General features: G+C 67.7%; 56 protein-coding genes and 2 pseudogenes (2 of these 58 only partly in view). 30 read left to right on the forward strand and 28 right to left on the reverse strand.

What is annotated here, in order from left to right:
- Positions 1–158, reverse strand: partial view of a DUF427 domain-containing protein gene (locus G6N58_RS22680; protein ID WP_115277205.1) — the 5' portion only. Its footprint begins 337 nt before the window's first position; only the first 158 of its 495 coding nucleotides appear in the window; its start codon is at positions 156–158; its stop codon lies off the left edge, out of view.
- 98 nt (positions 159–256) lie between these two features.
- On the opposite strand from G6N58_RS22680, the gene G6N58_RS22685 reads away from it, so the two are divergent.
- The 6 genes from G6N58_RS22685 (at position 257) to G6N58_RS22710 (ending at position 9678) form a co-directional block, all read left to right on the forward strand.
- A complete protein-coding gene (locus tag G6N58_RS22685; RefSeq protein WP_068916797.1) occupies positions 257–685 on the forward strand; it encodes an NINE protein in 429 nt (142 codons plus the stop codon).
- Complete coding sequence (locus G6N58_RS22690) at positions 675–1094, forward strand: DUF2752 domain-containing protein (RefSeq protein ID WP_115277204.1); 420 nt, start codon at positions 675–677, stop codon at positions 1092–1094. Before G6N58_RS22685 ends, G6N58_RS22690 begins: the two co-directional genes overlap by 11 nt.
- Before the next feature lie 147 nt (positions 1095–1241).
- Positions 1242–5816, forward strand: coding sequence for a glutamate synthase large subunit (gene gltB / locus G6N58_RS22695; protein WP_115277203.1), 4575 nt, complete (start codon positions 1242–1244; stop codon positions 5814–5816).
- On the forward strand, positions 5809–7311 hold the full coding sequence (locus G6N58_RS22700; protein ID WP_115277202.1) for a glutamate synthase subunit beta: 1503 nt from the start codon (positions 5809–5811) through the stop codon (positions 7309–7311). Before gltB ends, G6N58_RS22700 begins: the two co-directional genes overlap by 8 nt.
- An 88-nt stretch (positions 7312–7399) precedes the next feature.
- Entirely contained in the window at positions 7400–8818 is a 1419-nt protein-coding gene (pyk, locus tag G6N58_RS22705; RefSeq protein WP_115277201.1) for a pyruvate kinase, read from the forward strand.
- A complete protein-coding gene (locus G6N58_RS22710) occupies positions 8815–9678 on the forward strand; it encodes an acyl-CoA thioesterase II (protein ID WP_115277200.1) in 864 nt (287 codons plus the stop codon). Before pyk ends, G6N58_RS22710 begins: the two co-directional genes overlap by 4 nt.
- 435 nt (positions 9679–10113) lie before the next feature.
- On the opposite strand, the gene G6N58_RS22715 is transcribed toward G6N58_RS22710, so the two are convergent.
- Both G6N58_RS22715 and G6N58_RS22720 read right to left on the reverse strand, forming a co-directional pair.
- A complete protein-coding gene (locus tag G6N58_RS22715; RefSeq protein WP_068916804.1) occupies positions 10114–11172 on the reverse strand; it encodes a cupin domain-containing protein in 1059 nt (352 codons plus the stop codon).
- A gap of 108 nt (positions 11173–11280) precedes the next feature.
- Positions 11281–12198 (reverse strand): LysR family transcriptional regulator, encoded by a 918-nt coding sequence (locus G6N58_RS22720; protein ID WP_115277199.1) that lies wholly within the window; start codon positions 12196–12198, stop codon positions 11281–11283.
- A 117-nt stretch (positions 12199–12315) separates the two neighbouring features.
- Here G6N58_RS22720 and G6N58_RS22725 point away from each other — a divergent pair, with 117 nt between their 5' ends.
- The gene (locus G6N58_RS22725; protein WP_115281333.1) at positions 12316–13155 is read left to right on the forward strand and encodes an EamA family transporter; all 840 of its coding nucleotides are present in this window, start codon (positions 12316–12318) and stop codon (positions 13153–13155) included.
- 4 nt (positions 13156–13159) lie between these two features.
- Here G6N58_RS22725 and G6N58_RS22730 read toward each other — a convergent pair whose 3' ends face one another.
- The 3 genes from G6N58_RS22730 to G6N58_RS22740 are packed head-to-tail and all read right to left on the reverse strand — an operon-like array spanning position 13160 to position 16809.
- Positions 13160–14119, reverse strand: a complete 960-nt coding sequence (locus G6N58_RS22730; RefSeq protein ID WP_115277198.1) for a YihY/virulence factor BrkB family protein — start codon at positions 14117–14119, stop codon at positions 13160–13162.
- A gap of 46 nt (positions 14120–14165) precedes the next feature.
- On the reverse strand, positions 14166–15635 hold the full coding sequence (locus G6N58_RS22735) for an MFS transporter (RefSeq protein WP_115281332.1): 1470 nt from the start codon (positions 15633–15635) through the stop codon (positions 14166–14168).
- 37 nt (positions 15636–15672) lie between these two features.
- Positions 15673–16809: a DmpA family aminopeptidase gene (locus G6N58_RS22740; RefSeq protein WP_115277197.1), complete on the reverse strand. Its 1137-nt coding sequence runs from the start codon at positions 16807–16809 to the stop codon at positions 15673–15675.
- 53 nt (positions 16810–16862) lie between these two features.
- Here G6N58_RS22740 and G6N58_RS22745 point away from each other — a divergent pair, with 53 nt between their 5' ends.
- On the forward strand, positions 16863–18359 hold the full coding sequence (locus tag G6N58_RS22745) for an FGGY-family carbohydrate kinase (RefSeq protein ID WP_163908659.1): 1497 nt from the start codon (positions 16863–16865) through the stop codon (positions 18357–18359).
- 63 nt (positions 18360–18422) lie between these two features.
- On the opposite strand, the gene G6N58_RS22750 is transcribed toward G6N58_RS22745, so the two are convergent.
- Positions 18423–20027, reverse strand: a complete 1605-nt coding sequence (locus G6N58_RS22750) for a sulfatase family protein (RefSeq protein ID WP_264037997.1) — start codon at positions 20025–20027, stop codon at positions 18423–18425.
- 239 nt (positions 20028–20266) lie between these two features.
- On the opposite strand from G6N58_RS22750, the gene G6N58_RS22755 reads away from it, so the two are divergent.
- Together G6N58_RS22755 and G6N58_RS22760 are read left to right on the forward strand one after the other, a co-directional pair.
- The gene (locus tag G6N58_RS22755) at positions 20267–20893 is read left to right on the forward strand and encodes a TetR/AcrR family transcriptional regulator (protein WP_068916806.1); all 627 of its coding nucleotides are present in this window, start codon (positions 20267–20269) and stop codon (positions 20891–20893) included.
- A gap of 354 nt (positions 20894–21247) precedes the next feature.
- Positions 21248–22651 (forward strand): HNH endonuclease signature motif containing protein, encoded by a 1404-nt coding sequence (locus G6N58_RS22760; protein ID WP_115277196.1) that lies wholly within the window; start codon positions 21248–21250, stop codon positions 22649–22651.
- Positions 22652–22732: 81 nt separating this feature from the next.
- Here G6N58_RS22760 and G6N58_RS22765 read toward each other — a convergent pair.
- Both G6N58_RS22765 and G6N58_RS22770 read right to left on the reverse strand, forming a co-directional pair.
- Positions 22733–23691 (reverse strand): annotated as a pseudogene (locus tag G6N58_RS22765) (IS481 family transposase).
- A gap of 106 nt (positions 23692–23797) precedes the next feature.
- Complete coding sequence (locus G6N58_RS22770) at positions 23798–24832, reverse strand: sugar-binding transcriptional regulator (protein WP_435406121.1); 1035 nt, start codon at positions 24830–24832, stop codon at positions 23798–23800.
- 142 nt (positions 24833–24974) lie between these two features.
- On the opposite strand from G6N58_RS22770, the gene eltD reads away from it, so the two are divergent.
- From eltD to G6N58_RS22810, 8 genes and pseudogenes are all read left to right on the forward strand, one after another.
- Positions 24975–26063 (forward strand): erythritol/L-threitol dehyrogenase, encoded by a 1089-nt coding sequence (gene eltD / locus G6N58_RS22775; protein WP_068916810.1) that lies wholly within the window; start codon positions 24975–24977, stop codon positions 26061–26063.
- Positions 26064–26073: 10 nt separating this feature from the next.
- Positions 26074–27483 carry an ABC transporter substrate-binding protein gene (locus G6N58_RS22780; RefSeq protein ID WP_115277194.1) on the forward strand — a complete coding sequence of 470 codons (1410 nt, stop codon included), beginning with the start codon at positions 26074–26076 and terminating at the stop codon, positions 27481–27483.
- Positions 27484–27491: 8 nt separating this feature from the next.
- The gene (locus tag G6N58_RS22785) at positions 27492–28445 is read left to right on the forward strand and encodes a carbohydrate ABC transporter permease (protein WP_115277193.1); all 954 of its coding nucleotides are present in this window, start codon (positions 27492–27494) and stop codon (positions 28443–28445) included.
- A gap of 3 nt (positions 28446–28448) precedes the next feature.
- On the forward strand, positions 28449–29315 hold the full coding sequence (locus tag G6N58_RS22790; protein ID WP_068916812.1) for a carbohydrate ABC transporter permease: 867 nt from the start codon (positions 28449–28451) through the stop codon (positions 29313–29315).
- Positions 29315–30417 (forward strand): annotated as a pseudogene (locus tag G6N58_RS22795) (ABC transporter ATP-binding protein). The gene G6N58_RS22790 and the pseudogene G6N58_RS22795 overlap by 1 nt, the downstream one beginning before the upstream one ends.
- Entirely contained in the window at positions 30414–31547 is a 1134-nt protein-coding gene (locus G6N58_RS22800) for an ABC transporter ATP-binding protein (RefSeq protein ID WP_115277191.1), read from the forward strand. The pseudogene G6N58_RS22795 and the gene G6N58_RS22800 overlap by 4 nt, the downstream one beginning before the upstream one ends.
- Positions 31544–33280, forward strand: coding sequence for a dihydroxyacetone kinase family protein (locus G6N58_RS22805; protein ID WP_115277190.1), 1737 nt, complete (start codon positions 31544–31546; stop codon positions 33278–33280). The genes G6N58_RS22800 and G6N58_RS22805 overlap by 4 nt, the downstream gene beginning before the upstream one ends.
- Positions 33280–33738 (forward strand): ribose-5-phosphate isomerase, encoded by a 459-nt coding sequence (locus G6N58_RS22810; protein WP_115277189.1) that lies wholly within the window; start codon positions 33280–33282, stop codon positions 33736–33738. The genes G6N58_RS22805 and G6N58_RS22810 overlap by 1 nt, the downstream gene beginning before the upstream one ends.
- A gap of 16 nt (positions 33739–33754) precedes the next feature.
- Here G6N58_RS22810 and speB read toward each other — a convergent pair whose 3' ends face one another.
- Positions 33755–34753 (reverse strand): agmatinase, encoded by a 999-nt coding sequence (gene speB / locus G6N58_RS22815; RefSeq protein ID WP_163908661.1) that lies wholly within the window; start codon positions 34751–34753, stop codon positions 33755–33757.
- A 137-nt stretch (positions 34754–34890) separates the two neighbouring features.
- On the opposite strand from speB, the gene G6N58_RS22820 reads away from it, so the two are divergent.
- Positions 34891–35169, forward strand: a complete 279-nt coding sequence (locus tag G6N58_RS22820; protein WP_115277187.1) for a hypothetical protein — start codon at positions 34891–34893, stop codon at positions 35167–35169.
- A 51-nt stretch (positions 35170–35220) separates the two neighbouring features.
- Positions 35221–35508 (forward strand): putative quinol monooxygenase, encoded by a 288-nt coding sequence (locus G6N58_RS22825; RefSeq protein WP_115277186.1) that lies wholly within the window; start codon positions 35221–35223, stop codon positions 35506–35508.
- Here the strand turns inward: G6N58_RS22825 and G6N58_RS22830 are convergent.
- Positions 35483–35896, reverse strand: a complete 414-nt coding sequence (locus tag G6N58_RS22830) for an acyl-CoA thioesterase (protein WP_115277185.1) — start codon at positions 35894–35896, stop codon at positions 35483–35485. The two genes, G6N58_RS22825 and G6N58_RS22830, sit on opposite strands and share 26 nt — an antisense overlap.
- A complete protein-coding gene (locus G6N58_RS22835) occupies positions 35893–36627 on the reverse strand; it encodes a helix-turn-helix domain-containing protein (protein ID WP_232068139.1) in 735 nt (244 codons plus the stop codon). The genes G6N58_RS22830 and G6N58_RS22835 overlap by 4 nt, the downstream gene beginning before the upstream one ends.
- Before the next feature lie 84 nt (positions 36628–36711).
- On the opposite strand from G6N58_RS22835, the gene G6N58_RS22840 reads away from it, so the two are divergent.
- The 3 genes from G6N58_RS22840 to G6N58_RS22850 are packed head-to-tail and all read left to right on the forward strand — an operon-like array spanning position 36712 to position 38604.
- Positions 36712–37290, forward strand: a complete 579-nt coding sequence (locus tag G6N58_RS22840) for a hypothetical protein (RefSeq protein ID WP_115277183.1) — start codon at positions 36712–36714, stop codon at positions 37288–37290.
- A 19-nt stretch (positions 37291–37309) separates the two neighbouring features.
- Positions 37310–37723 (forward strand): VOC family protein, encoded by a 414-nt coding sequence (locus tag G6N58_RS22845; protein WP_115277182.1) that lies wholly within the window; start codon positions 37310–37312, stop codon positions 37721–37723.
- Positions 37720–38604 (forward strand): LLM class flavin-dependent oxidoreductase, encoded by an 885-nt coding sequence (locus G6N58_RS22850; protein ID WP_170314360.1) that lies wholly within the window; start codon positions 37720–37722, stop codon positions 38602–38604. The genes G6N58_RS22845 and G6N58_RS22850 overlap by 4 nt, the downstream gene beginning before the upstream one ends.
- 2 nt (positions 38605–38606) lie before the next feature.
- On the opposite strand, the gene G6N58_RS22855 is transcribed toward G6N58_RS22850, so the two are convergent.
- From G6N58_RS22855 to G6N58_RS22875, 5 genes are all read right to left on the reverse strand, one after another.
- Positions 38607–38792 (reverse strand): hypothetical protein, encoded by a 186-nt coding sequence (locus G6N58_RS22855; protein WP_115277180.1) that lies wholly within the window; start codon positions 38790–38792, stop codon positions 38607–38609.
- A gap of 13 nt (positions 38793–38805) precedes the next feature.
- Entirely contained in the window at positions 38806–39435 is a 630-nt protein-coding gene (gene upp, locus G6N58_RS22860; protein ID WP_068916824.1) for a uracil phosphoribosyltransferase, read from the reverse strand.
- A 1-nt stretch (position 39436) separates the two neighbouring features.
- Positions 39437–40606 carry a URC4/urg3 family protein gene (locus tag G6N58_RS22865; RefSeq protein ID WP_115277179.1) on the reverse strand — a complete coding sequence of 390 codons (1170 nt, stop codon included), beginning with the start codon at positions 40604–40606 and terminating at the stop codon, positions 39437–39439.
- Positions 40603–41859, reverse strand: a complete 1257-nt coding sequence (locus tag G6N58_RS22870; RefSeq protein WP_115281329.1) for a GTP cyclohydrolase II — start codon at positions 41857–41859, stop codon at positions 40603–40605. The genes G6N58_RS22865 and G6N58_RS22870 overlap by 4 nt, the downstream gene beginning before the upstream one ends.
- Before the next feature lie 75 nt (positions 41860–41934).
- Positions 41935–42192: a hypothetical protein gene (locus tag G6N58_RS22875; RefSeq protein ID WP_115277178.1), complete on the reverse strand. Its 258-nt coding sequence runs from the start codon at positions 42190–42192 to the stop codon at positions 41935–41937.
- 174 nt (positions 42193–42366) lie between these two features.
- On the opposite strand from G6N58_RS22875, the gene G6N58_RS22880 reads away from it, so the two are divergent.
- Positions 42367–42846, forward strand: a complete 480-nt coding sequence (locus G6N58_RS22880) for a hypothetical protein (RefSeq protein ID WP_147289282.1) — start codon at positions 42367–42369, stop codon at positions 42844–42846.
- Here G6N58_RS22880 and G6N58_RS22885 read toward each other — a convergent pair.
- Complete coding sequence (locus G6N58_RS22885; protein ID WP_115277176.1) at positions 42843–43742, reverse strand: AraC family transcriptional regulator; 900 nt, start codon at positions 43740–43742, stop codon at positions 42843–42845. The two genes, G6N58_RS22880 and G6N58_RS22885, sit on opposite strands and share 4 nt — an antisense overlap.
- 152 nt (positions 43743–43894) lie before the next feature.
- Here G6N58_RS22885 and G6N58_RS22890 point away from each other — a divergent pair, with 152 nt between their 5' ends.
- Entirely contained in the window at positions 43895–44977 is a 1083-nt protein-coding gene (locus tag G6N58_RS22890) for an aldo/keto reductase (RefSeq protein WP_115277175.1), read from the forward strand.
- Between the two features lie 6 nt (positions 44978–44983).
- Here the strand turns inward: G6N58_RS22890 and G6N58_RS22895 are convergent, their stop codons facing one another.
- Together G6N58_RS22895 and G6N58_RS22900 are read right to left on the reverse strand one after the other, a co-directional pair.
- The gene (locus G6N58_RS22895; protein ID WP_115277174.1) at positions 44984–45499 is read right to left on the reverse strand and encodes a hypothetical protein; all 516 of its coding nucleotides are present in this window, start codon (positions 45497–45499) and stop codon (positions 44984–44986) included.
- 8 nt (positions 45500–45507) lie between these two features.
- A complete protein-coding gene (locus G6N58_RS22900) occupies positions 45508–46146 on the reverse strand; it encodes an MspA family porin (RefSeq protein WP_115277173.1) in 639 nt (212 codons plus the stop codon).
- A gap of 210 nt (positions 46147–46356) precedes the next feature.
- Between G6N58_RS22900 and G6N58_RS22905 the strand changes: the two genes are divergently transcribed.
- On the forward strand, positions 46357–46848 hold the full coding sequence (locus G6N58_RS22905; protein ID WP_163908339.1) for a hypothetical protein: 492 nt from the start codon (positions 46357–46359) through the stop codon (positions 46846–46848).
- 3 nt (positions 46849–46851) lie between these two features.
- On the opposite strand, the gene G6N58_RS22910 is transcribed toward G6N58_RS22905, so the two are convergent.
- The gene (locus G6N58_RS22910) at positions 46852–48483 is read right to left on the reverse strand and encodes an alkaline phosphatase D family protein (protein WP_435406375.1); all 1632 of its coding nucleotides are present in this window, start codon (positions 48481–48483) and stop codon (positions 46852–46854) included.
- 37 nt (positions 48484–48520) lie between these two features.
- Positions 48521–48949 carry a hypothetical protein gene (locus tag G6N58_RS22915; RefSeq protein WP_115277172.1) on the reverse strand — a complete coding sequence of 143 codons (429 nt, stop codon included), beginning with the start codon at positions 48947–48949 and terminating at the stop codon, positions 48521–48523.
- 172 nt (positions 48950–49121) lie between these two features.
- Between G6N58_RS22915 and G6N58_RS22920 the strand changes: the two genes are divergently transcribed.
- Positions 49122–49796 (forward strand): SDR family oxidoreductase, encoded by a 675-nt coding sequence (locus tag G6N58_RS22920; protein ID WP_115277171.1) that lies wholly within the window; start codon positions 49122–49124, stop codon positions 49794–49796.
- 78 nt (positions 49797–49874) lie between these two features.
- On the opposite strand, the gene G6N58_RS22925 is transcribed toward G6N58_RS22920, so the two are convergent.
- On the reverse strand, positions 49875–50045 hold the full coding sequence (locus G6N58_RS22925) for a CsbD family protein (RefSeq protein WP_115277170.1): 171 nt from the start codon (positions 50043–50045) through the stop codon (positions 49875–49877).
- Between the two features lie 123 nt (positions 50046–50168).
- Entirely contained in the window at positions 50169–50918 is a 750-nt protein-coding gene (locus tag G6N58_RS22930; RefSeq protein WP_115277169.1) for an SDR family NAD(P)-dependent oxidoreductase, read from the reverse strand.
- A gap of 122 nt (positions 50919–51040) precedes the next feature.
- On the opposite strand from G6N58_RS22930, the gene G6N58_RS22935 reads away from it, so the two are divergent.
- Positions 51041–51928: a LysR family transcriptional regulator gene (locus G6N58_RS22935; protein WP_115277168.1), complete on the forward strand. Its 888-nt coding sequence runs from the start codon at positions 51041–51043 to the stop codon at positions 51926–51928.
- Positions 51929–51948: 20 nt separating this feature from the next.
- Here G6N58_RS22935 and G6N58_RS22940 read toward each other — a convergent pair whose 3' ends face one another.
- The gene (locus G6N58_RS22940; RefSeq protein WP_115277167.1) at positions 51949–52503 is read right to left on the reverse strand and encodes a hypothetical protein; all 555 of its coding nucleotides are present in this window, start codon (positions 52501–52503) and stop codon (positions 51949–51951) included.
- 111 nt (positions 52504–52614) lie between these two features.
- Entirely contained in the window at positions 52615–53142 is a 528-nt protein-coding gene (locus G6N58_RS22945; RefSeq protein WP_115277166.1) for a TetR/AcrR family transcriptional regulator, read from the reverse strand.
- A 77-nt stretch (positions 53143–53219) separates the two neighbouring features.
- On the opposite strand from G6N58_RS22945, the gene G6N58_RS22950 reads away from it, so the two are divergent.
- Together G6N58_RS22950 and G6N58_RS22955 are read left to right on the forward strand one after the other, a co-directional pair.
- Positions 53220–53939 carry an SDR family NAD(P)-dependent oxidoreductase gene (locus G6N58_RS22950; protein WP_115277165.1) on the forward strand — a complete coding sequence of 240 codons (720 nt, stop codon included), beginning with the start codon at positions 53220–53222 and terminating at the stop codon, positions 53937–53939.
- A 53-nt stretch (positions 53940–53992) separates the two neighbouring features.
- On the forward strand, positions 53993–54907 hold the full coding sequence (locus tag G6N58_RS22955) for an alpha/beta fold hydrolase (protein ID WP_115277164.1): 915 nt from the start codon (positions 53993–53995) through the stop codon (positions 54905–54907).
- 35 nt (positions 54908–54942) lie between these two features.
- Here G6N58_RS22955 and G6N58_RS22960 read toward each other — a convergent pair whose 3' ends face one another.
- A complete protein-coding gene (locus G6N58_RS22960) occupies positions 54943–55656 on the reverse strand; it encodes an SDR family oxidoreductase (protein WP_115277163.1) in 714 nt (237 codons plus the stop codon).
- A gap of 79 nt (positions 55657–55735) precedes the next feature.
- Positions 55736–56101, reverse strand: the 3' portion of a protein-coding gene (locus tag G6N58_RS22965; RefSeq protein WP_115277162.1) for a TetR/AcrR family transcriptional regulator. The gene runs 228 nt beyond the window's last position; only the last 366 of its 594 coding nucleotides appear in the window; its start codon lies off the right edge, out of view — the gene reads right to left on this strand; the stop codon is at positions 55736–55738.

Below are 56101 nucleotides of genomic sequence, written 5' to 3' on the forward strand. Positions count from 1 at the left end.
CTGGTCTCGAGAACCCGCCACGCCCGCTGGGTGGAGGCGATCACCTGACCACCCAGTTCGACGGTGATGGTCACCGCCACTTCTTCGACCCGGGGTGGTCGGGGATAGTCCCAGACCGACTCCTGACCAGGACCGGGCACATCGGGGACGGGGCGCATGGGTCCAGCGTAGGGAAAACCGGAAACCTCGCTGTGGAAAGCCGGAAACCTCCGGCGGATCCTGATTCGGGATCCGCTGATCTGGCATCCTTGGCGGTATGACGGACCCTCAGTTCGGAGCGAACCCCAGCGACAGCCCCACGCCGCCGCAGGGCAGCTACCCGCCGCCGCCAGGAGCCGCCTATCCGCCGCCGCCCCAGTACGGGCAGTACGGCGGGCAGTACCCACCACCCCCGGGGATGTACTACGACCCCTCCGCGCCCTACGGCCGGCACGCGGTCACCGGTGAGCCCTTCTCGGAGAAGTCGAAACTGGTGGGCGGTCTGCTGCAGCTGCTGGGGCTCTTCGGTCTCGTCGGCATCGGACGCATGTACCTCGGCTACGTCACCCTGGGCGTCGTCCAGCTCATCGTCGGCCTGCTGACCTGCGGTATCGGCGCCGTCATCTGGGGCATCATCGATGCCGTCCTGATCCTCACCGACAGGGTGCGCGACCCGCAGGGCCGTCCGCTACGTGATGGAACCTGATCGGGCGTCGACGTCGCTTCACCGGGCCGGCCGGTACGCCGCCGTCGGCACCGGTCTCCTGCTGGCCGGCGGGCTCGCCTACGTCGCACTGGTGGATCCGCACCGGCCGGGATCACTGTTCCCGCCGTGCCCGTTCCATGCCCTGACGGGCTGGTACTGCCCCGGCTGCGGCGGCCTGCGGATGACCCACGACCTGCTGCACGGTGACCTCGCCGCCGCCGTCGTCGACAATGCCTTCGCTCTGGTCGTGATCCCGGCGCTGCTGGCCTGGGTGCTGCTGCGCCGCCACCGAGGCCGGCCCGTCTGGCCGCCGGCGGCCGTGATCACGGTCGTGGTGGCCACCGCTGCCTGGACGGTGGTGCGCAACCTCCCGGGCTTTCCGCTGGTCCCAACACTTCTCAGCGGGTAGGTCGGCAACAGCGCTGTTACACTCGGCAGACTTGTCGGGCCGGTGCAGTCCCGGGTGTCACACGTCAGACTGCGGCCCAGCCTGAGATCCCGATGCCGTTGGCGCGCATGATCTCTCACCCCGCGGTTCCGACTGCGGAGGTATTGCATGCTGTTCTCGGCCACCCCGCCCGCGCAGGGACTCTATGACCCCGAGCAGGAGCGGGATTCCTGCGGTGTCGCCATGATCGCCGACATCCTCGGCCGCCGGTCGCACTCCATCGTCGCCGACGGGCTGATCGCGCTGGAACATCTCGAACACCGGGGTGCTGCCGGCGCGGAACCCAACAGCGGTGACGGGGCCGGCATCCTGGTGCAGCTGCCGGTGGACCTGCTGCGCGCGGTGGTCGACTTCGAATTGCCGCCGGCCGCGGCCGACGGCGCCAACACCTTCGCCGCCGGAATCTGTTTTCTGCCCCAGGAACTCGACGCGCGCGCGGCGGCCCGGGCGCGGATCGAGCAGATCGCCGTCGACGAGGGCATCGAGGTCCTGGGCTGGCGCACCGTGCCCGTTGACCCCGAGGGCGCCGAGGTCGGCAGGACCGCGCTGGGGTGCATGCCACACATGGCGCAACTGTTCGTCGCGGCGCCGCCCGCCGCCGACGGCACCCGGCTGTCCGGTCTGGACCTCGACCGCCGGGTCTATCCACTGCGCAAACGCGCCGGTCACATGACCTCGGAGATCAAGTCCACCGGCAGCGGCGTGTACATCGTCTCGCTGTCCAGCCGCACCATCACCTACAAGGGCATGCTCACCACGATGCAGCTGCCCCGGTACTTCGAGGACCTGCGTGATCCGCGCTGCACCAGCGCCATCGCCATCGTGCACAGCCGGTTCTCCACCAACACCTTCCCGTCCTGGCCGCTGGCGCACCCGTTCCGGTTCGTCGCCCACAACGGGGAGATCAACACCGTGCGCGGCAACCGCAACCGCATGCACGCGCGCGAGGCCATGCTGGCCAGCGAGCTCATCGGCGGCGACCTGTCCCGGTTGTCCCCGATCTGCACCCCGGAATCGTCGGACTCGGCGTCGTTCGACCAGACGCTGGAGTTGCTGCATCTGGGCGGGCGCAGCCTGCCGCACGCGGTGATGATGATGATTCCGGAAGCCTGGGAGAACAACGCCGACCTGAGCCCGCAGCGCCGCGCCTTCTGCCAGTTCCACGCCTCGATCATGGAGCCGTGGGACGGCCCGGCGTGCGTCACGTTCACCGACGGCACCGTCGTGGGCGCGGTGTTGGACCGCAACGGCCTGCGCCCCGGCCGCTGGTGGCGCACCCGGGATGACCGGATCATCCTGGCCAGCGAGAGCGGTGTGCTGGATGTGCCGTCGTCGGACGTGGTGGCCAAGGGGCGGCTGGAGCCGGGCAAGATGTTCCTGGTCGACACGGCGGCGGGTCGCATCGTCTCCGACGAAGAGATCAAGGACGAGCTGGCCGCCGCACACCCGTACGGCGAGTGGCTGCACGCCGGACTGCTGGATCTCAAGACGCTGCCCGAGCGCACGCGGGTGCAACCCAACCACGAGTCGGTGGTCCGCCGCCAGATCTCGTTCGGCTACACCGAAGAGGATCTGCGCCTGCTCCTGACGCCCATGGCAGCGTCCGGCGCAGAACCGTTGGGCTCCATGGGGACCGACACCCCCGCGGCGGTGTTGTCCCAGCGCTCCAGACTCTTCTACGACTATTTTGTCGAACTCTTCGCCCAGGTCACCAACCCGCCGCTGGACGCCATCCGCGAGGAGATCGTCACCTCGATGGCGCGGGTGATGGGACCGGAGCAGAACTTGCTGGAACCGTCGGCGGCGTCCTGCCGGCAGATCCTGCTGCCGTGGCCGGTGCTCGACAACGACGAGCTGAACAAAATCGTCCACATCAACGACGACCACGAGCATCCCGGTTTGCAGACCCGGGTGCTGCGGGGACTCTACGACGTCGAACGTGGCGGCACCGGCCTGGCCGAGGCCATCGAGGACCTGCGGTCGCGGGCCTGCGATGCCATCGCCACCGGTGCCCGCATCCTGGTGATCTCCGACCGCGACTCCGATCACACCCGCGCGCCCATTCCGTCGCTGTTGGCGGTTTCGGCCGTGCACCACCACCTGGTGCGGACCAAGGAACGCACCACGGTGGCGCTGGTGGTCGAGACCGGCGATGCCCGCGAGGTGCACCACATCGCCCTGCTGATCGGATTCGGCGCCGCCGCGGTCAACCCGTACCTGGCGTTCGAGTCGATCGAGGACCTGATCCGTGAGGGTGAACTCACCGGCATCGAGACCGCCACGGCAGTCCGGAACTATCTCAAGGCGCTCACCAAGGGCGTGATGAAGGTGATGAGCAAGATGGGCATCTCCACGGTCGGGTCCTACACCGGCGCACAGGCCTTCGAGGCCCTCGGGCTGGATCGCGACGTGGTGGCGGAGTACCTCAGCGGGACGGTCAGCCAGCTCGGCGGCGTCGGCCTCGACGTGCTGGCCGAGGAGGTCAAACAGCGGCACCGCCGCGCATACCCGGAGAACCCGACCGAGCGGGTGCACCGCCGCCTCGAGGTGGGCGGGGAATACCAGTTCCGCCGCGAGGGCGAGCTGCACCTGTTCACCCCGGAAACGGTGTTCCTGCTGCAGCATTCGACCCGCACCGGGCGCTATGACGTCTTCGCCAAGTACTCCGAAGAAGTGGACCGGCTGGCCCGCGAAGGCGGTGCGCTGCGCGGGTTGTTCACCTTCAAGGAGGGGCTGCGCCCGCCGGTCCCGCTGGAGGAGGTGGAGTCGGTGGACGCCATCTGCACCCGGTTCAACACCGGCGCCATGAGCTACGGGTCCATCTCGGCCGAGGCCCACGAGACCATGGCCATCGCGATGAACAACCTGGGTGGACGCTCCAACAGCGGCGAGGGCGGTGAGGACACCGAGCGGCTGTACGACCCGAGGCGCCGCAGCGCTGTCAAACAGGTGGCGTCCGGGCGCTTCGGCGTCACCAGCGACTACCTGGTGAACGCCAGCGACATCCAGATCAAGATGGCCCAGGGCGCCAAACCCGGTGAGGGCGGCCAGCTCCCGGGCTACAAGGTGTACCCCGCCATCGCCAAGACCCGGCATTCCACGCCGGGCGTCGGCCTGATCTCACCGCCGCCGCACCACGACATCTACTCCATCGAGGATCTGGCGCAGCTGATCCACGACCTGAAGAACGCCAACTCCCACGCCCGCATCCACGTCAAGCTGGTCAGTTCCGTCGGCGTGGGCACCGTCGCCACCGGGGTGTCGAAGGCGCACGCCGACGTGGTGCTGATCTCCGGGTATGACGGCGGCACCGGGGCGGCGCCGTTGACCAGCCTCAAACACGCCGGTACCCCATGGGAGATCGGGTTGGCCGACACCCAGCAGACGCTCGTGCTCAACGGATTGCGTGACCGCATCACCGTGCAGTGCGACGGGGGGATGCGCACCGCGCGAGACGTGATGGTGGCGATGCTGTTGGGTGCCGAGGAGTTCGGCTTCGCCACCGCCCCGCTGATCGTGTCCGGGTGCATCATGATGCGGGTGTGCCATCTGGACACCTGCCCGGTGGGGGTGGCGACGCAGAATCCCGAGCTGCGCTCCCGTTTCAACGGCAAGCCGGAGTTCGTGGAGAACTACTTCCGCTTCGTCGCCGAGGACATCCGGAAGTATCTCGCGCAATTGGGTTTCCGCAGTATCGACGAGGCGGTGGGGCACGCCGAGGTGCTCGACACCGATGCCGGGGTGGCGCACTGGAAGAGCAGGGGGCTGGATCTGAGCCCCATCTTCACGGTGCCCGCCGACGGGTCGGGCCAGCGTCACCGGACCCGCCACCAGGAGCACGGTCTCGAGTACGCCCTGGATCAGACCCTGGTCGCCCTGGCCGAAGGAGCGCTCGAGGACGCCCATCCGGTGGTGCTGGAACTACCGGTGCGCAACGTCAACCGGACGGTGGGCACCCTGTTGGGCTCGGAGGTCACCCGGCGCTACGGCGCCACCGGTCTGCCCGACGACACCATCACCGTGAAGCTGACCGGTTCGGCCGGCCAGTCGCTGGGTGCGTTCCTGCCGCCCGGCATCACCATCGACCTGGTGGGTGACGCCAACGACTATGTGGGCAAGGGCCTCTCGGGTGGACGGATCGTCGTCCGGCCACCCGATGACGTGCTGTTCCTGCCGGAGGACAACGTGATCGCCGGCAACACGCTGCTGTACGGGGCCACGTCCGGGCAGGTGTATCTGCGGGGCCGGGTGGGGGAGCGGTTCGCTGCCAGGAACTCCGGTGCGCTGGCCGTCACCGAGGGGGTCGGTGATCATGCGTGCGAGTACATGACCGGCGGGCGGGTGGTGGTGCTCGGGCCCACCGGTCGCAACCTGGCGGCCGGCATGTCGGGCGGCATCGCCTATGTACTGGGCTGCATCGCGGGCAAGGTCAACACCGCCATGGTGGAGTTGCAGCGGCCCGACTCCGAGGACCTGGTGTGGCTGCGTGAGGTCATCGCCTGCCACGCCACCTACACCGGCAGCACCGTGGCCACCTCGATACTGGCCGACTGGCCCAGGCGCAGTGCGCAGTTCACCAAGATCATGCCCACCGACTACCAGCGGGTGCGCAACGCCACCCGAATGGCCAAGGCGGAAGGGCGTGACGTCGACACCGCGATCATGGAGGCGACACGTGGCTGATCCACAGGGATTCCTGCAGGTTCCGAAAATCGAGGCGGCCAAGCGGCCGGTTGATGAGCGGGTCGGTGACTGGCGTGAGGTCTACGAGTCCCAGGATCCGCACGAACGCGCGGCGGAGGTCAGCCAGCAGGCCCGCCGCTGCATGGACTGTGGGATCCCGTTCTGCCACTCCGGAACTGCGGGCTGCCCACTGGGCAACCTGATCCCGGAATGGAATGACCTGGTTCGCCGCGGGCGCTGGGATGCGGCATCGGACCGGTTGCATGCCACCAACAACTTCCCCGAATTCACCGGCCGGCTGTGTCCCGCGCCGTGTGAGGCCGCCTGCGTGCTCTCGATCAGCGAGCCGCAGACCGGGGGCAGCGTCACCATCAAGCGTATCGAGCAGTCCATCGCCGACCAGGCCTGGATGGACGGCACCGTCGAACCCCAGCCTCCCGCCATCACCACCGGCAAGAACGTCGCGGTGGTGGGCAGTGGACCCGCGGGACTGGCTGCGGCCCAACAGCTCACGCGGGCCGGGCACCACGTCACCGTGTACGAGCGCGACGACCGCCTCGGTGGTCTGCTGCGCTACGGCATCCCGGAGTACAAGCTGGAGAAGGCCACGCTCAATCAGCGGCTGGCGCAGATGCGGGCCGAGGGCACCCGCTTCGTCACCGACTGTGAGGTGGGGGTGGATCTGTCGGTGGAGGAACTGCGCGACCGGTTCGACGCGGTGGTCCTGGCCGTCGGCGCGTTGCGCGGCCGCGACACCGACGTCGAGGGACGCCACCTCGGCGGGGTGCACCTGGCCATGGAACACCTGGTGCCCGCCAACCGGGAGTGTGAAGGCGACGGGCCCTCACCCATCTCGGCGGCGGGTAGGCACGTGGTCATCATCGGCGGCGGCGACACCGGGGCGGACTGCCTCGGCACCGCGCACCGGCAGGGCGCGGCCTCGGTGACCCAACTCGACTACAACCCCGAGCCGCCCGAGGCACGCGACGACAGCCGGTCCCCGTGGCCCACCTGGCCGATGGTGCTGCGCACCTCGCCGGCCCACGCCGAAGGCGGGTCGCGGCGCTACGAGGTGGCCGTGCAGCGCTTCGTCGGTGACGACAACGGCAACCTGCGGGCCATCGAGATCGCCGAGGTGAAGGTGACCCGGGACGCCGACGGCCGCCGCGAGATCACCCCGGTCGGTGAGGTCCTGTCGCTGCCGTGCGACCTGGCGCTGTTGGCCATCGGCTTCGAGGGCGTCGAGGAGATGGCCCTGGTGGACGGTCTGGGTCTACAGCGCAACCGTCGTGGCGCGCTGCCGTGCGGCTCGGATTGGCAGACCACTGCGCCGGGGGTCTTCGTCTGTGGTGACGCTCACCGCGGGGCGTCTCTGGTGGTGTGGGCCATCGCCGAGGGGCGCGCCGCCGCGCACGCGGTTGATGTCTTTTTGATGGGCGAGTCCGACCTGCCGGAACCGGTGCGTCCGTCAGCGTTGCCGCTGGCAGTCGTCTGATGGCCGGAAGGTGTGCATGAGGTGACGGCTACGTCAACACATCTGTATCGGTCGAGATGCCTCCGGACTGCGACTATGCTGACTCGTCGTGACTAGACGCGGCAAAATCGTATGTACTCTCGGACCGGCTGTTGGCAGTGATGAACAGGTCAAGGCTCTCGTCGAAGCGGGCATGGATGTCGCGCGGCTGAACTTCAGCCATGGTGAGCACAGCGACCACGAAGCCAACTACAAGCGCGTGCGGTCGGCCTCGGACGCCACCGGTCGCGCCGTCGGCATCCTCGCCGATCTGCAGGGCCCCAAGATCCGCCTCGGTCGCTTCAACACCGGCGCGACGCTGTGGGCCACCGGTGAGACCGTCCGCATCACCGTCGAGGACGTCCTGGGTGTGCACGACCGGGTGTCCACCACCTACAAGCAACTCGCCCACGACGCGACCCCCGGTGACCGCCTGCTCGTCGACGACGGCAACGTCGGCCTGGTGGTCGAGGCCGTCGAGGGCGACGACGTGGTCTGCAGGGTCACCGAGGGTGGCCGGGTCAGCAACAACAAGGGCCTGTCGCTGCCGGGCATGAACGTCTCGGTGCCCGCGATGTCGGAGAAGGACATCGCCGACCTGGAGTTCGCGCTGCAACTGGGCGTCGACTTCATCGCCCTGTCGTTCGTGCGGTCCCCGGCCGACATCGAACTGGTGCACGAGGTCATGGACCGGGTGGGCCGCCGGGTCCCCGTCATCGCCAAGCTCGAGAAGCCCGAGGCCATCGACAACCTCGAGGCCATCGTGCTGGCGTTCGACGCCATCATGGTCGCCCGTGGCGACCTGGGCGTGGAGCTGCCGCTGGAAGAGGTGCCGCTGGTCCAGAAACGCGCCATCCAGATCGCCCGCGAGAACGCCAAGCCGGTCATCGTCGCCACCCAGATGCTGGAGTCGATGATCGAACACTCCCGCCCCACCCGCGCCGAGGCCTCCGACGTGGCCAACGCGGTGCTCGACGGCGCCGACGCGGTGATGCTCTCGGGGGAGACCTCGGTGGGCAAGTACCCGCTGGAAGCGGTGCGCACCATGGCCCGGATCGTCTCGGCGGTCGAGGACAACTCCACTGCCGCCCCGCCCCTGGCCCACGTCCCGCGCACCAAGCGCGGCGTGATCTCCTACGCGGCCCGCGACATCGGCGAACGCCTCGACGCCAAGGCGCTGGTGGCGTTCACGCAGTCCGGTGACACGGTGCGCCGGCTTGCGCGGTTGCACACCCCGCTGCCGCTGCTGGCGTTCACCGCGCTGCCAGAGATCCGCAGCCAGCTCGCACTGACCTGGGGCACCGAGACGTTCATCGTGCCGAACATGGACACCACCGACACCATGATCCGTCAGGTCGACAAGTCGCTGCTCGAGTTGGGCCGCTACAAGCGCGGTGATCTGGTGGTCATCGTGGCGGGTGCGCCTCCCGGCACCGTGGGCTCGACCAACCTGATCCACGTGCACCGGATCGGCGAGGACGACCACTGAGGTCCGACTTCGAGGAGTTGCTGGCGGTCCTCGATCTGCGGGCCGCCGGCGAGGACGCGTTCCTCGGTACCCACCCCAGCAAGAACCCCGTCCGCACGTTCGGCGGGCAGATGATGGCGCAGGCCTTCGTGGCGGCCAGTCGCACGGTCTCGCCCACCCTCCCGCCGAACGCACTGTCGGTGCACTTCATCGCCGGCGGTGACCCTGCGAAAGATCTCGAGTTCACCGTCGTGCGGTTGCGCGACGAGCGCCGCTTCGCCAACCGCCGGGTGGACGTCACCCAGGACGGCACACTGCTGACCACCGCGTTCGTGTCGTTCCTGGCTGGGGGCAGCAGCCTGGAGCACAGCATCGCCATGCCGGATGTGGCTGCGCCACACGGTCTTCCGAAGATCAGCGAACTGCTGGTGGGGTTCGAGGAAACAGTGCCCCTGTTCGTCGAGGCGCTCAAGCCCATCGAGTGGCGCTACACCAACGACCCGGCGTGGGTGATGCGCACCAAAGGGGAGCGGCTGCCGCACAACCGCGTGTGGATGAAGACCGAGGAACCGATGCCCGATGACCCGGTGCTGCACCGTGCGGCGCTGGTCTACTCCTCGGACACCACCGTGCTGGATTCGATCATCACCACCCACGGACTGTCGTGGGGCTTCGACCGGATCTTCGCGGTCACCATCAACCACTCGGTGTGGTTCCACCGCCCGGTGGTGTTCGACGACTGGGTGCTGTACTCCACGTCCTCTCCGGTGGCGGCCGATTCGCGCGGTCTGGGCACCGGCCACTTCTTCGACCCGGTGGGCAACGTCGTGGCCACCGTGGTCCAGGAAGGAATCGTCAAGCACTTTCCCGCGAAGGACTGAACCGCGGCCCCGCGGTGCCGAGCGACGTGACCGTCACCGAAAGTGGCTGCCACCGAGGCGGTCTGAACGTCGAGGTGATCGAGCTGGCTGTTCAGCCGGAGCCGGGCCGGTCCGAGGGGGCCACGCAGTGCGTCATACAGCGTGTCCCAGGCCGTCATCCACTGCGGCGCCGCGTACCGGGTGGGCGCGCCGCCGCGGTGCAGTTGTTGCCGCTCGGTCAGCTTCACGCAGATAGAGGGCACGGATCTGCCGAGTCTGGCCAGCAGGGATTCGACCTCCGGCTGCATGACGATGCCGGCGCCACGAGGCTGGGTGCGGTCCACCGATCGCTCGTAGACGGTGACGTCGGCACCGATCGCCGTGAGTTCGTGCGCGGCGGCCAGCCCGCCCAGCGAGCCGCCGATGATCAGAGCGCGCATGTCAGCGGACCTCGAATCAGTGTTCGCCCATACCGTGGGCGTCGACGGGGTTGGTGCGCCCGACGATCAGCGGGTCGGCGGGGGTGAACGGGAAGTTCGGCAGATCGTCGATGTGGGTGTCGAACGCGGCGGCCAGCACCTCGCGGGAGTAGGCGCTCGCCGACGCCCGGTAGCCGATGTCGGCGGGGAACGGCTGGTCGAAGAAGATCAGGAAGTGCCAGTCGGGGCTGTCGACGACCTCGATGTGGTGGGGATACGCGCGGGGGATGAAGTACACGTCGCCGGCGTGCAGGTGCCAGGTGTTGATGCTGCCGTCCGGGTCCATCACCGTCATCCGCGCCGAACCGTGTTGCACGTAGCCCATTTCGGCGGTGACCGGATGCCAGTGCGGCTCGCGCATGCCGTCTTCGCGGATCCGCAGTGAGTACATCGAAAGATCCTTGAGTGCCGGCCAGAACTGGTCGCGGGCGAAGCGGGCGTTACCCATCGCATAGGTCAGACCCGGCGACTGGGCCTCGACGTCGAACTTGTGCGGATCGTTGAAGCGCGCTTGCGCGGGGATGACGGGATCGCCGATCCGGCGGGCCAGTTTGTGGTCGACGGTGCTGCGCCGGATTGCGGAGAAGTCTGCGGCCGGCAGGTCATAGGTGTTGCCGAGCACGGCGTCGGTGAACGCGCCGAAGGTGGCGCCCAGCCCGAAGTCCTCCGGGCGTTCGCTGCGGAAGCAGATGATGAACTCGGCCACGTCGTCGCCGATGTTCTCGATGTGGTGCAGCGACCCTGAGTCGGCGTGGAACATCTGGCCGGCGGTGACGGTGAAGGTGGAGAATCTGCTGCCGTTGTCGAGGATGGAGACCAGGGCGGTGCCGGAGACGCAGTAGGTCAGTTCGTTGGCGTTGGCATGCCAGTGCGGGGTGCGCATCGCGCCGGGATTGAGCAGCACCCGCTTGATGGACAGGCCCTTGAGGATGGGGAAGTTGTCGGCGGTCACGCGCCGCATCGATCCCAGGTCGGATTCTTCGACGATCTCCCCGTCCCACAGGGAGATCGAATGGCTGGTGGTGGAGGTGCTCATACCGGGCTCCTGTCGTCGAGTTCCGTTCGTATGGAACTCTGCCCGTTGGTGCGGGGTTGCGTCATCACCGTTGCTACCCACCCGCGGGTTCCGGTTAGCCGGTAGGCGTCAGGTCGGCGGTGTCGACCGCGGCCAGCCCGGCAGTGGCGGCGCCGGCGAGTTGCGGGCCAGCTGGGTGAGGATCAGCCGGAGCGGTGCCCACACCGCCCGCCCGCGCCGCGTCACGGCGTAAGCGGTCATCATCAGCTGCGGCTCGGGCAGCGGCAGCACCCGGATCCCGTGTTGCGGCGCGCGGCCCAGCGGCAGCAGCGCGATGCCGTAGCCGGCGGCGATGAGGTCCTCCACCAGATCGAGGGTGTCGATCTGATGGCCGATGCGCGGGGTGAAGCCGGCCAGCGCCGCCAGTGTGCGGATCGCGATCTCGTCGGCGGTGTTGCGGGAGTTCACGATCCAGGGCCGCTCGGCATACGCCCTGAGGTCGCCGGAGTGGTCCGGCTCGCCGGCCGGGATCGCCAGACCCCAGGGCGTGGTCCACAGCGGTTGGGTCTCGAGTACCGGGTTCGGGTTGGCCGGCGCCAGGTTGTAGTCGTAGGTGATGGCCAGGTCCAGCTCGTCGTCGATCAGCAGGCGGAAGGCCTCGCCGGGCTCGAACTCGTTGATCACCGCGTGTACGTCGGGATGGCCGGTTCTCAGCGCTGCCAGCACCGGCATCAGGGAGACCCGGATCCCGGTGGCGAATCCGCCCACGCGCACCGTGCCCGCGGGTTCGGCGTCGGGATCGAGATCCAGGCGTGCCGATTCCAGGGCAGCGAGAATGCCGACGGCGTGATCGGCCAGGCGGGCCCCGGCCGGGGTCAGCCGGACCCGCCGGCCCTCCGGTTCCACGAGCGCCGTGCCCACCTCCCTGGCCAGCGCCGCGATCTGCTGGGAAACCGTGGACGTCGTCAGTTGGTGGGTGTCGGCGACGGCGCGCATCGAGCCCAACTGGGCCAGTGCCACCAGCAGTTCCAGGCGGCGAGGTTCCATCCGCGCGATTGTTCATCAATCGCGAACAGTATGTCCAGAAATATCGCGTGGACATGAACGTTGTCGATCTCGTTCAATGACCCGGTGACCATCAACCAGGCCCGCAGCGGCACCTTCATGGCGCTGGGCTCGATGGCCTTCGTGCAGCTCGGCCTCGCTGTTTCGGTGCTGCTGATCGATCGGGTGGGCACCGAGGGCGCCGCCTGGCTTCGGCTGGCCTGGGCGGGCATCCTGATGGTGGCGATCGTGCGGCCCCGGCGCAGTGCGTTCACTCGCCGATCCTTCGGCTACTGCGTGCTGCTGGGCATCGTCACCGCCCTGATCACGATGCTCTTCATGGCCGCTGTGGCGCGGATCCCGCTGGGCACGGCCAGCGCGCTGGAGTTCCTCGGCCCGCTCGGGGTGGCGGTGGCCACCGCCGGACGCGGCCGCCGGCTGCTGTGGCCGGCCCTGGCCGCCGTCGGCGTGCTGTTGCTCACGCAGCCGTGGACCGGCCTGGTGGATCCGGTCGGCGTGCTGTTCGCGCTGGGCTCCGCGGTCTGCTGGGGCTGTTACATCCTGCTCACCCAGCGCGTCGGCGATGACGTGGCCGGCATCAACGGGCTGGCGGTGTCGATGCCGACCGCAGGCATTGTCGCGACCCTCATCGCAGGCCCGGTGGCCTACGACCGGATCACCCCCGACCTGGTGCTGATCGGGCTGGGCCTGGCGGTGCTGCTGCCCGTCATCCCGTTCACCCTCGAGTTCTTCGCGCTGCGCCGGCTCACCACCTCCGCGTTCGGCACCCTGATGAGCCTCGAGCCGGCTTGTGCCATGCTCATCGGGTTCGTGATCCTGGATCAGGTACCCGGCCCGGCCGCGCTGGTGGGCATCGCGTTTGTGGTGATCGCCGGGATCGGAGCAGCGCGTGCGGGAGCCCGGCTCACGGTGGCCGCGGAACCGCTGCACACTCCCTGAACCGTCAGTCCCGGCCTGCGGGGTGGTCTTCGAACGTCACCTCGACCCGCTGGAAACCCTTGGCCTGCTGCGCTTTTGCCTGACCCTCGTACATCTTGCGGTCGGCTTCGGTGAGCTCGACGTCATCGGTGAACGGGGTCAGCAGGGCCCGGGGATGCAGGCGGTCGACCCGCACCACGTTCACCTCGGCGCAGATCAGCAACACCGTGGAGATCAGATACAGGAACGCGATGAGCCCCAGCACCACGGCGAACACGCTGTTGGTCACACTGGCCGACGCCACGACATGCTGGACGTAGCTGGCGCCGAACCACTGCAGCAGCTGCCAGACCACGGCGGCGGCCAGGGCGCCGGGCAGCACGTCCCGCACGCTCAGCGTGCGGGTGGTGGTCACCCGGAATGCCACCACGAGCACGCCGGTGTTCAGCGCCAGCGCAGCCACCACGACGCCGACCGCGCCCACCGGGCCGAGGAACCGGCCGAATGCGACCAGCGCGGTAGTGGCCACCAGCGCGGTGCCGAGCACCAACAGCAGCACCAGGCTGCGCAGCCGTGACCGGATCGGATCCGGGCGCAGGTTCTTCGGGACCGCCCAGATGTTCTCCATCGCGTTCTGCAGCGCCTGGCCCACGTTGAGACCGCCGTAGAGCGCCACGACGATGCCGATGACCACGCCGGCGGTGCCGCCGCTGAGCCGACTCGGTTCAGTGAGCTGGTCGCCGATCAGCGGGAACTGTGCCAACGCCGAGTCGTAGATGTCCTCGCGCCATTCGGGCCGGCCCGCCAGCACCACGCCCAGCACCGTGGTCAGCAGCAACAGCAACGGAAACAGCGAGATGAAGGCGTAGTAGGTCAGCAGCGCGGCCAGGTATCCGGCCTGGTCATCGACGTACTTGTAGATCACGGCGATCACGAACCCGGCCGTCGGGCTACGCTGCTGCAGCCTGTCCAGCCAGTGCACCATGCGGGCTACTTACCCGTAACGCCACAACCGCAACCGTCGGCGCTGCTCAGCCCCACTCGTGATTCATCGCGCGCGAATCCACCGTGCCGTAGCCGGATCGGCGGCTGGCCCGCGTGCTGCGGGACAGGGCAATCAGGACGGTGGTCAGCGCCGCCGTCACCGCGCCGGCGGCGAAGATGATGATGTAGGCGCTCTCCGGCGGTTCACCGGTGCGCGCGGAGACGTGGCCCAACAGCACCGCGACCACCGCGGCCGCCACGGCACTGCCCACGGTGCGGGCGATGGCGTTGAGCCCGGTGGCGATGCCGGTCTCGCCGCGGTCGGCCTCGCTGACCACCAGTGCCGGCAGCGCCCCGTACGCCAGGCTGACGTAGGCGTTGGCGAAGATGCCCGCCACGATGACCTGCCACGGCTGGTCGTGCGCGACCGCCAGGGCCACAAAGCCCACCACACCGATCAGGGCGCCGACCATCAGCACCGGGCGGGCGCCGAAACGGTCGATGAAGCGCCCGCTCAGCACGGCGATCACCAGGCCGGCGACCGCACCGGGCAGCAGGTAGACGATGCTGGCGTACAGCACGCTCGCCGAGAACCCGTAGCCGGTGACGTCTCGCGGCGCCTGCACGAAGGCGGTCAGGCCCAGGAAACTGAAGTACAGCCCCATCCCGACGAACACGGTGGCGAGGTTGGTCAGCAGCATCGCCCGCCGGGTCAGCAGGGCGATCGACACCAGCGGGTAGCGCCGCCCGCGTTCCCACCAGCACCACAGCGCCAGCACGGCCAGCCCGCCGCCCGCCGTTCCGAGGGTCCGCAGGGACGCCCAGCCCCAGGCGTTGCCTTGGGTGATGGCGAGCAGGACCGCGCTCAGTCCGGCGGCCAGGCCGAGCGCACCCAGCCAGTCGATGGACCCCTCGCCGCGTTGGCGCCGCGAGGGCACCACCAGCACCACCACCAGGATCACCAGCAGGGTGAAGCCGGTGGTCAACCAGAACACGCGGTGGTAGTCGGCGTCTCCGGTCACGAGTAGGCCGGTGGTCACCAGACCCATTCCGCCGCCGAACCCGAGGATGGCCGACAGCACGGCCAGCGCCCGGACCACCTGAGCTTCGGCCAGTTCTTCCCGGAGCACGGCCACACAGATCGGATACAGCGAGTAGGACACCCCCTGCAGGGCACGGGCGGCGATCAGGACAGGCAGCGAGGTGGTGGTCGCGGCCAGCACCGACCCGATGAGCACCACGGCCAGCACACCCAGCAGCACGTACTTCTTGTTGAACAGGTCGGCAAGCCGGCTCAGCAGCGGGGTGGCGGCCGCCGCTGCCAGCAGGTTGGCCGTCACCGTCCAGCTGACGGCCACTGTCGAGGCGTTCAGCTGTTCGGAGATCAGGCCCAGGACGGGCACCACCGCGGTCTGCAGCACGGCCACGGTCAGCGCCACGATGCTCAGCGCGGCGATCAGGAGCCGGGGCGACGGGGCCAGCGAAGCGACGGGAGATTCTTCTCCGGCCTTGAGCACCACGCCTCCTTGCCGACGAAATAGATTGACTACCAAACTATCGCAGCAGGGCCTGTAGCCGATCGTGGGGTAACGCCGGCGTGCGGTGCCCGTCGCGGCCGGTCATCTCGGCGTTGACCACCATGGCGTTGAGCACTGCTTCCTCCACCGCGTGCACGGTCGCGGTGTACAGGTCGTCCATCCGGCCCCACGGCAGAAAGCGCATGCTGCCGAATTCGTCCTCGCGTGGCGGGCCCACCGGGAAGGCGCTGCCCAGCCCGGGCGCCTCCGCGGTGGACAACGCCAGGAAGATGTCGCCCGAGAAGTGCGACCCGGTGGTGCCGGTGCGGGCCAGTCCGAGCGGGACCCGGCGCGCCAGGGCTTTGCACTGCCCGGGCAGCAGCGGGGCATCGGTGGCGATCACCACGATCACCGACCCCGCACCCGGTGGCGGCGGCGCCTGCCCCATTTCGGTGACGAACCAGTCGCCGCCCAGCGGGTTGTCGTCGGCCAGCGCACCACCGACGGGGCGGCCGGCGACCGTCAGCTCGGTGCGCGACCCGAAGTTGGCCTGCACGAATGCGGCGACGGTGAAGGTGTGCGCGCCGTAGCCCACCAGGCGGGAGGAGGTGCCGTTGCCGCCCTTGAACTCGTAGCAGTTCATGCCGGTGCCGCCGCCCACCGATCCCTCGGTCACGGGACCGCCGGTGGCCGAGTCCAGCGCGGCCTCGACGTGCTCAGGCCGGACGTACCCGCCGTTGATGTCGTTGAGGTAGCCGTCCCAGGTCTCGGCGCACACCGGCAGTAACCACTGCCGGGCCAACCCTGGGTGCACCCGGTTCACCCACGCGACCACGCCGGTGTGGCAGGCCCCGACGGCGTGGGTGTTGGACAGCACGATCGGCAGATTCAGGGCGCCCACCTCCTCGATCCAGGTGGTGCCGGTCATCTCCCCGTTGCCGTTCAGCGAGTACCACCCGGCCGCGCACGGGTCGCCGACGCCGGCCCGGCCGCGGGGCAGCAGGGCGGTGACACCGGTGCGCATCCGGTCGCCCTCGACCAGGGTGGTGACGCCCACCTCGAAGCCGGGCACATCGGTGATGGCGTTGAGGAGCCCGGGAGTGCCGGGCAGGTCGATGCCCAGGCCGCGGGCGCGGGGTCGGCCGTCGGGAGTGTGGGTGCTCAGCGTGGTCACCGCTCCACAATGCAGGATGCCGGGCTCCGACGGTGGGCCGTAGGGTGATCACCGTGGACCTGCTGCTGGGCATCGACATGGGCACCGGAAGCTCCAAAGGTGTTCTCGTCGACCCCCACGGTGTTGTCCTCGCGACCGAGACTATCGCGCATTCCATGGACCTGCCGCGCCCCGGCTGGGCCGAGGTGGACGCCGACGGTATGTGGTGGCGCGAGGTGTGCCTGATCAGCCGGGCCCTGATCGACCGGGCGCCGGCCGGTGCCCGAATCGCGGCGATGTGTGTCAGCGGTGTCGGCCCCTGCCTGGTGTTGTGCGACGAGAACCTGCGTCCGCTGCGGCCCGCCATCCTCTACGGCATCGACTCCCGTGCCGAGGCCGAGATCGAGCTGTTGACAGCAGAATTGGGCGCTGCGGAGATCTTGGAACGGGCGGGCACCCAGCTCTCCAGCCAGGCGGTGGGACCCAAGATCGAGTGGGTCCGCCGTCACGAACCGGAGATCTTCGCCGCTGCTGCCCGGTGGTACGGCTCCAATTCCTACATCGCGGCCAAGCTCACCGGTGAGTACGTGATGGACCATCACACCGCCAGCCAGTGCGACCCGCTGTACGCCACCCGTTCGCTGCGCTGGAATGACGAATGGGCGCAACGGATCTGCGGGCACCTGCCCCTGCCGCGGCTGGTTTGGCCCAGCGAGGTGGTCGGTACCGTGCACGCCGAGGCGGCGGCGGCCACCGGGGTCCCGGCCGGCACACCGGTGGTGGCGGGCACGGTGGACGCCGTCGCCGAAGCCTTTTCGGTCGGGGTGCGTCAGCCCGGTGACCAGATGCTGATGTACGGCTCGACGATGTTCCTGGTGCACATCATCGACGCCTATCACGCCGATCCAGCGCTGTGGACCACCGCGGGCGTCGAGCAGGGCACCCATGCGCTGGCAGCGGGCACGGCAACAGCCGGCAGCCTGATCAACTGGCTGCAGGCCGTCACCGGCGGTGCGCCGTTCGAACATCTGATGGCCGAGGCGCAGGCCGTGCCGCCGGGCAGCGAAGGGCTGCTGGTGCTGCCGTATCTGGCGGGGGAGCGCACCCCGGTGTTCGATCCGCGGGCTCGTGGGGTGTTCGCCGGGCTGACACTGCGGCACGGCCGGGGACATCTGTTGCGCGCGGCCTATGAAGGCATTTCGTTCGGGATCCGGCAGATTCTGGAGAAGTTCGACGACGCGCACGCCGCGCGCCGGGTGGTCGCCGTCGGCGGCGGCCTGCGCAGCCCCATCTGGGCGCAGACCCTCACCAACGTCACCGGCCATGCGCAGCTGGTGCCCGAGCAGGCAATCGGCGCGAGTTACGGTGACGCTCTGCTGGCTGCCATCGGAGCGGGTGTGGTTGCGCCGGAGACCGATTGGGCCAAGATTTCCTACGAGATCACGCCGGACCCGGAGGCCGTCGCCCTGTACGACGATCTCTACACCACCTGGTCGAAGCTCTACCCCGACACCCGCGACGTCGTGCACCAACTCGCCCAGACCGACACACGGGCCCAAAAGTTCGAGTGAAGTCCGGCATTTCGTCGACTTCGGCGGAGTCCGGCACCTGGTCGGGCGTTGGCCCGTGCCGAATCAGAGGTCGAGTCGGTCGATCGTCCACTCGATGTTGTCGAAGTCCGGCATCTCGCGGCCGTCGTCGACACCGATCTCGCGCTGGATGGCCGCTTCCAGCTTGGCGCTCGAAGCCAGGACGAGATCGGCGTTGTCGCCCTTGACGGCGGCCAGGTTCGTCATCTCTGCTGGGTCGTTCTGCAGGTCGAACAGCTCGACGTCGTTGAATCGATAGAGCTCGTCGAGGTCGCGAGGGAGATTGCGCTGCGTGGGCGCGAAGTAGCGGGTGAACTTGTACCGCCCGTCGAACATGGTGCGCAGGCTGCCCCTCTTGCTCAGATCCGGTCGGTAACCCATCTCCGCCATCGCCTGCTTCGGATCCCGTTGAGCGGCTTTGGCGTCGGCGACGATGCGGATGACCTCGCTGTCATTGGTCGCCAGTCCGCTGTAGGTGAACAACACCGCCTCCCGTACCGAGTGTTCGTGGGCCTGCGCGGGATTGCCCAGCACTGTACTGAGGTCAGAACCGGGCAGCTCGCGTCCCGCAATCTCGCCCACGGCACCGGACTGGACGCCGGCCAGGGAGAGCAAGCTCGGCGCCAGGTCGATGTGACCGGTCAACGATGTAACCTGCTGTCCGCCCGCAACATCGGGGTGCACGATGTGCAGGGGCAGGTGGATGGCTTCCTGGTAGGCAAAGGGGCCTTTGCCGCGGAGCCCATGCGCGCCGCCCATTTCCCCGTGATCACTGGTGAAAACGACGATGGTGTTGTCGGTCAAGCCCAACGCGTCGAGTTCGTCGAGCAGAAGAGCAACCTGCTGGTCCACACTGCGGATGCTGTTGAGATAGAAGTCCGAGAAGCGGTTCCAACGCTCGGTCTCGGGCGGAATGGTGCCCAGCGTGTAGCCCCATGCCTTGAGGTACTCGCCGTGAGCAGCCGGCCGCCCCGGTGCAGTCATCGACTGGGTGAGGCTATCGGGAAGAGTTGCCTCCCATTGCCTCTCATACAGCTCGTTCTTGGGTGCGCGGGCTGCTTGCATGAGAAGCCGACCGTTGTCCTGAACATGTTCGCCGGGTGCGTCGGTGTTGAAGTACATGATGTCGTGGGGGTTCACCAGGCTCACGAACAGCGCCCATGGCTTGTTGTCATCCGCAAGGGTGCGGCCCTGGTCGCGCAACCACGACACGACGCTGCCGCCGATCATGTTGTCATAGGTGTAACCGCCCAGCGTGTGTGTCAGCACGTCACCGGGCCACACATAGTCGGAAAAGCCGTACGCCTCCATCTCCTCGGTGAACAGGTGATCCGGCTTCGCGGTTTCGAACGCACTGTTCAGATGCCATTTGCCTTTGTAGGCCGTGTAATAGCCTGCTGCTCGCAGCATGTCACCCACCGTCGGGATGTCCGTACTCATGGATCTGACGTAGGGGAGGTCTACGTTCTCGAACATGCCGTTGTCCGGTGTCTGGAGTCCGGTCAGGATCACCGACCGCGAGCTGGTGCACATGACGGCCGGACAGTAGTGGTTGGTGAAGCTCACCCCATCGTTGTGCAGACGCTCGCGGCCGGGCAACGACATGCCGGCCGGCCACTGCGCAAAGTGCCGTTCCTGGTCGGTGAACACGAACAGGATGTTGTGTTGGGATGCCGACGGTAGACCGGTCTTGGTTGCGGAGGGTGTGGTGGATGGTTCGACCCCGCACGAGGCGGTGGTGGCGGCAGCGACAGACAGGCCCGCCATGGCCAGAAACGCCCGACGGCTCGGTGCGGAGAAGTGGGTCATCGTTGTCGCTCTCCTTGATGTAGTGATACCTACAGTAAGAGATTAGTGCATAATCGGTCGTCAGGGAGGCGGGATCGGTCATGACGAAAAGAAAGACGGGTTCGACGCCCACGCGCCGTACCCGCGCCAACGGTGACCGTTCCCGCGAGCGCATTCTGGACGCGGCCACGACGGTCGCCACCGAGCGTGGGTACGACGCCGCCAGTATCTCGGCGGTCAGCGAGCTCAGTGGGCTACCGCCGACGTCTATCTACTGGCATTTTGCCGACAAGGACGATCTGATGGCGGAGGTCATCGATCGCAGCTTCGAGCGATGGTCACACGCGTTGAGCCTGCCGGAAATCGGCAGCGCCGAGGAGCGCGGGCGTGAGATCGGTGCTCAGGTCGCGAAGGCGCTACAGCAGAGCCCCGACTTCTTGAGGTTGGGGTTGAAGCTGGCGCTGGACCGCCGACCGGTCGAGTTGCACGCCAAGACGCGGTTCCTGCACAACCGGCAGGCCACTTTTCAGCGGTTCGCCGATGTGATCCGCGCCGTGGCGCCGGGACTTGCCGAGGCAAAGGTCGAGGTCCTGACCACCTATCTCATCGCGGGCGCCGACGGCATCTTCGTCGCCAACGAGATCGAGGACAATCCGCAGCGCTTCAGCGATCTGTTCGAGTTGCATGCACAGCTGGTGTTCGAGGCGGCCGTGGCAATGGCGCCGTGATCGCGCCACCGTCGGGGCGCGGACGCCTGATCAGCCGCCCTCCTCGTCCAGCCGCGCCAGGATGGCCTCGGCCGTCGCGGGATCGGTGACCAGCTGATTGAAGTAGCCGCATGCATCGGACACCGTTACCGACATCGACATCTGCTTCCGCGACTCGCAGCACCATGGCGTATTGCCGGACCTCACCGCCGCGTTGGCGTAGCGGGCGCGGTTGAGATAGACACCAGACGAGGATCTCGCGCGTTTCTGTTGTCTGGTGTCATTCTCAATCTGTTCCGAAAATCCCTGTGCCACATGAGTATCTGCTGTCACATTGCGCCGGTTCTTGTCGGTGGCCAGGTCTAGTTTCGAGGCATGGGAACGTCAGCCGTCGCCGATCGAGAGGCGATGCTGGCTGCCCTGACCCAGATGGAAACCCTGCAAGCGCAGATGAACTCACTGTCCATCGACGCCTTCACCCCGCTGGAGTTGTTGGACCTGCAGCAGCGCCGCGAAACCCTGGCCTGGTTACAGCCCGTCCTCGACCACACGATCTACCAACGCCTGCGCGCCGAATGCACCCCGAAAGAACTCGGCGCCAGCAGCTACACCAAAGTCCTGGCCGCCCGGCTGCGGATCAGCGAAGCCGAAGCCTTCCGGCGCCTCAAAAACGCCGAACTCCTCGGCCCGCGCACCGCCCTGACCGGTGAGCCGCTGCCCCCCGCGTTGCCGAACGTCGCCGCCGCCCAGGCGAAAGGCCAACTCGGGTCCGAGCATGTCAGCGAGATCAAGTCGTTCTTCCGCACCCTGCCCCACTCGGTGGACTTCCAAGCCCGCGAAGCCGCCGAAACCGACCTCGCCCACCACGCCAGCACCCTCGGCGCCGACGGCTTCACCGCCGTCGCCGACCGGCTGAAGTACCTGCTCGACCAAGACGGCACCTTCACCGACACCGACCGCCAAGCCCGCCGCGGGCTGCGCCTGGGCAAACAACGCCCCGACGGCACGGTCCCCATCTCCGGATACCTCACCCCCGAAGCCGCAGCCACCTGGGAAGCGGTCAAAGCCAAACTCGCCGCCCCCGGGATGTGCAACCCCGCCGACGACACCCCACAAGTCGACGGCGAGCCGGATCCCGATACGGCGGCGAAAGATACGCGCACGCAGAGTCAACGCGACCATGATGCGTTCTTGGCCGCCGGGCGCGCGGTCCTGGCCTCCGGTGATCTCGGCCAACACAAGGGATTGCCGGCGACGATCATCATCCGCACCGAACTCAAGGACCTGGAGAAGGCGGTCGGGCACGGGCTCACCGCTGGCGGGACGTTGATTCCGATGCGTGACGTCATCCGGATGGCGTCTCACGCGTACCTCTGGCTGGCGCTGTTCGACGGCAAGGGTGTGCCGCTGCATCTGGGGCGTACCCGCCGCACCGCCTCACCGGGGCAGCGCATCGTGCTGCTGGCTCAGCACCGGGGCTGCACCGCCCCGGGCTGCACCGCCGACGGCTATCACTCCGAGGTGCACCACGCGAACAAAGACTGGAAAGACGGCGGCAACACCGACGTCGAGGACATGACTCTGGCGTGCGGGCCGGACAACAGGATGGTCGAGACCACCGGCTGGACCACGAGGAACCGCCCCGAAGACGGCGTCACCGAATGGGTGCCGCCACCAGCGTTGGACTGCGGGCAATCCCGCACCAACCCGTATCACCACCCCGACCGCATCCTCGCCCCCGACGAACCCGACGAAGACCCACCCGGCGACGACCCCTGAGCGTGGCGAAACCACCGACCAGCCGACGGACCACCAGGGCCGCCGGCCACCGGTGCGTGGCGCCCTAGATGTACTCGGCCATCAGGTTGGTCGCAGTCGGCTGATCGGTGGTAGCCCGTCGAGTGCGCTGTGGCGGCGTTGAGTGTTGTAGAACTCGACCCAGGGTGCAAGGGCTTGGGCTCGGTGTGCGTTTGATGCGAACACCCGGTGATAAGACCATTCTGTTTGCAGGGTGCGGTTATAACGCTCCACTTTGCCGTTTTGCCAGGGGCAGTGCGGCTTGATGAATAGATGCCGGGCGTTGAGTGCGTCGATGGCCGCAGCGACCGCTGCTGAGCGGCGATAGCTCAGATGGTTGTCTGTGATGACCCGTTCAATGTGCGGAATGCCCTGGGATTGAAAGTATTGCGCGGCCCGAGAGATGAACCCCGCGCAGGTCGCGCCTTTCTCGTCAGCGTGGATCTCTGAGTACGCAAGCCGGCTGTGGTCATCGATCATGGAGTGCACGTAGTCATAGCCGATTCCGCGGCCACGGACGTCTTCGCTGCGCCCGTGGGCACGCCATCCGCCACCGTCGGGGATACGGCCAAGCTTCTTGACGTCGACGTGCACCAGTTCGCCGGGGTGTTCGCGTTCATAGCGTCGTGTGCTGGCCCGGGAGGCTTTGATCACCGCACCGGTCATCGGATCGCAATCACGCAGGTACGGCACGCCGCGGCGCCGCAGAATCCGTGCCACTGTCCGGGCAGGGATTCCCAGCTCAGGCCTAGCCAGTCCTGGCCCCGGCGATGCTTGCGCCGCGCGGCGACTACTTGGCGTTCTACCCGTGCCGAGGTGCGCGTAGGGCTGTGGTGCGGCCGCGAGGACCGGTCGTAGAGTCCGGCTTCGCCTTCGGCGGCGAACCGGCTAATCCAGGTGTGGACACACTTGCGGGAGATCCCCATCGCGTCGGCGATATGGGCCTGTTTCCAGCCCTGCTGGTAGCGCTCGACGATGAGCCTTCGCCCATGCAGCGTGGTGCGGGCATTACGGTGAGACACGAGAACCTCCGGGTTGGTGATGGGCCTTCGACAAGCCACACCTCACCCGGAGGTTCTCCTCACATCAAGCCAACACGCCCGCTACCAACGTCACGGCTGAGTACACCTAGACCCCGCCCTCCTCGTCCAGCCGCGCCAGGATGGCCTCGGCCGTCGCGGGATCGGTGACCAGCTGATTGAAGTAGCCGCCACGGGCACCGGCGATGATGGACTCCACCTTGTCGCTGCCGATGGCCACGCCGATGGTCACCGGAATGTGGCGCAGCGCTTCGAGTTCCAGTGCGATCAGCCGGTCGGCGCCCTCGAAGGGGATCTCGGTGCCGTCGCGGTCGTAGAACCGTGAGCACACGTCCCCCACGGCGTCGCGCAGCGAGGTGGAGCGGGTGGGCACGAACTGCGGGATGTCCTTGCGCAGCAGGGGCGGCGCACCGACGCCCATGAGGGCGCACCGGGCGTGCGGCCACAGATGCAGCACCCGTTGGATGCTGGGGTCGTTCAACAGCGACGGATAGAGGTCGGGACCCGGAAGTGCCGGTGCGAAAAGGTAATTCGCGCGCCCACCCACGCGGTTGGCCACCAGTCGGGTGATCTCGTTGGTCTGGTACCACTCCTCGGGTTGGTCATTGCCGCCCACGGTGGGCGCCACCAGAACACCCGGCAGCGGCACCAGATCCACCTGCGCCACCTCGTAGACCGTCCGGCCGGACGAGACCAGCAGCACGTCGCCGGGTAACAGACCGGCCTGGGTCAGGGCCCGTCCCACCGCGGGCGCCAGCGCACCTCCCATGACGTCCAGCACGGTCCGGCCGGGTCCGGCGACGGGCATGGGCATGCTGAGGAAGACCTTCGCCAGCGACAGCGCCCGGGTCAGCCGGTCGGCGAGGTCGCCGGAGGAGATTTCGGCGGGCGGTACCACCTCGATGCGGACGATGCCGCGGCGTTTGGCCTCGGCCAGCAGGCGGCTCACCGTTGCGCGGCTGCACCCCAGCTGGGCGGCGACGTCGGCCTGGGTGGCGTCCTCGGTGTAGTACAGCCGGGCCGCCGAGTACAGCAGGGACGCGGAGAAGTGGCCGGCCTCGCCGTCGGACATCGCGGCGACGTGACCGGCGGCCGGACTGGGCGACTGCGCAGGTCGAGGCACCTCACGAGTATGGCATTGAACACTTGTGCACGCCTGGAGTTCGGTGAACATTCGTTCTGGACAAATATGCAGCAGGTCGCATAGTGTGACCCCACCCACACTGGTGCTGGGGTGTGCGCCGACGAAAACCAGGAGCTAGCTGATGAGCGAATCGATCCCGGAGAAGATGCAGGCAGTGATCTGTCACGGGCCCAACGACTACCGGCTCGAGGAGGTGGCGGTGCCGCAGCGCGGCCCGGGGGAGGCGCTGATCCGCGTCGAAGCCGTCGGCATCTGCGCCAGTGACCTCAAGTGCTACCACGGCGCCGCCAAGTTCTGGGGTGACGACAAGCGTCCGGCCTGGGCCGAGACCATGGTCATCCCCGGTCACGAATTCGTGGGCCGTGTTGTCGAACTCGACGACGAGGCCGCGCAGCGCTGGGGAATCGCCGTCGGTGACCGGGTGACCTCCGAGCAGATCGTGCCGTGCTGGAAGTGCCGCTTCTGTCTGCGCGGCCAGTACCACATGTGCCAGCCGCACGACCTCTACGGCTTCAAGCGCCGGACACCGGGGGCCATGGCCGGCTACATGACCTACCCGGTGGAAGCGTTGGTGCACAAGATCTCCGGTGACCTCCCGCCCGCGCACGCCGCGTTCGTCGAACCGCTGTCCTGCGCCCTGCACGCCGTCGAGCGTGCGCAGCTCACCTTCGAGGACACCGTGGTGGTCGCCGGCTGCGGACCCATCGGTCTCGGCATGATCGCCGGCGCCAAGTCCAAGAATGCGGCCCGGGTGATCGCCCTCGACATGGCGCCCGAGAAGCTCGCGCTGGCCAAGAAGTGTGGCGCCGACCTGGCGCTCAACATCGCCGAAGACGACGTCGAGAAGATCGTCAAGGACCTCACCGACGGCTACGGCGCCGACGTCTACCTCGAGGGCACCGGTCACCCATCGGCAGTCGCGCAAGGGCTCAACCTGCTGCGCAAGTGCGGCCGCTACGTCGAGTACAGCGTCTTCGGCAGCGACGTCACCGTCGACTGGAGCATCATCAGCGACGACAAGGAGCTCGACGTGCTCGGCGCGCACCTGGGCGCCTACTGCTGGCCGGCCGCCATCAAGATGCTGGAATCCGGCGTCCTGCCCATGGATGAGATCTGCACCCACCAACTCCCGCTCTCGGAGTTCCAGAAGGGGCTGGATCTGGTGGGCAGTGGCAAGGAATCGGTCAAAGTCTCCCTGATCCCGGCCTGAAGGACAGACGATGCGCAACTACCAGGGGCCACAGATGTCCCGCCGAAACATGTTGGCCGCCATGGGTCTTGCGGCAGCGAGCGTACCGCTGCTGTCGGCCTGCGGCGTGGGCGGCAATCCGCCCGCACCCAACGGCGCCTCAGAGGTCACCGGGGGCTTCGACTGGCGCAAGGCTGAAGGCCAGACGATCAACATCCTGCAGACCCCGCACCCCTACCAGCTCTCCTACCAACCGCTGCTCAAAGAGTTCACCGAACTCACCGGCATCACGGTCAACGTCGACCTGGTCCCCGAGGCCGACTACTTCACCAAGCTCAACACCGAACTGGCAGGCGGCTCCGGCAAGCACGACGCCTTCATGCTGGGTGCCTACTTCATCTGGCAGTACGGCCCGCCGGGATGGGTCGAGGACCTGAACCCCTGGCTGCAGAACACCTCGGCCACCAGCGCCGAGTACGACTTCGAGGACATCTTCGAAGGGCTGCGCACTTCCACGCGGTGGGACTTCACCCTGGGCAACCCGCTGGGGACCGGCGGGCAGTGGGCGATTCCGTGGGGCTTCGAGAACAACGTGGTGGCCTACAACAAGCGCATCTTCGACGAGTTGGGCATCACCCGGCTGCCCGACAACTTCGACGACTTCATCCAGCTGGCCGTCGACCTGACCGACCGTTCGGAGAACCGGTACGGCCTGTCCACCCGAGGGTCGAAGTCCTGGGCCACCATCCACCCCGGCTTCATGACGCAGTACGTGCGCCAGGGTGCGGTGGACTACACCTGGAACGGCCGGGAGCTGGTGGCCGAGATGGACAGCGACGCCGCCGTCGAGTTCACCGAGAAGTGGATCGACCTGCAGCACCGCGCCGGCCCGACGTCGTGGACCACCTACGACTATCCCAACGCCACCGGCGATCTCGGCGACGGCAAGGCCATGATGGTGTTCGACGCCGACAGTGCCACCTACCCGAAGAACAAACCGGGTGCCAGCGCCGAGGCGGGCAACATCGCCTGGTACGCCGGGCCGGCCGGACCCGACGGCAACTACAAGACCAACCTCTGGACCTGGAGTTGGGCCATGAGTGCCAACTCCCGCAACAAGCTGCCGGCGTGGCTGTTCATCCAGTGGGCCACCGGCAAGGACTCGATGAACAAGGCGGTCGAGGGCGGCACGTACGCCGACCCGGTGCGCCAATCGGTGTTCGACACCACCTTCAAGCGGGTGGCCGCCGACCAGTACGGCTACCTCGAGGCGTTCGAGACCGTCATCGGTGAATCGAAGATCCAGTTCACCCCGCAGAAGAAGTTCTTCGACACCACGCAGAACTGGGCGGTGGCGCTGCAGGACATCTACGGCGGGGACGACGCCCGGTCACGGCTGACCAGCCTTGCCAAGACCAACACCTCCAAGGTCAACCTCTAGGAGCCCGCATGACCACTCAAACGTCCAAGGCTCCCAACACATCTGCGGAACAGCGCGGCACCCCGCCGCGCAATCTGCCGCAGGTGCCCACCTGGCGGCGCAAGCTGCGGCCCTACCTGCTGTCGATCCCCGCCGTGGTGATCGTGATCGGCATCCTGTACCCGTTCGCGGTCGGCGCCTACTACGCGTTCCTGAACTACGCCGCGGTCAACCCCGATCCGCACTTCATCTGGTTCCAGAACTTCGGCTCCGTGCTGGGTGACCAGGTGTTCTGGAAGAGCGTGCAGGTCACCGCCACGTTCGCGGTGGCAGCCACCTTCATCGAGACGGTGCTCGGCGTCGGGTTGGCGCTGCTGCTCAACCGGTCCTCGATCATCGGCAAGATCTTCGAGAAGGTGCTGATCCTGCCGCTGATGATCGCCCCGGTGATCGCGGGCGTGATCTGGAAGCTGATGTTCAACCCGCAGTTCGGCATCCTCAATCACGTTCTGGGACTGGGCAACACCTTCGACTGGCTGTCGGCGGGCAACGCACTGTTCTCGGTGATCCTGGTCGACATCTGGATCTTCACGCCCTTCGTCGCGATCCTGGTGCTGGCCGGCATCCGCTCGCTGCCGCGGGAGCCGTTCGAGGCCTCAGAAGTCGACGGCGCAGGCTGGTTCTACATGTTCCGCAAGCTGATGCTGCCGATGCTGTGGCCTTACATCCTGGTGGCCGTCATCTTCCGGTTCATGGACAACCTCAAGGTTTTCGACCACATCTACGTGCTGACTGCAGGCGGCCCGGGTGTGGCAACCCGCACCCTGCAGATCGGCGCCTTCGAGGACTCGATCATCAACCTCGACTACTCCCGTGGCAGCACCTACATGTTGCTGCTGTGGATCATCGTGTTCATCACGGCGCGCTACCTGGTGAGCGTGCTCGGCAAGGCGCAGCGTCGTGCTGCCGGAGCGGAGTCGTAAGTCATGGCACAAGAACTTCTTCCGGGCCAGAAGCGCTGGTCCATCGGCTCGGTGGCCGCCGACATCGGACTGGTGTTCTGGTTCCTGTTTTCGCTGTTCCCCATCTTCTGGATGCTGATGCTGGCCCTGAAGAACGCCGAACAGCAGACCACGACATACTTTTCCTTCAGTCCCACCTGGTCCAACTTCGCCACCGTGCTCTCCGACCGTGGTACCCAGATGACCAGCGTGGACTTCAAGTCCGCGATGCTGACCAGCCTGCTGAACTGCGGCGGCGCGGTCATCGTCTCCCTGGTGATCGGCATCCCGGCCGCGTACGCGGCGGGACGCTGGCAGTACAAGGGCTCCAACGACCTGATGTTCCAGATGCTGAGCTTCCGCTTCGCCCCGGAACTCATGGTCATCGTGCCGTTGTTCGTCATCTACAACCAGATCGGGCTGTTCGACACCAAGGTCGGCATGATCTGGGTGCTGCAGCTGGTCACCATGCCGCTGGTGGTGTGGATCCTGCGGTCCTACTTCCAGGACCTGCCCGCTGATCTCGAACAGGCCGCCCTGCTCGACGGCTACACGCGGACCCGGGCGTTCGTGATGGTGGCGCTGCCGATCGTGCGGCCCGGCATCGCCGCTGCCGCGCTGCTGGCGTTCATCTTCGCCTGGAACAACTACGTCTTCCCGCTCATCCTGGCCGACAGCAATGCCGGCACCGTCACAGTCGCCATCACCAAGTTCCTCGGTGGCGGCGGCCAGGCGTACTACAACCTCACGGCAGCCGCGGCACTCATCGCAGCCCTGCCGCCACTCATCCTCGCCCTGACCATCCAGCGCTACCTGGTGCGGGGCCTGTCGTTCGGGGCGGTGAAAGCCTGATGGCCACCATCGAGGTCGCAGACCTGCACAAGTCGTACGGCAAGACCAAGGCAGTCGACGGCATCAGCGTCGACATCGCCGACGGCGAGTTCTTCGTCATCCTGGGCCCCAGCGGCGCCGGCAAGACCAGCACGCTGAAATCCATTGCGGGACTGGTGACGTGGACGCCGGGTCGGTGCGCATCGGAGGGGTCGACATGACGATGGTGGAGCCCTACCACCGCAACGTCGCCATGGCTTTCGAGAGTTATGCGCTGTATCCGCAGAAGACGGTCAGCCAGAACCTGGCCTCGCCGTTGAAGTCCGGGCGCACCGGCAAGTACACCGAGGCGCAGCAGACCGAGCGTATCGATCAGGTCACCAAGACCCTCGGCATCAACCATCTGCTGCAACGGTTCCCGCGTGAGCTGTCCAACGGCCAGCGCCAGCGGGTGGCGCTGGGCCGGGTATTGGTACGCCCGGCCGATGTGTACCTGCTCGACGAGCCGTTGAGCCACCTCGACGCCAAACTGCGGGCGCAGATGCGGGCCGAACTCAAACAACTCGGTGCCATGAGCAACACCACCACCATCTACGTCACCCACGACTACCAGGAGGCGCTGGCCCTCGGAGACCGCATCGGCGTCATGCGCGCGGGGCAGCTGGTCCAGATCGGCACCCCGGACGAGATCTGGCGCCGCCCGGCCGACACCTTCGTGGCCAAGGCGCTGGGACAGCCGGAGATCAACATCCTCGACGGCGTGGTGGACGACGGCCGGATCAGACTGGGCGCCGACCTCGACGTAGCGATCCCGGCCGACGCCCGGGTGGACCGGGGTGACCGCGTACGGGTCGGGTTGCGGCCCTCCGACATTCACGTCACCAGTGGTGAGGGTTCGCTGCGGGGGCGGGTGCAACTGGCCGAACGGCTGGGCCGCAACATCGAGCTCACCGTCGACGTCGGCGGCGCCCCGCTGATCGTGCTGACCTCGGGACGCCACGGCGTGGGGGAGGGCGATCAGGTGACCATGAGAATCGCCGACGAGAACGTGCACGTGTTCGCATCCGGTGACGGCGACACCCGTCGGCTCAGCGCAGACACCCCCTTGGAGGCCGTGAAGTGACCGTCACACAGGAGAGCACCACCACCACGGCGCAGAGCCTCACGCTGGCCGACCTGGTGAAGACGTACTCGTCGCGTGGCCGTGACAACGTGACCGCCGTCAAGGGCATCAACCTGGCCATCGAACCCGGCGAACTCGTTGCGCTGCTGGGGCCCTCGGGGTGCGGCAAGACCACCACGCTGCGGATGATCGCCGGCCTGGAGACCGTCACCAGCGGGTCCATCAAAATCGGCGACCGCGAGATCTCCCAGTTGCCCGCGGCCAAGCGTGGGATCGGGGTGGGCTTTGAGAGTTACGCGCTGTACCCGCCGATGTCGGTGCGGGACAACCTGCTCTACGGACTCAAGGCGCGCAAGGTCAACGGGGCCGAGCAGATGGTGGCCTCCATCTGCGACCGCCTGGAGATGAACGATCTGCTGGACTTGCGGCCCGCCGGGCTGTCCAGTGGGCAGAAGCAGCGGGTGGCGCTGGCGCGTGCACTGGTGCGCAACCCACCGGTGCTGCTGCTCGACGAGCCGCTGAGCCACCTCGACGCCTCGGCGCGCCAGCGCGTCCGTCGCGAATTGAAGGTGCTGCAGCGGGAATTCGGCTACACCACCATCGTGGTCACCCACGATCAGGTGGAAGCGCTGTCACTGGCCGACCGGCTGGCGGTGATGGACGCCGGCATCGTGCAGCAGTTCGGCACCCCGGACGAAGTGTTCGACGACCCGGCCAACCTGTTCGTCGCCACCTTCGTCGGCGAACCCCAGATCAACGTCGTCCGCGGTATCACCCGGGTAAAGGACGGGCGGGTGCACGTCGAGATCGGCGAGCGCGCAGGATCGCTGGAGACCACCGTCACCGGCATCCCCGACGGGACCGCTGTGACGGTTGGCGTCCGGCCCCAGGACTGTGCGCTGGCCGCGGAGGAAAGTGGCGCCGAGGGCGGCATCACAGCCACCGTCGCGTTTTTCGAGCACCTGCTGGAGTTCGGATTGGCTACCAGTACGGTTGCCGGTATGGAAGAGGGAATCGTCGTACAGACTCCCGCGCAGGAGAGCTACCAGTCCGAGCAGCGGGTGAGCATCACCGCCCCCGCCGAGCGGGTGTACCTCTTCGACGCCGAGAGTGGAGACAGGTTGCGATGACCAAGTTGTTCAACGACCCGGCGCGGTTCACCGAGGACATGCTCGCCGGTTTCCTCGACGCAAACTCCCGCTACGTTGCGGGGGTACCGGGCGGTGTGGTCCGTGCCAACAAGACCGCCCCGGGCAAGGTCGCCGTGGTGATCGGCGGCGGTTCAGGGCATTACCCGGCGTTCTGCGGCACTGTCGGTCCGGGTTTCGCCGACGGGGCCGTGGTCGGCAACATCTTCACCTCGCCGTCGGCCGAGGAGGCCGCCTCGGTGGCCCGCGCCGCGCACGGCGACGCCGGAGTGTTGCTGACCACGGGCAACTATGCCGGTGACGTGATGAACTTCGGCCTGGCCGTCACGCAACTGAAGAGCGAAGGCATCGACGCGGTGTACTTCGCCGTCACCGACGACGTGGCGTCGGCACCCAAGGGCGAAGAAGCCAAGCGCCGCGGGATCGCCGGGGACTTCACCGTGTTCAAGTGCGCCAGCGCCGCAGCCGAGGACGGCCTGGACCTGGAGAACGTGGTGCGGGTGGCCACGGCCGCCAACGACGCCACCCGCACTCTCGGCGTGGCCTTCGACGGCTGCACCCTGCCCGGCGCCGACCATCCGTTGTTCACCGTGCCCGAGGGGCACATGGGTCTGGGCCTGGGTATCCACGGCGAACCCGGGGTGGCCGATCACCCGATGCCGTCCGCGGCCGAGTTGGCCGCCACCCTGGTCGACGGTGTGCTCGAGGATTTCCCGGAGAACGCATCGCGGCGCATCGCGGTGATCCTCAACGGCCTCGGCCGCACCAAGTACGAAGAGCTGTTCGTGGTGTGGGGCACCGCAGCGCAGCTGTTGCGGGACAAAGGTTTCGAGATCGTCGAGCCCGAGGTCGGTGAGTTGGTCACCAGCCTGGACATGGCCGGGTGCTCACTGACGGTGATGTGGCTCGACGACGAACTCGAGAAGTACTGGACCGCGCCGGCCGATACCCCGGCCTACCGCAAGGGCGCCGCGGTGTCCGCGTCGGCAGGGGAGAAGCGTACCGACGCCGCCGCTGACGCCGCGGTGGAGGCGCCGGTGCTCGCCGAACTCTCCGATGACGACGGCCGGCGCTGCGGACAGTTCGTGGCCCGGGCCGTCACCGCCATCGCCGACATGCTGGCCGACGCCGAGGACGAACTTGGCCGCATCGATGCCGTCGCCGGTGACGGTGACCACGGGCGCGGCATGGTGAAGGGCTCGTCGGCGGCACGCACGGCCGCCGACGCGGCCGTTGCGCAGGACGGTGGCACCGCGTCGGTGCTGGGAGCGGCCGGCAAGGAGTGGGCCGCCAAGGCGGGCGGTACCTCCGGGGTGCTGTGGGGGGCAATGCTTTCCGCGGTCGGAGCCCGCCTGGGCGACACCGGTACACCGCAGTCGGCCGCGGTGGCCGCCGGCCTGCGCGACGGCTATGACGCCCTGATCAGCCTCGGCGGCGCCGCACCGGGTGACAAGACGATGCTCGACGCGCTGCTGCCGTTCGTCGAGGACCTGGAGCGCCGCGTCAAGGACGGCCAGTCGTGGCAGGACGCGTGGCCGGCTGCCGCGCAGGTCGCCACCGACGCCGCCAAGGACACCGCGCAGCTGCGGCCGAAGGTGGGTCGCGCCCGCCCGCTGGCCGAACGCAGTATCGGTACCCCGGACGCCGGGGCCACGTCGCTGGCGATGTGTGCCAACACCATTGCCGCAGTTCTGACTTCAGAAGGAGACAAGTGATGCCGTCCAATCTGCGGATCGTGGTGGGCTCCGACGATGCCGGGTACGAGTACAAGGAAGCCCTCAAGGGCGATCTGAACGCCGACTCCCGCGTGGCCGAGGTCACCGACGTCGGTGTGGGCACCGATGAGGACACCGCCTACCCGCACATCGCGGTGGCCGCGGCCCGTCTGGTCGCCGAGGGCAAAGCCGATCGTGCACTACTGATCTGCGGCACCGGCCTCGGTGTCGCGATCGCCGCCAACAAGGTGCCCGGTGTCCGCGCCGTCACCGCCCACGACGGGTTCTCCGTCGAGCGGTCGGTGCTGTCGAACAACGCGCAGGTGCTGTGCATGGGCCAGCGGGTCATCGGCCTCGAGTTGGCGCGCCGGCTGGCCAAGGAATGGCTGGACTACGAATTCGACCCCAACAGCAAGTCTGCCGACAAGGTCGACGCCATCTGCAGCTACGAGCAGTAGCGGCCCGGCCCGGGTGTCACGTCGCCAACGGTGACGGGTGCCCGGGCTTGCCGCCTGCGGCGTCGCGCCGTCGCGCGGCCATTCCCGAGAGCGCCTCGAACACCACCCGGTGCGCGGCGTTGACGGTCAGTTCGGCGTGGTCGTAGGCCGGTGCCACCTCCACCACGTCCACTCCGGCGACGTCGTGTTCGTAGCAGAGTTGGCGCACCATGCGCAGCAGGTCGGCGCTGGTGATGCCACCGGGTTCCGGGGTGCCGGTGCCCGGGGCGTGCGCGGGGTCGAGGACGTCGATGTCCACCGACAGGTACAGCTTGTCGGCCTTGGCCAGTGCTTCGCTGACCGCGGTGTTCATCACCTCCTTGAAACCGCGGTCCCAGATCTCCTGCATGGTGTGCCAGGTCATGCCCTGCTCGAGCATCCACTCGAAGGTGTCCTGCGGGGGCCAGTAGCCGCGCAGACCCACCTGGACGAAGTGGGTGCCGGGCACCGCACCGGACTCGATGAGCCGCCGCATCGGGGTGCCGTGGCTGGCCAGATTGCCTTCGATGATGTCGGCGGTGTCGGCGTGGGCATCGAAGTGCACGATGCCGACGTTGCCATAGCCGTGCACATCCGCCACGGCGGTGGCCGAGGGCCAGGTTATGGAGTGGTCACCGCCGAGCACCACCGGCACGATGCCGCGGGAAGCCACCGCGTGCACGCGCTCACGAATGTTGTTGTGCGACACCTCGGTCTGCCCGTGCGGGCAGTAGGCATCACCGAAGTCGACCACCTCGAGCCAGTCGAAGATCTCCAGCCCGAGGTCCATGTGATAGGTGCCCGGCTCGTAGGCGGTGGCACGGATGGCGCGGGGCCCGAACCTCGCACCCGGGCGGTTGGTGGTGGCGATGTCGAAGGGCGCGCCCACGATCGCGACGTCGGGCTGCCACTCGTCGAGTTGTTCGACCTCGGTGAGGAACGGCCGGTGCCCGAACGACGCCAGACCGGCATACGCCAGTTCGAGTTGCTCCAACATGCCTGGCGGCAGGTCGCGCTGCGGTCCGTGCTGGTGACTTCCGCCGTGGTGGTCGTGGCCCATTCCCAAACCCTAGGGCCAGAACGGCTACCTGGCAGGTAATTGCCCGGCGACCCGCATCGGCGCAGGGTGACAGCATGGCTGACGATCCCTTGCCCCGCTGGTTGCGGTTCGTGCTGAAGTCGGATCAGGCCGGTTCATCCTGGTATGTGGGCCTCGGATTCTTCTTCGCCCCGGTGCTCGCGCTGGTGGCTCCCTGGCCGGAGGTTCGCACGGTGCTGTGGGTTCTGATCGCGGTGGCCGGGCTGTGGCTGGGCCTGCTGGGGGTGGCGATGGCGACCGGACTGGCGATGATGATGCGCGCCGGGCGGGAGATCTCCGAGGAACACTGGCGCGCCCTGTTCGACTACCGATGAGTTCGGCGCCGTCGCCGGGTCGATACAGCACAGCAGACAGGAGGTTCGGCCATGGTGATCGTCGCCGGGTATCTGCACGTCGCCGCAGGCGAGCGGGACGGCTATCTCACGGGTTGTGTGGCGGTGGTGCAGCAGGCCCGCGCTGCCGCGGGTTGCCTGGGCTTCTCGATCAGCGCCGACCTGGTGGACCCGGGTCGGATCAATGTCTTCGAGCGGTGGGAGACCCAGCAGGCCGTCGACGCGTTCCGCGGCAGCGGGCCCGATGATCAGCAGAGTGCTGCGCTGCTGTCCGCCGCGGTCGCCGAATACGACGTCAGTGCGACGCGGCCGCTGAGCTGATCCGGTCGCGGACCCACTGGGGCCAGGGCTGCTTGCCGTAGGTCTTCGTCTCGACGCACACGTGGGTCATCAGGCAGTCTGCCAGCAGCTCGCCGTCGCGCAGGATGCTGAATTCCGTTTGCAGTGAGGTGTTTCCGGGTGGGCGGAAGGTCGCCTCGACGGTCAGCCGGTCGTCGTAGTGCGCCGGTCGCCGGAACTGCAGCTGCGCGGCGGCCACCACCACGTCGATGCCGCCGGCCACCAGCGCCTGGTAGTCACCGACCACCGCGCTCAGGGCGTCGGTGTGCGCCATGTCGACCCAGGTCAGATAGTGCGAGTTGAACACCCGGCCCTGCATGTCGCACTCGCTGAACCGCACCCGCAGCGCCATCGTGTGGTGCGCCGTCATCGCAGGGCCCGCGCGGTGGCGTCGTCGGCGGGCAGGAACGCCTCCAGGCTCAGCTCGGCGGCGGTGAGGTCCAGTGCGGTCCCGAACGTCGTCACGGTGCTGAGCAGCGTCAGCACATCCCCGGAGCTGGTCTGCAGCTCCAAGGGCACCACCACGCCGGCGTCCTCGTCGTCGGCCGGGCCGTCCCCGGGATAGCCCTCCAACTCGCTGAGCAGCGCCCCCAGCTCGGGGTCGCCACTGACTGCGGTCTCGCGGCGTAACCGCTGCAGCAGGTGGTGGCGCCACTGCGCCAGATTCCGGATCCGCGGGGCCAGCCCGTCGGGGTGGAGCGCGATGCGCAGCGCGTTCGGGGTGGCCAGCAGGGCGGGGGAGACGCCGTCCAGCAGCGCCGTCGCCGCGGTGTTGGTGGCCACGATGGTCCAGCGACGGTCCACCGCCAGGCACGGATAGGGCTGGTAGGCGGTCAACACCCGTTGCACGGCGCCGGCGATGGCGGTCATCTCGGGATCTTCGAGGGACCGTTCGGTGTACACCGGCGCCAGACCCGCCGCCACCAGGAGTTGATTCTGCTCACGGCGGGGTATGTCGAGGACGGCGGCCAACCGCAGCACCATGGCCCGGCTCGGCACCGACCTGCCGGTCTCGAGAAAACTCAGGTGACGTGCGGAGATGTCGGCGTCGATGGCCAGGTCCAGCTGGCTCAGCCGCCGGCGGGTGCGCCACTGCCTCATCAGGGTGCCGAAGGGGGGAGCGGGGGACTCGCGAATGCTCACCTGGACAGTCTGGCCGACCCACTGTGAGAACGTAGGAGCACTATGGACTCCCATGACTATGTCACCTACGAGCAGTGGGGGCGCAACTTCTTCGCTCTCGCGGTGACCGAGGACCGGGTGGCCGCGGCGTTCGGTGAGATCGCCGGCGACGAGCTGACGATGGGCCCGATGGCCCAGGGGCCGGGCCGGCTGGCGCGGGTGACCGCGAAAGTCCGCATCCAGGAACCGCGCGCAATCCGCCAGCTCGGCGACACCATCACGTTCACCATCCGGATCCCACTGGTCATCGATCTGCTGGTGGACCTGCGCCTGGACAAGCAACGATTCACGGTGGACGGCGAGATCGCGCTGCGCGCGACCGCCCGCGCCGCCGAGCCCCTGGTGCTCATCCTGGATGTGGCCAAACCGCGGGCCACCGACATCAGCGTGCACGTGGAATCGCAGTCCATCCGCGGGGAGATCGTCCGGTTGATCGGTGGTGTGGACGCCGAGATCCGGCGTTTCATCGCCGCGCACGTGTCCGAGCAGATCGACGCGCCCGAGTCCATCCAGGCGAAGGTGATCGACGTGGCGAGCATGATCGACGCCACCTGGACGGGGGCTGGGCCCCAGACGGTGTGACGCATGGCACGATGACCCCGTGTCCGCGAAACTGGATCTGCTGAGCCCCAGCCTCGAGGTGGGCGTGGTGACCACCAACCTCGAGGCGATGAGCGAGTTCTACGGAGACTTCCTCGGTCTCGAGTTGCAGGCCGACCTCGACTTCCCCGGCGGGTCACAGCGCCGCTACGCGCTGGGTGCCAATGTGGTCAAGCTGGTCACCTACACCACGGCGCCGCCGCAGCCCACCGCGCCCGGCGGCGGCAAGGCTCAGGCCGGTATCCGGTATTTCTCGTTCGCGGTGAAGAACCTGACCGCGCTGGCCGAGCGCGCGGAGCAGTCGCCGTACCAGGTGGTCGAACCCCTCACCGAGTTCGAACCGGTGCCAGGTATGGGCTTCCTGTTCCTGGCCGACCCCGACGGCAACTGGATCGAATTCTTCGGCACACTGTGACGACGCCTCGGGTGGGCTGCGTCTTCCGGCCGCAGTTCGCGCCGGAGACCCTGGCGTCCGCGGCCCGCGCCGCCGACGTCGCCGGACTCGACGAATTGTGGCTGTGGGAGGACTGTTTCCTCTCCGGCGGGATTTCGGCCGCGGCCGTCGCGCTGGCCACCACCGAGCACCTGACCGTGGGAGTCGGGGTGCTGCCGGTGCCGATGCGCAATGTCGCGCTGACCGCCATGGAGATCGCCACGTTGTGCCGCTCGTTTCCCGGCCGGGTGCGGATCGGGGTGGGCCATGGTGTGCAGGAGTGGATGGCCCAGATCGGCGCGAAAGTCGCCTCGCCCATGACGCTGTTGCGGGAGTACGTGACCGCCCTGCGTCAGCTGCTCGACGGTGATGAGGTGACGGTCGACGGAACCTACGTCAGGCTCAACGGTGTGCAGCTGGACTGGCCGCCGCCGGCGGGCACCGAACTGCTGTGTGCCGCCGGGGGTCCCAGGACCTTGGCGTTGTCCGGCGAGCTGGCCTCGGGCACCATCATCACCGGTGGCACCTCGCCGGACGTGCTGCGGGCCGCCGTGGCGCATATCGACACCGGACGGGCTCTGCGCACGCAACCCGCCCCGCACTCGGTGGTCACCTATCTGCAGTGCGCGCTCGGCGAGAACGCCGAAAGTCGTGCCCGGCAGGAACTCCGGAGCTGGGACTTCGACGTCGACGCCGACCTCGCGGTGTACGGGACGCCTGCCCAGGTCGCGGCCGGTGCCCGGCGGTGGGTGGACGCCGGCGCGGACACGATCGTGTTCCAGCCCGGCGCCGACGTCGACTTCGCGGAGTTCGTGACGGCGGTCGGCACGCAGGTGCAGCCCCAACTAGCCCAGCCGTACTGACGTCAGCGGCGTCGGCGGCCCAGGTATATCAGCGCCAGCCCGCCGACGGCGATCAGCGGCCCCAGCACCGACCACGTGGTGGTGTTGCTCATCGGGCTGCCCTGGACGAACCCGAGCCCCTGCAGGGTGAACAGCAGCCCGAACAAGGCGATGATGACGCCGAACAGGACAAACAGCGCACTGCGCATGGCGGTGACTCCTCTACTTCGTTCCGAACATCCGGTCCCCGGCGTCGCCGAGCCCGGGCACGATGTAGCCCGCGGCGTCGAGTTCGCGGTCGACGGCGGCTGTGTAGATGGGGACGTCGGGATGAGCCGTGGTCATCACGTCGATTCCTTCGGGACAGGTCAGCAGGCAGACGAACTTGATGGACTTGGGCTGGTACTCCTTGAGCCGGTCCACCGCGGCCACCGCCGAATGTCCGGTCGCGAGCAGGGGATCGACCACCACGATGTCGCGTTCGGCGAGATCGTGCGGCATCTTGAAGTAGTACTCGACGGCGATCCGGGTCTTGGGATCACGGTAGAGGCCGATGTGGCCGACGCGCGCGCCCGGAACCACCGACAGCATGCCGTCCAGGATGCCGGTCCCGGCGCGCAGGATCGAGACGAACACCAGCTTCTTGCCGTCGATCACCTGACCGGTCATGGTCTCCAGCGGTGTCTCGATCTCGATGTCGTGCAACGGGATGTCGCGCAGCACCTCATAGGTGAGCAACGCCGAGACCTCGTTGACCAGTCGTCGGAAGTTGTTGGTGGACACCTGTTTCTGACGCAACAGGGTCAGCTTGTGCTGCACCAGGGGGTGATCGACCAGGTGTACGTCAGACATGTCAGAAGACCGTTCCGTCGCTGAGGATGGACAGTGGTGGCAGGCCGTCGCGCAGCTGTGCGGCCAATCGACGTCCGGCCGCCCAGGTGCCGCCTTCGAGAATGCAGGCCAGCGGCAGGGCGGCGGCGTCCACGCCCAGGCGCTCGCGCACCAGCGGCGCCAGCTCGTCGATCAGCGCGACCGTCACCGCGCGCCAGTCGACCACGAGTTCGTCTGAGACCGACCATGTTTCGCTACTCCAGCCGGGGTTGCGCAGTGTCAGCACGCCGGTATCCAGGAACAGCCCGCCGTTGCGGTACTCGGGTAACCCGGTCAGCTCGTCGAGACCCGATACCTCGGCGCCTGCCCACTGCAGCGGTTCGAGCAACGAGTAGGTCAGCCACTGCGACAGCTTGTGAAACGGCATCCAGCCCCCCGGCACCGCGGAGTGGTGCCAACAGTCGCCCAGGGGAACACCGTCGATGGCGCTGTCGGTCAACCAGATTCCCGACAGCTGTTCCAGCAGCGCGGTGAGCACGGCATGGGCCGTCACGGCCGGGCCGTCGGCAGTGAGCGCGTCGAACAGGGTGCCCGGACGCCGGTCGACGGCCGCGCCGAGCCTTCGCAACAGGTGGGTTCGGCTGTGCACCCCGACCAGGGGATTGTCCGGCGTGACCTGGAACGCCTGCGCCAGCTGATCGGTATCCAGCGCGGCGAGTCCTTCGGCGTCGGCCTGCAGTGGACGGCCGGGATCTGAGGAGAACACGCCGGCAGTGAAGGCGTGGAAGCTGGCGACCCCGAGTCCCTCGGAACGGGTGAAGACCTGCCCGGTGTCCGCTTCGCGGTAACTCCAGTCTGGTCCGGAGCCGGCATCCAGCAGCACGCTGACCACCGTCAGATCGACGTAGGCACGCGCTCTTTCGGCGTCGCTGCTGCCGTCCAGCAGGCGATCGAGTTCGCCCTTGCGGTCCACGCCGCCGGCCTCGAAGTGCCGCCACCGGCTGTGGAACGGGATCTGCAGATCCGGGAAGCGTTGCGCCGTCAGATCGGCCACCGCGGCGGCGGCAGCGGGCAGGGCATCATCGTCGACGGTGAACCAGGGAGACTCGCCGCGGCGCGTCCGCTGCAGCAGGAGTCGAGCCCGGGAGCGGATTCCCGCCGTGGTGCGCAGTTCGGCGACCGTCGCCGTCACCCGCTCAGTCCCCGGCCCACGGTGTTGCGCAGCGCATCGGCGTCGGGGACCTCGCCCGGGGTGAAGTAGCCGGCGGCCATCTTGGCGTCGATCTCCACCCGGGCGTCGGCGGGAATCAACTCGTCGGGAATGTTCACCCGCTCGCCGACTTCGATGCCGGAGCCGGTGATGGCGTCGTACTTCATGTTGCTCATCGACACCAGCCGATGGATCCGGGTGATGCCCAGCCAGTGCAGGACGTCGGGCATCAGTTCCTGGAACCGCATGTCCTGCACTCCCGCAACACATTCGGTGCGGGCGAAATACTGATCGGCGGTGTCGCCGCCGAGCTGGCGCTTGCGCGCGTTGTACACCAGGAACTTGGTGACCTCGCCGAGCGCACGGCCTTCCTTGCGGGAGTAGGCCACCAGGCCGACACCACCGCGCTGGGTGCCCGCGATGCACTCCTCGATGGCGTGCGTCAGATACGGCCGGCAGGTGCAGATGTCGGAACCGAACACGTCGGAACCGTTGCATTCGTCGTGCACCCGGGCGGTCAGTTCCACCGACGGATCCGACAGGGCCCGGGGATCGCCGAAGATGTAGAGCGTCTGTCCGCCGATCGGGGGCAGGAACACCTCCAGGTCGCCCCGGGTCACCAACTCCGGGTACATCCCACCGGTCTCCTCGAACAGCACCCGGCGCAGGTCTGCCTCGGAGCAGCCGAAGCGGGCAGCCACCCCCGGCAGATGCCAGACCGGTTCGACTGCCGCCTTGGTGACCACTGCGGCGCCGCCGTCGGTCAGCACCCGCCCATCTGGGCGCAGCCTGCCCTTGGCGATTGCCTCGGCGATCTCCGGCAGCTGCACATGGGCTTTGGTCACGGCAATGGTGGGCCGGATGTCCGCACCGGCGGCTATCTGGGGCGCGAAGACGTCGGCCACCGCGGCGCCCCAGGGATCCAGGCTGACGATCGCAGCCGGGTCACCCCATTGCGGGTAGGGACCCACCACGTCGGTGGGCGAGGTATTGGTCAGGTCCGCCCGGTGCTCCCGCGACAACGCGCCGGATGCGACCGCCAGCGCGCGGTAGACGCTGTAGGACCCGGAATGGGTACCGATGACGTTGCGGTGGGCACGCGTTCCCGTGGTGCCGATGACAGGGCCCCGTTCGGCCGCAGTGGGCGCGCCCCACACCAACGGGGGAGCGTCCGGCCCGCCGCTGTGCGATGTCAGCCGGATGTGGCTGGGAACACGCGAGGTTTGCGCAGACATGACCATCCTCGACATCTCGGCCCGGTAGTCCGGTGCGACTGGCCGGAATGGGCAAGCATAGCGAGGCAGGTGCGATCAGGCCGGTTTCGAGCCGAGGCTGCTGCGGATGGGTTGGCTGCCGCGCTGGCGGCGTCCTTCGGCGGAGAGCAGGGCCCAGCCTGCGGCGCTGGTGATCAACGCGACGATGCCTGCCCAGGTGCCGAGGTCGACCCACGCCACCGCGTAGGCCGCGACGCAGACGAGGAATGCGGACACCCCGATGCAGACGAGGACGACACCGGGTCTTCCCACCTTCTGTCGGGAATTTGCCGCCGGCGACATCGGTTCGGTCATGTAAACCTCCTCTGACGTGCACCGACGACCAGTTCCGCGTAGGTGTTACCCGAGGTCCACCTGGGGAAAACCCTTCGCCGGGAATAGCTGGCCGGGTTTATGCATTTGAGGGGGAGGGTAAAGATCCGGCAGCGATCGAACCGTCGACGAGCCATCCGAGGAGGCGATTTCCCGATGTCAGGCAAACACCGCCATGCCCGCCAGGAGCGCCCTGGCTCCCCGGCCGCGACCGTCGCGCGTACGTCAGCCGGCGCATTGTGGTTTCCGGCCTCACTGGGTCTCGCCTTCGCAGGCTTCGGCGCTGCGGTGCTGGTCGCCCAGTCGGAGTCTGAGACGCCGCCCGCTGATCCGGCGCCCAGCGCCTACACCGTCACCGCGCCGCAGTCGGTGAACCAGCAGGGCACGGTCGTGGCCGTGACCTCTGATTCCATCACCACCCGCAGCGACGATGGTGTAGTTCAGACCTTCCGCGTGACGCCGAACACCACTGCGGTCACCGGATCCGGCGGCGCCCCCTTCGTCTCGGCGGTACCGTTTGACGTCAACGACGTGGTGACCATCCAGGGGACCTTGTCCGGTGGACAGGCGACCGCAACCGCGGTGGCCGATAACGCTGTCATCGGGCAGTACGGCGTTCCCATGGACACGAATTAGTGTGTGGCCGTTTTGAGGCGCAGGCGGTCCCGTCCCGGCGGATGACCGAACATCCGGCGGTACTCCCGGGTGAACTGCGACGAGCTGTCGTACCCCACCGCGTGTCCGACTGACGCCACGTCGCCGGTCTCAGCGAGCAGCAGCCGTCGTGCATGTTGCAATCTGATCTGCTTCTGGAACTGCACGGGACTCAGGGCGGTCACCGCCCGGAACCGACGGTGCAGGGTGGACGGACTCATTCCAGCCAATCTGGCTACGTGGTCGACGGTGATCGGCTCGGCGTAATGGTCGCGAATCCAGGCCACTGCCCGACTGACGTGCGCGAGATCTCCGTCGGCCAGCCCGATTTGGCGCACGGTGTCCCCGAGAGGGCCGGTGAATGCACGCCACAGGATCTCCTGCTTGATCAACGGGGCCAGGACGGCGGTGTCGCCGGGACGGTCGAGCAGCTGGACCAGCCGGCGGACCGCATCCAGCAGGTCGACGTCGGCCGCGGCAGTGGCGATGGCGGAGGCCGGCGTACCGGCCCGGGCAGACCAGTTCGGCGGCACCCGCAGAATCAGGTCTGCCACCGCGGCGGGGGAGAGCGTCAGTCCCAGCGACAGGGCGGGCCTCCCGGCTTCCACGTCGAGATAGTGACCGGTGACCGGCAGGTCGGCGGTGACCACCAGACAATCACCGGCGCGGTATTCGTAGGTGCGGTCGCCGATCGTCAGTCGCTTGCCACCCTGGGCCATGACGACCAGGATCGGCTCGGTCAGCGAGAACTCGGGTGCCGCATCGGGTTCGAGTACGGCGGACAGGTACAGGCCGTCGATCGGGGTCCGCAGATCCGGCCGCGCGTGCGCCGCGATGCGACCGCAAACAGCGGTCAAGGGGTCATCGAATCCCGACATGGAGACAGCCAACCACCGGGTCGTCGGCCCCGCTACCCCATCCGCTCAGATTGAGCAGGATTGTGCAACCACGTGATGGTAATGAGCTACCGGGGAAGGCAAAACCGGGATGTCATGGACAGGCACACCTACCGCGAACCCAGGAGTATCCAATGTCTCTCGATCACTACGTCACCCTTGGCAGATCAGGTCTGCGCGTCAGCCCTTTCGCCCTGGGCGCCATGACTTTCGGTGCAGATCCCGGCGGAGCGGGGGTGGACGTCGCGGAGGCCGAGGAGATCCTCACGGGGTACCTCGAGCGTGGCGGTAACTTCATCGACACGGCCAACTTCTACACCAACGGTCACTCCGAGGCCATCCTCGGCGACTACTTCCGGGCACGTCCAGGGCAACGCGATCGTGTTGTTCTGGCGTCGAAGTTCTTCACCAACATGTACCCGGGGGACCCCAACGGCGGCGGGGCGGGGCGGCGGTCCATCGTTGCGCAGTTGGAACAGACCCTGCGCCGGCTGCAGACCGACCATCTGGACCTGTACTGGTTGCACAACTGGGACCGCAACACACCCATCGAGGAAACTCTGCGGGCGCTCGACGACCTGGTGCGCGCGGGCAAGGTGCGCTACATCGGTTTCTCCAACACTCCGGCCTGGGTCACGGCACAGGCGCAGACCACCGCGGTGCTGCGCGGGTGGACCCCCCTGATCGCTGTGCAGATCGAGTACTCGCTGTTGGCGCGCACCGTGGAACACGAGATGGCTCCGCTGGCGCGGGACCAGGGAATGGCGCTGGTGCCCTGGAGTCCGCTGAAGAACGGCTTCCTCTCCGGCAAGTACCGGCGCGCCGGGGCTGTCGACGACTCCGCCCGCGCAGATTTTGTGGGGCGGCCCACTGATGAGCAGTTCACCGTCATCGACACGGTGGCTGCGGTCGCTGCCGAAGTCGGTGCCACCCCCGCGGCGGTCGCGCTGGCCTGGCTGCGCGGTCGACCGGGCACCGTGGTGCCCATCGTCGGAGCACGGCGGCTGCGCCACCTCACCGACAACCTCGCGGGTCTGGAGATCGTGCTGACCGATGCCCAGCGAGCCGCCCTGGACGCAGCGTCGGCGCCGCCTCCCATCGACCCCGGACCGCAGAACGGTGCGGTGCGTGCGATGTTGCAGTTCGCGGGAACCACCGTCGACGGGGAATCGTCTACGGTGTATCCGCCTCTGCTGCAGAGCGATGCGCGGTACTGAGGGGACTCAGCCGGGCGGCAGGTGTTGACCGTTGGGGTCCTCGAGGTTCATCACCGGAACAGTGGGATCCGTTGTCGGCAAGGCGGATTCGATACCGAGGACCGACTGCGGCGACTGACCGCCGGCATTCTCCAGTTGCACGCTGGTCTGCGGCCCGGCGCTGATGTTGATTCCCGCGTTCGGAGGCATCGGGTGCGAGTTACCCACCGAGATCCCGTACGAGGCGCTGGAACTGGTCAGGCTGCCCGGCGCCTGTCCGGCGTTGCCGAGCTGACTGCCGGGCAGGCCGCTGAGCTGTTGTCCCGCCCCGGCATTGGTGGTGATGCGCACTCCGCGCGAATCGGTGGTGGCGGGCGGGCCGGTGACGATGATGTTGTAGGGGTAGGAGAAGCTGCCGGGTTCCGGGGTCGGCGCGCCGGGCACGTAATCGGGGGCGCCCGGCAGGTCGGGCGGCTCGGCGGCCGCCCCGGGCGCCGTCAGCATCAGCAGTGCGGCCGCAGCTATCGCGTACTTCGCCGGCATCCGTTCCCTCAGATCTTGATCGGGTCGCCGTAGACGGCGAACTGGGTGTGGGCCGCCGAGGTGGACACGCGCAGGTAACCGTAGGAACGGATGGTCACATCGCCGCCGCAGGCGTCGGCTTTGACGTGGATGTTGTCGATGTCGATCATCGCCTGCCCGCCCTCACTGAGGGCCATGTTCGACAGCGGCAGGTCGACGATCACCCCGGGCTGGACGACGGTCTGGACGAAGCCCGCCCCGCCGCCGGCGATGCCCAGGTTGGCGCCGTCACGCAGCGGCAATCCCACCGACGCCTCGGGAGCGATGCCTGCGGTGCCGCCGTATTGCAGGCCGGTCGAGACATCGCGTTGGCAGCCCAGTTGGTAGCCCAGGATGAACAGGCTGTCGGTGATCTGGCCGGGACCTCCGGTGGCGGTCGCGGTTCCGGAGAGGGTGACGAACCCTTCGCGGGAGTCAGCCGCGTTGGCCAGGTTGGGCACCGAGTTCACCACTTCCCGGTCCAACTGGATGTTGAGTAGCCAGCCGTCCCTGGTCGTCTTCGCGTAGGTCTTGGGGGCCATGTCAACCGGTTCAGCTGACGACACCGCAGTGCCCCCGACCCCACTGAACAGCATCACAACCGACGCGGCGGCGGCGGAAACCTTCATCGAGCGTGGACCCCAACCCATTCGTCTGTGTATCGACTCCTGACGGCGCTGTCGGTCGATCGGCGTGCGCAGTGTAAAGCACTGATGCCAACATCCCGCGGCAGTTGAATCTATCGCGGATCACCCTTGGCGGCGCGGGATCGCCGGGGGGCCGCGCGCACCGGCGCGCCGCCGTTCGGACCACCGCCCGGTGCGCCATACTCGTTTGCCATGGGTGCGCAATCCTCGCCCGATTCGGGGACCGCGCCCGGGGATTATGAACAGCGGGTCGATCCGGGTGCGCTCGCGCTCGCCACGGTGGCCGGCGCCATTGCCTTCATCTTCGGCGGCGGCGACTGGGACGTGCTCGCGTGTGTGGTGGGAACCCTGCTGCTGATCATCCTGCTGGCGCACCATCGCGCGGCGCCGCGGGTGCGCTCACCGCGTGCGTACCTGTTGCGCGGTGCGTTCGGGGCGACGACAGGGTTGGCCCTGTGCATTGCCGTGGCACCGGCGATCCAGTTCGGCATCATCGAGCCCTTCTTCCCCCAGTACGACGCCGAGGGGTATCTCGACAGCGGGGCGTGGGAGACCACTGTGGTGATCTCGGTGGTGTGGCCCGTGGTGGTACTGGTGTTGGCCGCGCTGGAGCCACGCATCGCGCGGTGGTTGGACCGGGCCCCCCGCCGTCCGGATCCCGCACCCGGCCCGGCAGAGCTGTAACCGTCAGTCCGTCAGCGGGATCCTGGCTGCGGTGTTCAGCTCGCCGTTGTCGCGGGGCTGTTCGAACACGACCTCGGCATCACGTCCGGAGGTTTCCAGCGTGGCAATGGTATTGCCGAACAGCGGTCCGCTGAGGTTGCGCCACGACATCGGCAGCTCGGGCACCCCCAGGCGTTGCGCCCAGCGCCGGATCAGCGACGCCATGGTGGGCGACCACCCGAGCTTGAAGACGGGTTTCATGAAGGTCGGCACGTAGTTGTGCACCGGGGAACAGACCAGCTGGTAGACCTGCGTGCCTGCTCCGCCCCGGAACTGCGCCCTGGCGGCGTAACTGTGGTGGACGTCGCCGGAGAGCACCGACACCGTTGCGGGCCCGCTACCGTCCGGGCGACGGGCCACCTCGAGGATGAGGTCGCTGAGGCGCTGGAACGACGCGAAAAATGCCGGCCAATGCTCCAGATCGGCAGTCTGGCGCACCTTTTCGGCCAGCTTGCCCCGCAGGCCGGATCGGGCGGCGGCCCGTTCGTTGAGTGACTGGACGTCGCCGATCGCCGGTGGCAGCAGCCACGGCAGTGAGGACGCCAGAATCAGGTGGTCCAGCTCGTCGATGTCTTCGTCCACCTGGTGTTCCAGCCAGGCGAATTCACGGTCACCGAGCATCTTGCGTTCACCGCCGTCGAGGATGCGGGAGTTGCGCGAGTCGATCATGATGAGCCGGCTACGGCCCAGGTCCCAGCGGAAACTGAACCGCAGCCCTTTTTCGCCGTCGACCTCGCGGTCGGCGCGGTCGGCCAGCTCCTCCAGCAGCGGCCAGCAGTCGCCCTCGGCAGCCAGGACCTTCTGGTAGTCCTCGTCGACTTCCAGCTGCTGCGGGCTGAGGTTGCCGATGTGCTGATACACCCAGTAGGAAGCCAGGCCCGCGCGGATGCGATCGCGCCACCACGGCTCGGTGTTGATCTCGGCGCGCCAGGCGGCGGAGGTGTTCCAGTCGTCGCGGATGTCGTGGTCGTCGAAGATCATGGCGGTGGGGATGGTGGACATCACCCAGCGGATCTCGGGATCGCCCCAGGTGTGCCGGTAGAGACTCTCGTACTCGTTGAAGCTGACCACCTCGTCGGGCGGGCGTTTCTTCGACGTGCGGCTGCGCCGGCCGGCCAGCTTGCGGCGTGCCTCGGGGGTGAGTTCGTCGGCGTACACCTGATCCCCCAGCAGGATCAGCACGTCGGGCCAGTCTTCCATCGGCACGTCGGTGAGTCGGCTGGCGTAGCAGTCGAGCGCGTCCTGGCCGAGTTTGTCGTCGATCTTCGGTTCACCGGTCTTCGGGTAGCGGCACGACCCGAAGATCATCCGCAGATGGGCCGCTCGGGACGGGCCCCAGGTACGGATCTGGCTCGGCGGAAACTCGGAGTCGGCCTCCGGCCAGACCTTGACCCCGTCTATGACCACGTCGTACTCGGTGGTCGAATCGGGCTCCAGGCCTTGTATCGGTACCAGCGCGTAGTGGCGGTCCTGCACCTGGAAGGTACGCGCCCTGCAGCCGAGAATTTCCACCTCTGCGGGGTTCTCGGTTTGTACCCAGATCATGGCCGTCGTCTCCGCGACATGGCGCAGCACCGGGCCCAACAGAAGAGTCACCGATCAAGACTAGGGGTAGGCGTCCGCGCGCGTCTGCTCAGGTGATGCTGACGACGGCGCGGTCGCCGACGGGGGCGGACAACGGCACCGTCAACGTGCCGACGACCGCGAGCATGATGCACGCTCGATCGACCGCCTCCGGCCTGGTCCCGCCGCGCAGCTTCACCGCCACGATGTCCGGCGTTTCCTGCACCTCGGCAGTGACCCCGAAGCACTCGGGGGTACCGCTGGTGAAGTGCACCGCCAGGGCGTCGGGGTCGGAGACCCGGCTCCACGAGTCGATGGTCTGGGAGTGGGGGTCCACGATGCCCGGGTTGTCGGTGAAGGTCGTCAGGCCGGGCGGTGCCGGCACCTCCGGGACGGTGGTGATGACGGGCGCGGCGGCGGCGACCGGCAGCCCGACGCCCAACTGGACCGCAGTCAGGACGGCGGTCACGATCGGTATCACGAAGCTGTGCGCACGCATGACTGCACAGTACCCACGCCTGGTCCGGTGCCCCTGCTGGCTGCACCGGCCGATGGCAGCCAGCGGGAATCTGCCACCGGCGTGGGAATTGCCGGTGCCCCTCAGCCAGTTCTTGCAGGCATGCCCTTCAGGCTTGACAATGCTGAATAACCCACTCTCAGAGGACGATTCAATGAATACAACTCACGTGATCGCGTTGGTCACCGGAGCCAACCGCGGTCTGGGCCGTCGGTTTGCGCTCGACCTCGTCGCCCGGGGTGCCACCGTGTACGCCGCGGCGCGGCGCCCCGAGACCATCGACATCCCCGGCGTGGTGCCCGTCGCCCTGGACATCACCGATCCCGAATCGATCCGTCGTGCGGCGGAGATCGCGACCGATGTCAACCTCCTGGTCAACAATGCGGGTGTGTCCACCAGGGCCACCCTGCTCGATGGACCGCTGGAGGACATCCGGCTCGAAATGGAAACCCACTACTTCGGCACCCTGCAGGTGATCAGGGAGTTCGCGCCGGTCATCGAACGCAACGGCGGGGGAGCCATCCTGGATGTGCTCTCGGTGCTGTCGTGGCTGCACCCGGGGACCAGTGGTGCCTACTCGGCAGCCAAGGCGGCGGCCTGGGCCATGACCGACGCGGTACGAGATGAACTGGCGCCCAAGGGAATCACCGTGACCGCGCTGCATGTCGGATACATGGACACCGACATGGTGGACTACATCCCGGCCGAGCAGAAGATCGATCCCGCCGTGGTGGCCACGCTGGCGCTCGACGGGGTGTTCGCCGGTGAGCGCGAGGTGTTGGCCGACGAGCTGTCACGGAACGTCAAGGTGGGCCTGGCACGCGCGTAACAGTGTGGCAAACGGGTTGCCTCGGGGCGACGACGGCCGGCCTCCGGGAACCGGAGGTCGGCCGCAGGTCGCAGTGAACTACTTCAGCTTGTCCTTGATGTTCTCGCCGACCTTCTTGACGCCCGAAACGCCTTGGTCCTTCTTGCCTTCGGCTTTCAGATCGTCGTTGCCGGTGATGTCACCGACGGTCTCCTTGACCTTGCCGACGGCGTCTTCGGCGGCGTTCTTGGCCTTGTCCACGATTCCCATGGTGTTCCCTTTCTTCCACTGGTCCGGAAGCCGGAGTGCCTCCGAGCTCGGTACTCATGTGGACGGGGGCGGACGGGGAAACCGAACACGCCGGTGCTGTGATGTGCACCACCGGTGCGCGGCTCAGACCTGGGCCATACCGCCGTCGATGCACAGTTCGGCACCTGTCATGAAACTGCTCTCATCGGAGGCCAGAAACAGTGCGCCGTTGGCGATCTCCTCCGGACGCCCCAGGCGGCCCATCGGGACCAGGGTGCTCATGGAGGCGCGTAGCGCAGCGGGGTCCTCGCCGAAGTACTCCGCCTGCCCGTCGATGATGTCGGTGTCGATCGGCCCCGGGCTCAGGACGTTGACTCGCAGACCGCGATCACCGAACTCGGCTGCCCAGGTACGCGCGAAGGATCGCACAGCCGCCTTCGCCGCGCTGTAGGTTCCCGCGCCGGCATCGCCCTTGACGGCGGTGATCGAGCCGAGCAGCACGATCGAGCTACCCGGCGTGAGAAGCGGCAGCACCGTCTGGACGGTGAACAGGGTGCCGCGGGCGTTGAGGTCGAAGGTGCGGTCGAAGTGCTCCTCGGTCACGTCGGCGAAGTCCATTCGCTCGATGCGGCCGGCGTTGGCGACCACCACGTCGAGATGCCCGCTGTCGCGGCGGATGGTCTCGACCACGCTATCGAGATCGTCTGTCATCGTCGCGTCTGCGGTGATGGCGGTGACGTCGCCGTCCATGGACGCCTTCGCCGCCTCGAGCGCATCGGCCCGCCGCCCTGTGATGTAGACACGGGCGCCCTCGCGCGCGAATCTCTGCGCGATGGCCAGTCCGAGGCCGGCGCTCCCGCCCGTGACCAGAGCTACCTTGTTGGCAAGTCGCATGTTTTCTCCTCGAGAGGGGACCGGGTGTTGACCTCGGATCACGCTAGGAGCGGCCAGGTATAGACGCAAATAATCTCGATGTATGGTCTGCATTGAGAATGTCTATATCTAGCGGAGGGCCCATGAACCTGCGTCAGTTCGAGTACGCCCTGGCTGTCGCCGAGGAGGGCTCGATGACTGCGGCAGCAGACCGGCTGCGGGTCACTCAACCGTCGCTGTCCCAGCAGATCGGTGCTCTGGAAAAACACCTTGGGGTGCAACTGTTCACGCGCACGCCGGCCGGGGTGGTGGTGACGGTGGCCGGACGTGCGTTCCTCGCGGAGGCGAGCATCGCCACCACGGCATCACGACGCGCCGTCACGGCGGCCCGCGCTGCAGACGGTGAACTGGCAGGCGAGCTCATCATTGCGGTCCACATGGGCCTGGGCGCGCGTCAGCTTCCGCAGGCGCTGGGGGAGTTGCGCCTCCACCACCCGGCCCTGCAGGTGACCATGCACGAAGAGCCCGATCCCGCGCACATGGAACGACTGCTGCGCCAGGGCGCTCTCGACATGGTGCTGGTTCACCGAGTTCCCCCGGCCTGCAACGGTTTCGACGTCCACCGGTTGGGAGAAGAAGCCTACGTCGCACTGTTGCCGAAGGGGCACCCGCTGCTGAAGAGCGGCTTGGCGCTGCGCCTGCAGGACCTCGTGTCGCAGGGTTGGATCAGGTTCCGGCACTCCAGCCTGCTCGACGAGTACCTGGCCCGTCTGCTCGCCGACGCCAACCTGAGCCCCCAGACCGTGGCCCGGGCATCGCAGATTTCCACGGCGGTACAACTGGTGGCACACGGCCTGGGCGTCACGGTGGTGCCGGCCTCGGCGGTGCCGGACGGCTTCGAGGAGTTGGTCTGCCCTCTGGCGCCTGCACTCGCCGAACCCGTGCTCGTGTGCGTGCGGCGCAATGCCGGCTCGGCGGAGCACGCCCTGCTCCGTCACCTGCAACAGCAGAACTGGTGCGGCGGCGCCTGATACGCGCCGCCGCAACGTGTTCACCTGCGGGCCAACGCGCTGCCCACCCCCGCGAGCATCTGGGTGGGCCGCTGTTGTTCACCCTGCTGGGCGCTGAGGATCAGGATTGCGCCGGTGAGCAGCGGCAACACGCCCTGTAGGTAGCGCAGTTGACGTTGTGCCGCGGCGACATCGTCCGGTGTGCCCGGGGCGGGCTCGGTGGCTCCTTCAATCGGATGTCCCTCGCCCTGAGCGGCTTTCGCGCCGAGCACCCCACTGGCCACGGTGGCACCCAGGGCTGCGCCGGTCACCGCGATCTTGGTGACGGTATTGGAGGTGACGCCGGCCTGGTTCTTGGCTCTGCCGCGGTTGGCGTAGAGAAGCCCGGCACCGCCGATGAGGTGTGCGCCGATGGCGGCAGCGCTGACGGGCGCCCACTTTCCCCAGCCCACCGCGGCCACTTTGGCGCGGTCGCGGGGGTCACGCACGGATGCGGCCGCGCCGTTGACGCCGACAGCCCCCATAAGAGATCCGCCGAACCACGCCGCCGCGCCGAGGTCGTGTAGCGAACGGACGACTGTATTGCGTGATGCCATCTGAATCCTTTGATCGAGGGCAACAGGTGTCCGAGATGAATCACCATGTGCGCTGCCCATCGAGGGATACACCACCGCGGGGGTACTAAACGTGTCCGGCGAGAGTCCTGATTACTCGAGCAGCCGAGCGAGCAGACTCGCGGCGGTCCCGCCGTCGGCGTCACCCAATGCGGGCAGTTCCAGAAAATGCCGCGCGATGGTGATGCCGAGAATGCTGGAGACGACGAGTGCGGCGCGCACGTGCGCGTCGGGTTGCTCCGATGACCGGGCGAGCACGTCGGCACGTTCGGTCAGGTAGTCGCGCATCACTGCGGCGGCTTCCGGTGAGGTGAGCATGGAGCGCATGAGCGCGCGCGTTGATGCCGGGAGTTCGCGCAGACGCAGGTCGAGTACTTCGGTCAGATGAGTCTGCACATCTCCGGCTCCGAGCTCATCGGCAGGGCGGACCGCGAGCTTGAAGAGGGCGTCCTTGGAGCCGTAGTGCTGCAGCACCAGTGAGGGGTCGACCCCCGCGCGCTGCGCGATTCCCCTGATCGTCGCGCCGTCCATCCCGCGGTCGCCGAACTCGTGCTGAGCCGCATCGAGGATCTTCGCGGCGGTGGCCGCGCGGCGCTCGGCGCGGGTGCGTGCTGGCGTCATCGGTTCACTCTACGACTGCTGAGCGAGTGGTAACGTTGACTCAACAAACGATGAGTGAACGAGGCGTGGGAGTACACATGGCCGAGCAGAACACGGCGTCCACCACCCACCGGTCGGTGCTGGTCATCGGAGCGTCGCGGGGACTGGGCAAGGCGATCGTCGAGCAGTACGTCGCGCGCGGCGCCCACGTGGTCGCGACGGTGCGTGGCACGGAGCCGACACCGTTGCACGCATTCGCGCGGCGACGTCCTGACCGGGTGATGATCGAGCATGTCGACATCGACGACGAGTCTGAGTTGGAGGCGTTGGCCGGCAGGCTCGCAGGCCGCGTGTTCGACCTGTTGTACGTCGTCGCCGGCGTGTCGCTGGCTCCGCGGAGTCAGATCGCCGCCGAGATCGCCACCGACGCGTTCGAGCGCATGATGGTGACGAACGTCCTGAGCGTCATGCGCACCGTCGAACGGCTGCAGGATGTCGTCGACGCCACCGGCACGATCGCAGTCATGTCCTCGGGGCAGGGGAGTATCGGCAACAACACCAACGGTGGCTTCGAGGTCTATCGCGCATCGAAAGCGGCGCTGAACCAGCTGATGCGCAGTTATGCCTCACGTCACGCCGGCGAGGGTCGAGCGTTGTTGCTCATGGCCCCGGGCTGGGTGAAGACGGACATGGGCGGCCAGGGCGCCGCACTCGAGGTCGCGGACAGCATTCCGCCGCTGGTCGACACGGTGGACGGGCAGCGGGGCATCCCTGGTCTTCGTTACCTCGATCGTTTCGGGGCGGCGGTCCCGTGGTGAATCGGGCTCCCGGGCGGTGCCATGATGTCCCGGTGACCGAAGAGGCTTCTGGAATGGCGCCGGGCCCGGCGGGCACCATCGGGCCGCTCGACGTGGCCGGCTCCGGTGTGTTGCCGCCGGTCGAGCCGCGGGTTCGCAAGGCGTTCCGGTGGCTGGAACGGGTGGCGCCCTGGGTGGGGTCCCGATGGGCGGTCGAGCTGTGGTGCACCCCGCCGGTGCTGGAGTCTGCTCTGCGCATGCCGCCCGGCATCGGTCCGGGTGAGCCCGTCGAGGCCTACTGGGACGGGCACCGGGTGGTCGGGGAGCAGTGGGGCGACGGACCGCCGGTGTATCTGGTGCACGGCTGGGGTGGGCAGCGGGCGCACCTGGCGGTGTTCGTCAAGCCGCTGGTGGAGGCGGGCTACCGGGCCATCGCGTTCGATCTGCCCAGCCACAACGCCTCCGACCCTGGTGCTCTGGCGCCCGGTCGCACCACGGCGACCGAGTGCGCGGACGCCATCGCAGCGATGATCCGGACCCACGGCGCCGCCCACGCGGTGGTGGCGCACTCCTTGGGGGCGAATGCGACCGCACTGGCAGCAGCCGGGGGAGCGCCCGTCGGGCGGCTGGTGTTCTTGGCGCCCATGGGCGATTTCCCTTTGTACTTGGACCTTTTCGCCGCGCGCCATGATTTCGGCCGTCGGATCCGTGCCGGCCTGCAGCGCCGCCTGGAGAAACGCATCGGCATGCAGCTGCACGAGACCAACATGTCGCACATCGGGCGCAAGGCGGATTACCCGCCGTTGCTGCTCATTCATGACCCCGATGACCCGGACAGCCCGTATGCCGCCACGGCTCGGCTGTCGACCTTGTGGACCGGTGCCCAACTGGTGACCACCCGCGGTCTCGGCCGACTCGCCCATTACCGGATCCTGCGCCACCGCCCGGCGATCAACGCCGGGATGGAGTTCATCCGTACGCCCAGCTAGCGCCCAGGGTCGGCGGCAAAGCGCTGCAATGGGATTCAGGAGTTGGTCAGCGCGGCACCCATCGGGCGTTCGGAGACCGGCTTGGCGAGTTGCAGGCGGGCCGCCCTGGTGGTCTCGTCGCCCAGCACCTCGTCCTGACCGGCTTCGATCCCGTCGAGGGCCTGCGCGACGATATCGGCCGGGCTGGACTTGGGCAGGTCGGTGAAGCTGGCCATGTCGGTGTCTACCAATCCGAAGTAGACGCCGACAACCTGCACGCCGCGAGGGGCGAGCTCCATGCGCATCGCATCCGTGGCGTTGGCGATCGCGGCCTTGGAGACACCGTAACTCGCGCCCAGAGGCACCCATGCGAGCACCGATGCGACGTTGACGATGGCGCCCGACCGCGCGGCGATCCGGTCGGCGAAGGCCGAGGCGAGGGCCAGCGGGCCGAAGAGGTTGGTCTCCAACTCGGTGCGCAGATTCGTGGTGTCCGCGTCGAGCACCGACGTGGCCCGCGAGATACCGGCGTTGTTGATCAGCACGCTCACGTCGCTGGCTTTCTGGCTGGCCGCGGCCACCGAGCGCGGATCCGTCACGTCCAGTTGCAGCGCGACCACCCGCGGATCGGTGGTGTCGATCGACTCGGGTTTGCGCGCCGCTGCGTACACCTTGGCCACCTTGCGATCGAGCAACTGATCGATGTATTCGCTTCCCATGCCGCGATTTGCGCCCGTCACGAGCACGGTCTGGCCGGCCAACGTCGTCATGTCTTCTCCTGTAGCAATGTAAACTAATCGGTGTACTTGCGCTCAAAGTACACCGATCAGTTCACTGCGGCAAGGCGTGTCACCCCGGGTCGGTGATCGCCGCGTCGATGAGGGTTTCGGCGGCCTTGCGGGCGTGCGTCCACGCAGTTCGGTCATTCAGGGAGGTCGACAGGGCGGCGGCACCCTCGTAGAGCACGCCGAGCTGGTTGCCCAGCATTCTCGGATTGGCTGCCCCCGCTGCCTTCGACAGTCGGATCAGGCCATTGATATAGGAGCGCTTCTGCTCGTGGACGATCTCCTGCACCTCGGGCATGTCGCCGGCAGCCTCTACGGCAGCGTTGTGGAAGGGGCAGCCGCGCATCCGGGCGCCCGCCGGTGGGGTGGCGAACAGGCTCAGCAGTATCTTGCGCGCGTCACCGGCCTCCGGGTCAGGGCGCACCGGCTC

This window comes from Mycolicibacterium tokaiense (assembly GCF_010725885.1).
In the GTDB taxonomy this organism is placed as follows: Bacteria; Actinomycetota; Actinomycetes; order Mycobacteriales; family Mycobacteriaceae; genus Mycobacterium; species Mycobacterium tokaiense.

Coding starts and splice junctions, on each gene's coding strand:
- G6N58_RS22915 (WP_115277172.1), bottom strand. CDS start 48,949: ATGCGTGCGCACAGCTTCGTGATACCGATCGTGACCGCCGTCCTGACT.
- eltD (WP_068916810.1), top strand. CDS start 24,975: ATGAGCGAATCGATCCCGGAGAAGATGCAGGCAGTGATCTGTCACGGG.
- G6N58_RS22895 (WP_115277174.1), bottom strand. CDS start 45,499: ATGCCGGCGAAGTACGCGATAGCTGCGGCCGCACTGCTGATGCTGACG.
- G6N58_RS22885 (WP_115277176.1), bottom strand. CDS start 43,742: ATGTCGGGATTCGATGACCCCTTGACCGCTGTTTGCGGTCGCATCGCG.
- G6N58_RS22720 (WP_115277199.1), bottom strand. CDS start 12,198: ATGGAACCTCGCCGCCTGGAACTGCTGGTGGCACTGGCCCAGTTGGGC.
- gltB (WP_115277203.1), top strand. CDS start 1,242: ATGCTGTTCTCGGCCACCCCGCCCGCGCAGGGACTCTATGACCCCGAG.
- G6N58_RS22940 (WP_115277167.1), bottom strand. CDS start 52,503: ATGGCATCACGCAATACAGTCGTCCGTTCGCTACACGACCTCGGCGCG.
- speB (WP_163908661.1), bottom strand. CDS start 34,753: ATGTTGGAGCAACTCGAACTGGCGTATGCCGGTCTGGCGTCGTTCGGG.
- G6N58_RS22840 (WP_115277183.1), top strand. CDS start 36,712: ATGGACTCCCATGACTATGTCACCTACGAGCAGTGGGGGCGCAACTTC.
- G6N58_RS22870 (WP_115281329.1), bottom strand. CDS start 41,859: ATGTCTGCGCAAACCTCGCGTGTTCCCAGCCACATCCGGCTGACATCG.
- G6N58_RS22825 (WP_115277186.1), top strand. CDS start 35,221: ATGGTGATCGTCGCCGGGTATCTGCACGTCGCCGCAGGCGAGCGGGAC.
- G6N58_RS22955 (WP_115277164.1), top strand. CDS start 53,993: ATGGCGCCGGGCCCGGCGGGCACCATCGGGCCGCTCGACGTGGCCGGC.
- G6N58_RS22945 (WP_115277166.1), bottom strand. CDS start 53,142: ATGACGCCAGCACGCACCCGCGCCGAGCGCCGCGCGGCCACCGCCGCG.
- G6N58_RS22890 (WP_115277175.1), top strand. CDS start 43,895: ATGTCTCTCGATCACTACGTCACCCTTGGCAGATCAGGTCTGCGCGTC.
- G6N58_RS22690 (WP_115277204.1), top strand. CDS start 675: ATGGAACCTGATCGGGCGTCGACGTCGCTTCACCGGGCCGGCCGGTAC.
- G6N58_RS22830 (WP_115277185.1), bottom strand. CDS start 35,896: ATGACGGCGCACCACACGATGGCGCTGCGGGTGCGGTTCAGCGAGTGC.
- G6N58_RS22835 (WP_232068139.1), bottom strand. CDS start 36,627: ATGAGGCAGTGGCGCACCCGCCGGCGGCTGAGCCAGCTGGACCTGGCC.
- upp (WP_068916824.1), bottom strand. CDS start 39,435: ATGTCTGACGTACACCTGGTCGATCACCCCCTGGTGCAGCACAAGCTG.
- G6N58_RS22960 (WP_115277163.1), bottom strand. CDS start 55,656: ATGACGACGTTGGCCGGCCAGACCGTGCTCGTGACGGGCGCAAATCGC.
- G6N58_RS22760 (WP_115277196.1), top strand. CDS start 21,248: ATGGGAACGTCAGCCGTCGCCGATCGAGAGGCGATGCTGGCTGCCCTG.
- G6N58_RS22785 (WP_115277193.1), top strand. CDS start 27,492: ATGACCACTCAAACGTCCAAGGCTCCCAACACATCTGCGGAACAGCGC.
- G6N58_RS22905 (WP_163908339.1), top strand. CDS start 46,357: ATGGGTGCGCAATCCTCGCCCGATTCGGGGACCGCGCCCGGGGATTAT.
- G6N58_RS22920 (WP_115277171.1), top strand. CDS start 49,122: ATGAATACAACTCACGTGATCGCGTTGGTCACCGGAGCCAACCGCGGT.
- G6N58_RS22685 (WP_068916797.1), top strand. CDS start 257: ATGACGGACCCTCAGTTCGGAGCGAACCCCAGCGACAGCCCCACGCCG.
- G6N58_RS22820 (WP_115277187.1), top strand. CDS start 34,891: ATGGCTGACGATCCCTTGCCCCGCTGGTTGCGGTTCGTGCTGAAGTCG.
- G6N58_RS22780 (WP_115277194.1), top strand. CDS start 26,074: ATGCGCAACTACCAGGGGCCACAGATGTCCCGCCGAAACATGTTGGCC.
- G6N58_RS22925 (WP_115277170.1), bottom strand. CDS start 50,045: ATGGGAATCGTGGACAAGGCCAAGAACGCCGCCGAAGACGCCGTCGGC.
- G6N58_RS22880 (WP_147289282.1), top strand. CDS start 42,367: ATGTCAGGCAAACACCGCCATGCCCGCCAGGAGCGCCCTGGCTCCCCG.
- G6N58_RS22790 (WP_068916812.1), top strand. CDS start 28,449: ATGGCACAAGAACTTCTTCCGGGCCAGAAGCGCTGGTCCATCGGCTCG.
- G6N58_RS22810 (WP_115277189.1), top strand. CDS start 33,280: ATGCCGTCCAATCTGCGGATCGTGGTGGGCTCCGACGATGCCGGGTAC.
- G6N58_RS22715 (WP_068916804.1), bottom strand. CDS start 11,172: ATGAGCACCTCCACCACCAGCCATTCGATCTCCCTGTGGGACGGGGAG.
- G6N58_RS22805 (WP_115277190.1), top strand. CDS start 31,544: ATGACCAAGTTGTTCAACGACCCGGCGCGGTTCACCGAGGACATGCTC.
- G6N58_RS22725 (WP_115281333.1), top strand. CDS start 12,316: ATGGCGCTGGGCTCGATGGCCTTCGTGCAGCTCGGCCTCGCTGTTTCG.
- G6N58_RS22875 (WP_115277178.1), bottom strand. CDS start 42,192: ATGACCGAACCGATGTCGCCGGCGGCAAATTCCCGACAGAAGGTGGGA.
- G6N58_RS22935 (WP_115277168.1), top strand. CDS start 51,041: ATGAACCTGCGTCAGTTCGAGTACGCCCTGGCTGTCGCCGAGGAGGGC.
- G6N58_RS22855 (WP_115277180.1), bottom strand. CDS start 38,792: ATGCGCAGTGCGCTGTTTGTCCTGTTCGGCGTCATCATCGCCTTGTTC.
- G6N58_RS22730 (WP_115277198.1), bottom strand. CDS start 14,119: ATGGTGCACTGGCTGGACAGGCTGCAGCAGCGTAGCCCGACGGCCGGG.
- G6N58_RS22755 (WP_068916806.1), top strand. CDS start 20,267: ATGACGAAAAGAAAGACGGGTTCGACGCCCACGCGCCGTACCCGCGCC.
- G6N58_RS22930 (WP_115277169.1), bottom strand. CDS start 50,918: ATGCGACTTGCCAACAAGGTAGCTCTGGTCACGGGCGGGAGCGCCGGC.
- G6N58_RS22950 (WP_115277165.1), top strand. CDS start 53,220: ATGGCCGAGCAGAACACGGCGTCCACCACCCACCGGTCGGTGCTGGTC.
- G6N58_RS22900 (WP_115277173.1), bottom strand. CDS start 46,146: ATGAAGGTTTCCGCCGCCGCCGCGTCGGTTGTGATGCTGTTCAGTGGG.